The sequence below is a fragment of the Gilvimarinus agarilyticus genome (genome assembly GCF_000832015.1).
Lineage (GTDB): Bacteria > Pseudomonadota > Gammaproteobacteria > Pseudomonadales > Cellvibrionaceae > Gilvimarinus > Gilvimarinus agarilyticus.
Map to the genome: position 1 here is coordinate 3,197,480 of NZ_JXCJ01000001.1, position 57,671 is coordinate 3,255,150.

44 protein-coding genes (2 of these 44 running past the window's edge) are annotated in these 57,671 nt (G+C 53.8%); 21 read left to right on the forward strand and 23 right to left on the reverse strand.

The window, feature by feature from the left end; genetic code table 11:
- Positions 1-1,472 carry the 5' portion of a molecular chaperone DnaK gene (gene dnaK, locus SD69_RS13970; RefSeq protein ID WP_041523694.1) on the reverse strand. Its footprint begins 451 nt before the window's first position, so the window shows 1,472 of its 1,923 coding nt (coding positions 1-1,472); it begins with the start codon at positions 1,470-1,472; the stop codon falls past the left edge of the window.
- Positions 1,473-1,659: 187 nt separating this feature from the next.
- Complete coding sequence (gene grpE / locus SD69_RS13975; protein ID WP_232301202.1) at positions 1,660-2,217, reverse strand: nucleotide exchange factor GrpE; 558 nt, start codon at positions 2,215-2,217, stop codon at positions 1,660-1,662.
- A 156-nt stretch (positions 2,218-2,373) separates the two neighbouring features.
- Here grpE and recN point away from each other — a divergent pair, with 156 nt between their 5' ends.
- Positions 2,374-4,053: a DNA repair protein RecN gene (recN, locus tag SD69_RS13980; protein ID WP_041523696.1), complete on the forward strand. Its 1,680-nt coding sequence runs from the start codon at positions 2,374-2,376 to the stop codon at positions 4,051-4,053.
- 17 nt (positions 4,054-4,070) lie between these two features.
- Here recN and fur read toward each other — a convergent pair whose 3' ends face one another.
- Complete coding sequence (gene fur / locus SD69_RS13985; protein ID WP_041523697.1) at positions 4,071-4,481, reverse strand: ferric iron uptake transcriptional regulator; 411 nt, start codon at positions 4,479-4,481, stop codon at positions 4,071-4,073.
- Positions 4,482-4,560: 79 nt separating this feature from the next.
- On the opposite strand from fur, the gene SD69_RS13990 reads away from it, so the two are divergent.
- Positions 4,561-4,968 carry an outer membrane protein assembly factor BamE gene (locus SD69_RS13990; RefSeq protein ID WP_052481175.1) on the forward strand — a complete coding sequence of 136 codons (408 nt, stop codon included), beginning with the start codon at positions 4,561-4,563 and terminating at the stop codon, positions 4,966-4,968.
- Positions 4,969-5,018: 50 nt separating this feature from the next.
- Here SD69_RS13990 and SD69_RS13995 read toward each other — a convergent pair whose 3' ends face one another.
- The 6 genes from SD69_RS13995 to SD69_RS14020 all read right to left on the reverse strand — a co-directional run bounded on the left by SD69_RS13995 (position 5,019) and on the right by SD69_RS14020 (position 12,673).
- Complete coding sequence (locus SD69_RS13995) at positions 5,019-6,680, reverse strand: diguanylate cyclase (RefSeq protein ID WP_232301203.1); 1,662 nt, start codon at positions 6,678-6,680, stop codon at positions 5,019-5,021.
- A 38-nt stretch (positions 6,681-6,718) separates the two neighbouring features.
- Complete coding sequence (locus SD69_RS14000; protein WP_232301204.1) at positions 6,719-7,090, reverse strand: response regulator; 372 nt, start codon at positions 7,088-7,090, stop codon at positions 6,719-6,721.
- Between the two features lie 61 nt (positions 7,091-7,151).
- Positions 7,152-10,400, reverse strand: coding sequence for a PAS domain S-box protein (locus tag SD69_RS14005; RefSeq protein WP_157471697.1), 3,249 nt, complete (start codon positions 10,398-10,400; stop codon positions 7,152-7,154).
- Positions 10,401-10,496: 96 nt separating this feature from the next.
- Entirely contained in the window at positions 10,497-10,820 is a 324-nt protein-coding gene (locus SD69_RS14010; protein WP_041523700.1) for an RnfH family protein, read from the reverse strand.
- Positions 10,821-10,862: 42 nt separating this feature from the next.
- Positions 10,863-11,300: a type II toxin-antitoxin system RatA family toxin gene (locus SD69_RS14015; protein ID WP_041523701.1), complete on the reverse strand. Its 438-nt coding sequence runs from the start codon at positions 11,298-11,300 to the stop codon at positions 10,863-10,865.
- A gap of 2 nt (positions 11,301-11,302) precedes the next feature.
- On the reverse strand, positions 11,303-12,673 hold the full coding sequence (locus SD69_RS14020) for a sodium-dependent transporter (RefSeq protein WP_052481177.1): 1,371 nt from the start codon (positions 12,671-12,673) through the stop codon (positions 11,303-11,305).
- 190 nt (positions 12,674-12,863) lie between these two features.
- Between SD69_RS14020 and smpB the strand changes: the two genes are divergently transcribed.
- From smpB to SD69_RS14035, 3 genes are all read left to right on the forward strand, one after another.
- Positions 12,864-13,343, forward strand: coding sequence for an SsrA-binding protein SmpB (gene smpB / locus SD69_RS14025; protein WP_041523702.1), 480 nt, complete (start codon positions 12,864-12,866; stop codon positions 13,341-13,343).
- 154 nt (positions 13,344-13,497) lie between these two features.
- Entirely contained in the window at positions 13,498-14,844 is a 1,347-nt protein-coding gene (locus SD69_RS14030) for a sodium-dependent transporter (RefSeq protein WP_041523703.1), read from the forward strand.
- Between the two features lie 105 nt (positions 14,845-14,949).
- Positions 14,950-16,770 carry an InlB B-repeat-containing protein gene (locus tag SD69_RS14035; protein WP_041523704.1) on the forward strand — a complete coding sequence of 607 codons (1,821 nt, stop codon included), beginning with the start codon at positions 14,950-14,952 and terminating at the stop codon, positions 16,768-16,770.
- 90 nt (positions 16,771-16,860) lie between these two features.
- Here SD69_RS14035 and SD69_RS14040 read toward each other — a convergent pair whose 3' ends face one another.
- Positions 16,861-17,910 carry a hypothetical protein gene (locus SD69_RS14040; RefSeq protein WP_157471699.1) on the reverse strand — a complete coding sequence of 350 codons (1,050 nt, stop codon included), beginning with the start codon at positions 17,908-17,910 and terminating at the stop codon, positions 16,861-16,863.
- Positions 17,911-18,180: 270 nt separating this feature from the next.
- Between SD69_RS14040 and SD69_RS14045 the strand changes: the two genes are divergently transcribed.
- The 9 genes from SD69_RS14045 (at position 18,181) to urtE (ending at position 28,487) form a co-directional block, all read left to right on the forward strand.
- A complete protein-coding gene (locus SD69_RS14045; RefSeq protein WP_084591586.1) occupies positions 18,181-18,789 on the forward strand; it encodes a DUF4136 domain-containing protein in 609 nt (202 codons plus the stop codon).
- A 54-nt stretch (positions 18,790-18,843) separates the two neighbouring features.
- A complete protein-coding gene (locus tag SD69_RS14050) occupies positions 18,844-19,425 on the forward strand; it encodes a DUF4136 domain-containing protein (RefSeq protein ID WP_041523705.1) in 582 nt (193 codons plus the stop codon).
- Positions 19,426-19,561: 136 nt separating this feature from the next.
- A complete protein-coding gene (locus SD69_RS14055) occupies positions 19,562-20,149 on the forward strand; it encodes a hypothetical protein (protein WP_041523706.1) in 588 nt (195 codons plus the stop codon).
- 364 nt (positions 20,150-20,513) lie between these two features.
- A complete protein-coding gene (gene atzF / locus SD69_RS14060) occupies positions 20,514-22,316 on the forward strand; it encodes an allophanate hydrolase (RefSeq protein WP_041523707.1) in 1,803 nt (600 codons plus the stop codon).
- Between the two features lie 277 nt (positions 22,317-22,593).
- Positions 22,594-23,892: an urea ABC transporter substrate-binding protein gene (urtA, locus tag SD69_RS14065; RefSeq protein ID WP_041523708.1), complete on the forward strand. Its 1,299-nt coding sequence runs from the start codon at positions 22,594-22,596 to the stop codon at positions 23,890-23,892.
- A 116-nt stretch (positions 23,893-24,008) separates the two neighbouring features.
- Positions 24,009-25,640 (forward strand): urea ABC transporter permease subunit UrtB, encoded by a 1,632-nt coding sequence (gene urtB, locus SD69_RS14070; RefSeq protein ID WP_041523709.1) that lies wholly within the window; start codon positions 24,009-24,011, stop codon positions 25,638-25,640.
- Positions 25,641-25,724: 84 nt separating this feature from the next.
- On the forward strand, positions 25,725-26,849 hold the full coding sequence (gene urtC, locus SD69_RS14075) for an urea ABC transporter permease subunit UrtC (RefSeq protein WP_041523710.1): 1,125 nt from the start codon (positions 25,725-25,727) through the stop codon (positions 26,847-26,849).
- Positions 26,846-27,670, forward strand: coding sequence for an urea ABC transporter ATP-binding protein UrtD (urtD, locus tag SD69_RS14080; protein WP_041523711.1), 825 nt, complete (start codon positions 26,846-26,848; stop codon positions 27,668-27,670). The genes urtC and urtD overlap by 4 nt, the downstream gene beginning before the upstream one ends.
- Positions 27,671-27,791: 121 nt before the next feature.
- Positions 27,792-28,487, forward strand: coding sequence for an urea ABC transporter ATP-binding subunit UrtE (gene urtE / locus SD69_RS14085; RefSeq protein ID WP_041523712.1), 696 nt, complete (start codon positions 27,792-27,794; stop codon positions 28,485-28,487).
- A 39-nt stretch (positions 28,488-28,526) separates the two neighbouring features.
- On the opposite strand, the gene SD69_RS14090 is transcribed toward urtE, so the two are convergent.
- Complete coding sequence (locus SD69_RS14090) at positions 28,527-29,744, reverse strand: multidrug effflux MFS transporter (protein ID WP_041523713.1); 1,218 nt, start codon at positions 29,742-29,744, stop codon at positions 28,527-28,529.
- A 475-nt stretch (positions 29,745-30,219) separates the two neighbouring features.
- Here SD69_RS14090 and SD69_RS14095 point away from each other — a divergent pair, with 475 nt between their 5' ends.
- Positions 30,220-32,793, forward strand: coding sequence for a cellulase family glycosylhydrolase (locus tag SD69_RS14095; protein ID WP_041523714.1), 2,574 nt, complete (start codon positions 30,220-30,222; stop codon positions 32,791-32,793).
- Positions 32,794-32,837: 44 nt separating this feature from the next.
- The gene (bglX, locus tag SD69_RS14100) at positions 32,838-35,102 is read left to right on the forward strand and encodes a beta-glucosidase BglX (RefSeq protein WP_198144105.1); all 2,265 of its coding nucleotides are present in this window, start codon (positions 32,838-32,840) and stop codon (positions 35,100-35,102) included.
- Positions 35,103-35,183: 81 nt separating this feature from the next.
- Here bglX and SD69_RS14105 read toward each other — a convergent pair whose 3' ends face one another.
- Both SD69_RS14105 and SD69_RS14110 read right to left on the reverse strand, forming a co-directional pair.
- Positions 35,184-36,188, reverse strand: coding sequence for a glycoside hydrolase family 18 protein (locus tag SD69_RS14105; protein ID WP_041523716.1), 1,005 nt, complete (start codon positions 36,186-36,188; stop codon positions 35,184-35,186).
- A 133-nt stretch (positions 36,189-36,321) separates the two neighbouring features.
- On the reverse strand, positions 36,322-37,335 hold the full coding sequence (locus tag SD69_RS14110) for a LacI family DNA-binding transcriptional regulator (protein WP_041523717.1): 1,014 nt from the start codon (positions 37,333-37,335) through the stop codon (positions 36,322-36,324).
- A 244-nt stretch (positions 37,336-37,579) separates the two neighbouring features.
- Between SD69_RS14110 and fucP the strand changes: the two genes are divergently transcribed.
- Complete coding sequence (gene fucP, locus SD69_RS14115; RefSeq protein ID WP_041523718.1) at positions 37,580-38,896, forward strand: L-fucose:H+ symporter permease; 1,317 nt, start codon at positions 37,580-37,582, stop codon at positions 38,894-38,896.
- A gap of 73 nt (positions 38,897-38,969) precedes the next feature.
- On the opposite strand, the gene SD69_RS14120 is transcribed toward fucP, so the two are convergent.
- The 7 genes from SD69_RS14120 to cueR form a co-directional block, all read right to left on the reverse strand.
- Positions 38,970-39,929, reverse strand: a complete 960-nt coding sequence (locus tag SD69_RS14120; protein ID WP_052481180.1) for a hypothetical protein — start codon at positions 39,927-39,929, stop codon at positions 38,970-38,972.
- A gap of 33 nt (positions 39,930-39,962) precedes the next feature.
- On the reverse strand, positions 39,963-40,811 hold the full coding sequence (gene trxA / locus SD69_RS14125; protein ID WP_041523719.1) for a thioredoxin: 849 nt from the start codon (positions 40,809-40,811) through the stop codon (positions 39,963-39,965).
- Positions 40,812-40,839: 28 nt separating this feature from the next.
- A complete protein-coding gene (locus tag SD69_RS14130) occupies positions 40,840-41,376 on the reverse strand; it encodes a YaeQ family protein (protein WP_041523720.1) in 537 nt (178 codons plus the stop codon).
- Positions 41,377-41,379: 3 nt separating this feature from the next.
- Entirely contained in the window at positions 41,380-42,870 is a 1,491-nt protein-coding gene (gene lysS / locus SD69_RS14135; protein WP_041523721.1) for a lysine--tRNA ligase, read from the reverse strand.
- Between the two features lie 27 nt (positions 42,871-42,897).
- A protein-coding gene (gene prfB / locus SD69_RS14140) for a peptide chain release factor 2 (protein ID WP_157471804.1) occupies positions 42,898-43,993 on the reverse strand; the annotation gives its coding sequence in 2 pieces (ribosomal slippage) (positions 42,898-43,920 and positions 43,922-43,993; 1,095 coding nt in all).
- A gap of 348 nt (positions 43,994-44,341) precedes the next feature.
- The gene (locus tag SD69_RS14145) at positions 44,342-45,430 is read right to left on the reverse strand and encodes a permease (RefSeq protein ID WP_041523723.1); all 1,089 of its coding nucleotides are present in this window, start codon (positions 45,428-45,430) and stop codon (positions 44,342-44,344) included.
- Positions 45,423-45,872, reverse strand: a complete 450-nt coding sequence (cueR, locus tag SD69_RS14150) for a Cu(I)-responsive transcriptional regulator (RefSeq protein WP_041523724.1) — start codon at positions 45,870-45,872, stop codon at positions 45,423-45,425. Before cueR ends, SD69_RS14145 begins: the two co-directional genes overlap by 8 nt.
- A gap of 250 nt (positions 45,873-46,122) precedes the next feature.
- Between cueR and SD69_RS14155 the strand changes: the two genes are divergently transcribed.
- The gene (locus SD69_RS14155; protein ID WP_232301205.1) at positions 46,123-46,374 is read left to right on the forward strand and encodes a 4-diphosphocytidyl-2C-methyl-D-erythritol kinase; all 252 of its coding nucleotides are present in this window, start codon (positions 46,123-46,125) and stop codon (positions 46,372-46,374) included.
- Positions 46,375-46,415: 41 nt separating this feature from the next.
- Here the strand turns inward: SD69_RS14155 and SD69_RS14160 are convergent, their stop codons facing one another.
- Positions 46,416-46,682, reverse strand: coding sequence for a DUF4404 family protein (locus tag SD69_RS14160; RefSeq protein WP_041523725.1), 267 nt, complete (start codon positions 46,680-46,682; stop codon positions 46,416-46,418).
- Between the two features lie 279 nt (positions 46,683-46,961).
- On the opposite strand from SD69_RS14160, the gene SD69_RS14165 reads away from it, so the two are divergent.
- From SD69_RS14165 to SD69_RS14175, 3 genes are all read left to right on the forward strand, one after another.
- Positions 46,962-47,387, forward strand: a complete 426-nt coding sequence (locus SD69_RS14165; RefSeq protein ID WP_052481181.1) for a GtrA family protein — start codon at positions 46,962-46,964, stop codon at positions 47,385-47,387.
- Positions 47,388-47,391: 4 nt separating this feature from the next.
- Positions 47,392-48,366 (forward strand): glycosyltransferase family 2 protein, encoded by a 975-nt coding sequence (locus SD69_RS14170; protein WP_041523726.1) that lies wholly within the window; start codon positions 47,392-47,394, stop codon positions 48,364-48,366.
- A gap of 177 nt (positions 48,367-48,543) precedes the next feature.
- Positions 48,544-49,971, forward strand: coding sequence for a tetratricopeptide repeat protein (locus SD69_RS14175; protein WP_041523727.1), 1,428 nt, complete (start codon positions 48,544-48,546; stop codon positions 49,969-49,971).
- Here the strand turns inward: SD69_RS14175 and SD69_RS14180 are convergent.
- Both SD69_RS14180 and SD69_RS14185 read right to left on the reverse strand, forming a co-directional pair.
- Positions 49,964-51,313 (reverse strand): rhomboid family intramembrane serine protease, encoded by a 1,350-nt coding sequence (locus SD69_RS14180; RefSeq protein ID WP_052481182.1) that lies wholly within the window; start codon positions 51,311-51,313, stop codon positions 49,964-49,966. The genes SD69_RS14175 and SD69_RS14180 overlap by 8 nt on opposite strands.
- Before the next feature lie 54 nt (positions 51,314-51,367).
- Positions 51,368-57,671 carry the 3' portion of a tandem-95 repeat protein gene (locus SD69_RS14185; protein WP_041523728.1) on the reverse strand. It continues 1,217 nt past the right edge of the window, so 6,304 of the gene's 7,521 nt are visible here — the last part of the coding sequence; its start codon lies off the right edge, out of view — the gene reads right to left on this strand; its stop codon occupies positions 51,368-51,370.

The following is a 57,671-nucleotide window of genomic DNA, read 5'->3' on the forward strand; positions in this document are numbered from 1 at the left end:
TTATCTTTGGCGCCGACATTAAGGATACCGTTGGCATCGATGTCGAAGGTCACCTCAATTTGTGGCAAACCACGTGGCGCCGGCGGGATATCAGCCAAATCAAAGCGACCCAGAGATTTGTTTTGCGCCGCCTGCTTACGCTCGCCCTGAACCACGTGAATGGTTACTGCGGTTTGGTTGTCTTCGGCTGTTGAGAACACCTGCGACTTTTTGGTCGGGATGGTGGTGTTTTTCTCAATCAGCGGAGTGGCAACGCCGCCCATAGTCTCGATACCCAAAGTCAAAGGCGTCACATCCAACAGCAATACGTCTTTTACGTCGCCTGCCAGTACCGCACCCTGAATAGCCGCACCCATGGCCACAGCTTCATCTGGGTTTACGTCTTTACGTGGGTCTTTACCAAAGAAGTCAGACACCGCTTTTTGCACCATCGGCATGCGGGTTTGGCCACCCACCAAAATAACGTCGCTGATGTCGCTGGCGGAAACGCCCGCATCTTTAATCGCCATTTTTACCGGCTCAAGCGAGCGGGTCACGAGATCTTCTACCAGCGACTCGAGCTTGGCACGTGATAACTTAACCACCAAGTGCTTAGGCCCGGTGTTGTCGGCCGTAATATAAGGCAGGTTCACCTCAGTTTGCTGGCTGGAAGACAGCTCGATTTTAGCTTTCTCAGCCGCTTCTTTTAAACGCTGCAGTGCCAGCGGATCATTGTGCAGATCAATCCCCTGCTCTTTCTTAAACTCAGCAGCCAAGTAGTCAATCAGGCGCAAGTCAAAGTCTTCACCGCCCAGGAAGGTGTCACCGTTAGTCGACAACACTTCAAACTGGTGCTCGCCGTCTACGTCGGCAATTTCGATAATAGAGATATCGAAAGTACCACCACCTAAGTCGTAAACTGCAATGGTTCGGTCGCCTTTTTTCTGATCCATACCGTAGGCCAGTGCCGCCGCGGTAGGCTCGTTAATAATACGCTTAACTTCTAGCCCGGCAATTTTACCGGCGTCTTTGGTGGCCTGACGCTGCGAGTCGTTAAAGTAAGCTGGCACAGTAATAACGGCTTCGGTTACCGCTTCGCCCAAGTAATCTTCGGCGGTCTTCTTCATTTTCTTCAGCACTTCGGCAGAAATTTGCGGCGGTGCTTTTTTGTCGCCCTTGGTTTCAACCCAGGCATCGCCGTTATCGGCGGCGACAATTTTATAAGGCACCATCTTGATATCTTTTTGCACAACATCGTCTTTAAACTTACGGCCAATCAAACGCTTAACCGCGTACAGAGTGTTGTGCGGGTTGGTAACGGCCTGGCGCTTAGCGCTCTGCCCAACCAGTACTTCGTCATCGTTGGTAAAGGCAACGATGGACGGCGTGGTGCGATCGCCTTCAGAGTTCTCAATAACTTTGGCTTTATCGCCCTCCAGCACTGCCACACAAGAGTTGGTAGTACCCAAGTCAATACCAATAATTTTACCCATGAACTAATCTCCTAAATGTTGTCTTGCTGCGCTGTTGTCGGGCTCGCCTAGGCGGCCTGTCGTCAAGTACCAACAGCGACAGAGAATTTTTAAATGAGGCGCCATGCGCGCCTTTCCCAGTCAGTAGTAGCTATATGGGCGCCGATGACGGCTTTTCAAGCCCCTGACGCCCCAATTTGCGAAACTTTTAGCCCTTGGCTACCACCACCATGGCCGGGCGCACCAAGCGACCATGCAAGGTATACCCCTTTTGAAACACATCAATGACGGTATTTGGCTCAACATCCGGGTTATCAACCATAGTCATCGCCTGATGCAACTGCGGGTCAAACGGCTCACCGGCTGGGTTGAGGGCAACCACCTGGTGACGCGCCAGAGAGTCGGTAAAAGATTTAAGCGTTAACTCAATACCTTCAATAATCGGCTTATTGGCCTCTGACTCGCGATCAATACTGCTCAGTGCCCGCTCCAGGTTATCCACCACTGGCAGTAGGTCAGCCACAAGCTTTTCCTGCCCAAACTTGTGAGCTTTTTCAATGTCCTGCTCGGCGCGGCGACGACTGTTTTGCGCATCGGCCTGAGCCCGCAGCGTCTGCTCTTTGGCCGAAGCCAGCGCATTTGCCAAGGTTTCGACCTGGGCGCTAAGCGCCTCGGCATCATTTGGCGCCTGCTCTGCCGGCTGCTCGGTTTCGGGTGCGCTTTGCGCCTCGGTATCCACCTGATCGTTATGCTCTTGATCTGTCACCTTGCTCTCCATCGTGAATGGTTGAACGAATATCTGCCGGATATGGGGCTGACGGAGCCACTTTCAAGGGGGAATGGACCCATTTTTTATCTGGCAGGGGTAAAAAAAAACCTGTATAAATAACCAGACCAATCACGAACAAACACGGAGAGCGGTATGTTAAGCCACTTGAGCATCCAAAACTTTACCCTGGTAGAGACGCTGGATCTTGATTTAAAGGCGGGCATGACGGTCATTACCGGTGAGACAGGAGCCGGCAAATCGGTACTACTGGAGGCGTTGGGGCAAGCCCTGGGAGACCGTGCCGACGCCTCTCGGGTGCGCCACGGCTGTGATCGCGCCAACATTGCGGCCACGTTTGAGCTTGACGCCAACCCGCGGGCACAACGCTGGCTGGCCAACACCGATCTCGCTCAACCCGACAACCCCAGCGAGTGCCTGCTACGCCGCACCGTTACGCGGGAAGGTCGCTCAAAAGCGTACATCAACGGTCACCCCGCCACCCTGGCGCAACTGCGCGAGCTGGGCGACATGCTGATGGATATTCACAGTCAGCACGAACACCAATCCCTACTGATTAAAGACAATCACCGCCGCCTATTAGACGAGTACGCGGGTAATGGCGCGCTTGCACAGGCGGTAAAAGAGGCTTACCAAGTGTGGCATGAACACGCTTGCGCCATGCAGCACCGTCGCGATAACGCCGATGAAGTTAACGCCCGCTACCAATTGGTGCACTATCAGGTAGAAGAGCTTGAGCAGCTTAATATTCAAAGCGGTGAGATCGAGTCACTCGAGCAAGAGCAGCGCGAACTGACCAGCGCCGAAGACCTGCTTCAGGCCAGCGCTCAAGCGCTGGCGATTTGCAGTGATGACGAACACGGCCTACACACCGGGCTGAGCCGTGCATTGCAACTATTACGCAAACTCAACGATAAGCCTGCGGCCCTGAACGAGGCCGAGCAACTATTAAGTGAAGCGCAAATCCAGTTAGAGGAGGCGCAGCACAGCCTTGAGCACTTTGGCGATAGCTTTAACCTCGACCCCGAAAGATTAACCTGGGTAGACGAGCGGTTATCCAGTATTTATGAAGTCGCGCGCAAACACCGGGTTGCGCCGGAGGAGCTGGCACAGCTGCACAGCTCGCTCGCACAAGAGCTCGGCAACCTCGGCGGCGGCGATGAACAACTGGAGGCAATGGCCCGTGAGGTAGAACAGCTAGAGCAAGGGTATCGCAGCAAAGCAGAAGAGTTATCAGCCAAGCGGCTGAAAGCGGCTACGGCCCTATCGAAAAAGGTTAACGCGCACCTTAAATCCCTGGCGATGGAGCACGCCAGGCTCACTGTCGACTGCAAGCCCAGGCACGAGCGCCCCAGCGCTCACGGCCTGGAAGATATCGAATTACTGATCAGCACCAACCCAGGCCAACCGCCGGCCGCGCTGGCTAAAGTGGCCTCAGGCGGGGAGTTGTCGCGGGTTAGCCTGGCAATTCAGGTGGTCGCCGCGGAGCGCAGCGCCATTGCCAGCCTGGTGTTTGATGAGGTGGATGTGGGGATTGGCGGCGCCACCGCCGATACCGTCGGCCGTCTGTTACGCCAATTGGCCAGCCGTGGCCAAATATTGTGCGTCACCCACTTAGCCCAAGTGGCCAGTAAAGGACATCAACACCTGCGGGTAGCAAAAACCAGTAGCAGTAAATCCGCCGAGACAGCGCTAATCGAGCTTGAGGGGAACGCCAAAGTAGAAGAGCTGGCGCGAATGCTGGGCGGAGCTACCATAACCGAGCAATCCCGTGCCCATGCACAGCAGATGCTAGGAGACGCCGCGCAAGCCTAGACCCGCGCGGCGGGCGGTTAAGATTTTTTAGGTTTTACGTAAAGCACCAGTGAATGATCTTCGAGTTCATAACCGTGCTCATCGGCGATGCGCTTTTGCAGACGCTCAATCTCTTCGTTGTGGAACTCAATAACTCGTCCCGAGTCCAAGCACACCATGTGATCATGATGCTCGCCGCGGGCGATCTCGAAGACCGAGTGGCCGCCATCAAAGTTGTGGCGCACTACCAGGCCGGCCGTTTCAAATTGCGTTAAAACACGGTAAACCGTCGCCAGGCCAACGTCGTCACCGGCCTCCATTAAGGCCTTGTAAACGTCCTCCGCGCTCATATGATGATCTTCCGATGACTCGAGCATCTGAAGGATTTTAACCCTTGGCAGAGTAACTTTAAGTCCGGCTTTGCGTAATTCTTGGTTTTCGTCAGCCATTTTTTCGTCCAAGCCCTTCTCAGTGTTCAGTGTGTTCAGGTATTATCGCCCATTCATTTTAGCAAGTGGAACCCCTGTAATGAAAATAATCAAAACACCTCTCCTGCTCGTCTGCTTTGTGTCTGTATTGGCGGGGTGTCAGTATTTTCAGTTCCCCGGCGTTCACAAAATCAACATTCAGCAAGGCCATATCTTAACCGAAGAGATGATCGCCCAGCTGGAGCCAGGCCTGAACAAGCGCCAGGTACGCTATATCTTAGGTACCCCACTTATCGATGATATCTTTAACGACGACCGCTGGGATTACTACTACAGCCTGAAGATGGGCGACGGTCGCTTTTTTAAACGGACGTTAACGGTATATTTCGACGGTGATATTATGACGAACTACACTGGAGAAAATCTGCCTGAGCCCAAGGAAACTGACAGCGAGAGCGATGAAAACGGCGATACAGAACCCGATACACCAGTGCCAACCAACACCTAACCGACGCGGCGCAGCGATTACAACGCTGCCCCGCCCTTGCTAGAGGGGCGCTAGCCTGCCGCGCACACTTGGTTACGCCCCTCAGCCTTAGCGCGATACAGAGCCTTATCTGCCACTTCTAACAGCTGATCGTCATCCTCTCTGTCACTACTCACAACACCACAGCTCAAGGTCACGTTAAAAGCCACTTCACTGGCGTTGAAATTGACAGCACTAAAGCTTTCCCTTAAGTCATTCAAGATCACCTGCGCGGCATCAAGCTCGCAGTCGGGCAAAATAACCACAAACTCTTCTCCGCCATAGCGACCAATGCCGTCAGTTTGACGCAGCCGCTGACGCAACAGCTGCGCTAGCGCACGAATGACCCGATCCCCAAGAGCGTGTCCATATGTGTCGTTTACCGACTTAAAATGGTCCAAGTCAATCATCGCGACACTCACCACCTTCCCTGTACGGCGGGCACGCTGCACCTCGACCTTAACTTGCTCTTTAATACGGGCGTGGGTCAACAAACCCGTCAAGCTGTCTCTGTCGATGGCTTCACTCAACTGCCGGGAGCGAGCCGCGCGAACGCAAACAGCGCTCACCAGGCGCAAGTCAGAGATCGGCTTCGTCAAAAAGTCTTCGCCGCCGTAACCCACAGCGTTCGCCTGAGCCTGTTCATCACTCTCGGACGAGAGATACGCAATCGCCACACGCAGCCAATCCGGGTTAAGGCGTATCAACTGCGCCACCTCATAACCACGGCAACCCGGTAAATGTAAATCGAGCAGCACCAACTCGGGATGAAAGCGCCGCATTACATCCAACACCTCCCTTGGGTCGCTAACCAGCTCCACGCGCATGCCAGCGTGCTCAAGAATAACCTGATAGTGCCGTGACAGCAGTACATCGTCATCGACAATCAAGATTCGATACGGCGACCCCTGGGCCAGTTTTAACTGCGCCTCAAGGGTATTCACCAACTGTGGGATGTCGAGCGGTTTAACAAAATAACCCACGGCGCCGGCACGAACCGCGGCCAGATAAGCATCAAAATCATCCCTCGCAGAGATAAAGACTACCGAGAGCGGGTCGCCTGAACGGCGCTGAAGCTCGGCAATGCTTTCGGGGCCGGTGCGTTCATCACCGGAAAACATCACATCGACAACCAAGAAATCAGGCCGTTGCTCAATGACCGCCTCTTCAGCGGCGGTTAACGTGGCGTAATGCTTAACCTGATAACCAAAATTAGTAAGCGCCAAGGTGAGCTCGGAGGCCAACAGCTGATCATCTTCCAGCACATAAATCAATGAGTGGCTGGCTTCAGCACTTGCTGCCAACGGAGCTGGGTCTACGCTCACATCACTTATTGATTCGGGGCTTGAGTGCTGCATAAGCCGTGAAAAGTTGTCAATATTGGCTACGAAGTCGCCCAGCTGGGTCGTTGTTGGCACACGACCTGCGAGCCACTTTTTTACCTCTAGCTCTTGTTCGCGAGCACGAGCACTCAAGGCGTCAAAACCAAAACTGCCTGCAGAGCCGGCCAACTTATGCAACTCTTGATACAGTGATTTCAACAGCTCCGGGGCGAGCTTCTCTGGCGCCCCCGACCGCTCCAAATCCTGCCCAAGGGCCGTTAAACGGGTCAGCACCCCGGGAAGCTTGTCGGCATATTCGCGACGCAGCGCCTGTAGTTGCTCGAGTACTTGTTGCTGAGTATTAGAAATCACTGCATCCTCATGGAGTGGAATTAGGTAAACATATTACGCTATGCCCGGTGCCAAATATCATTTATACGCTGCGCCAAGCTGAGCGGATCGAAAGGCTTGGGGATGACGTCCAGCGCCCCCAGTGCATGATACTCGGCAATTTCATTCGGTTGCACTTTCGCGGTCATAAATATCGCCGGCACATCCGCCATCATCGGAATTTCCCGCAACCTTCGCAGTGTCTCCGGGCCATCCATTTCTGGCATCATGACATCGAGTACTATCAAGTCAGGCACCTGCGTCTTAGCCACTGCCAGCGCCTCTTTGCCACTGGCACAGCTGGTCAGAGAGAAGCCTCCGATGGTTTGCAATGCAAGTTCGGCAATTGCGCGAATATCCGGCTCATCTTCGACATACAGTATTGTATTCAAAGGTCTCTTAGCGGTCATTGGCGTTATCTCTATCCGTTAATGATGGGCAAATACCGACCCGTTATTGTGTTAGCGAGCTGACGCGCTCGCGCAAACATTCACTTAATACGCTTGTTACATTAGCGTTTTTAATAATTACCCGATCAAACAACTGTTGCTCTGCGTCATCTAGCTCTACCTGAGTCAATGCGACTAGCTCAGTTTCAGCCGGTAACGTATCGACGATACTGCGTAACCACTGCAGACCACTACCGTCGGGCAGCAACACATCGAGCAATATCATGTCGAAACGAGCTTGACCTAGTGCCTGCTGAGCCGCTGCCAAAGAGGTTACCTGAGTTAGCTGCGCCGCATTTGCAGCAACCAACTCCACCACCTGCAAAATGGCGCGGTCATCCTCTACCTGCAAAATTTTAATCTTTGGAGCACCGGTATTATCAACCAACTTTGCCAACACCGTAGCCGGCAACGCAAAGAAAAAGCGTGACCCGTGCCCCTCTTTCGACTCAAAACCTATACGCCCGCCGTGCTTATCGATAATTTCTTTGCTAATAGCCAAACCAAGCCCCGTACCACCTTTACCTTTTGTGCTCGAACTATCGGCTTGCGAGAACTTCTCAAACACCTGGTGGCGAAAATCATCGGCAACTCCCTCACCCTGATCTACAACACTGATTATTAGTTCGCCTTGTTGCTCCTGCATTTGCACAACCACCTCCCCGCCGGAGTAAGAGAACTTTGCAGCATTAGAGATAAGATTGGTGACAACCTGAGCTATTCTCTGGCTGTCTGCATAAATTAAATACTGCTCAGGTGATAAGGTTAAGCTGGAAGTATCGAGCCGTAAACGAACATTGAACTGCTCAGCGTAGCTCGCGTTGTTTTCAATACTCTCCTGCAACAACCGAACCACGGCTAAAGGCTCGAGCTTCAACCGAACCTTACCAGCCACCAACTTCTCAATGTCGAGCAAGTCATTAATTAACGCGAGCAACCGGTCGCTATTATTGTGCGCCACCTGTACCAGCTTTTTTATTGATTCCGGCAGTTGCGCTAGCACGCCCGAGTCCAACAATCGTAATGAGCCGCTGATAGCGGTCAAGGGAGTGCGTAATTCGTGGCTAACCGTTGCTATAAATTCGTTTTTCATTCGCTCAATGCGCTTGCGGTCGGTAATGTCTCGCATCAAGGCAATATAAAGCCGCTCGCCGTCGGAGTGTATTTCCGAGAAAGTTAACTCCAACGGAAACTCTTCGGCGTTAGCTCGGCGCCCTTTTAGCTCGATGCTTCCGGAAACCGGATCGAGCCGCTGCCGCACAAAAGTATCGGCATCCGTTACGGACAGTAAACATTCAATGGCGCGACCTTCGGCCTGAGAGGCGGATAGACCAAATATTTTCTCGGCCGCGAGATTAAACGAGATAATTGAGCCGTCGTCGGCGATAAGCACAATACCATCGGCGGCGTTATCTAAAATCGCCTGGGTGCGCTCGGCACTGCTGGCCAGAGCCTCCTCTTGCGAGCGTTCAAGGGTAATATCCCGTGCAACACTCAAGAAACCCTCAATTTGACCAGCTTCGTCCCTCACCGCCATGATGGTTTCCATGACTCGCACGTGGCGCCCATCTTTGTGGAGGTAAACACGCTCTTGGTTATTGGCGACATTGTCAGTCGCCTGGCTCGCAAGCTCCGCAAACACGCCGTCTAGTTCGCCCCGCTCTTCATGCAAGCCGGTCAAATTGCCTTTAATCAGTAGTTCTTGCTCATTGTAGCCGAGCATTCGGCTCGCACCGACATTGACCGATTGAATGACCCCGTGCACGTCAGTGATAATTAACGATAAACTGGCCACATCAAAAATAGCATCACGCCAACGACGGGTACGGCTCAATTGCTGCTCGGCCATTACCTCTTCAGTCACGTCCCACAGCGAACCGTGCCAAATAATACTGCCATCACTCTGGCGCTCGGGCGTGGTCCTCCCCCGCACCCAGCGCTCTCCTCTCGATGGGTGCAAGACCCGATACTGGTCGTTCCACATCGTCAGATTAGATTCAGACTCCGCAATACCAGTGGCAATACGCTCCAGATCATCCGGGTGTAGACGCGAAAAAACGTCTGAGGCATCGTCCTGCACCTGCTCTGGGGTAACCCCGTAAATATCCCAAATACCCCGGCTCGCGTACGCAATGCGCGAGGATCCATCTAAATACTTCTGAAACTGAATCAAACAACCCGGCATGCTATCGGATAACCGGGCAAATGTTTCAGATAGCTTGCGGCCTTCACGCTCTTGCAATGACCTCTCGAGAGTAGCCCCCACCCATCGCGCTAACACTCGCACAAAATCGCGCTCATAATCACTGAATTCATTAGCGCGCGCTTCTGGAGCAGAAAAGTTTAACGTACCGAAGACGTTACCTTTAACCCACACGGGCGCGCCAATGTAGCATTCAAGCTGGGTGGACTGATAACAAGGATGGCTTGCGAGCGACGAACGGCCGGTATGGTGCACCGCCATCACATCCTGACCGTGCAGTGTCTCTACACAAAAACAATGCGGCAGATGAAAGACCTGATTATCAGACAGGGCGTCTGCGGGTGACACCTGAACGTGAATGCGATAATCATCGCCATTCACTTCACTGACGATGCCTAGAGGTAAACGTAGGTAATCGGCTCCGAGGCGCAGCGCCTGACGCAACTGCTGTTTGGCACCGGTGCTCGGCAAAGAGGCAATCTCATTAAGCCTATGCAGTGCTTGCTGCTGATGAACCACCAGCTCTTCAACATGTTTACGGGCCGTAACATCGGTGTAAACGCCAATTACCTGCAACGCTTTACCAGCGCTATCGCGCTCGGTAACCCGCCCCCGGGTTAAAAACCAAAGATACTCACCACGCTCGTCACGCAAACGGTGCTCGTGCTCAAAACGGTCAGTTTCGCCTTTTATGTGTGCTTTTATACGCCTGAGACATTCATCCCGATCCTGCGGATGGACCCGAGCCATCCATTCAGACACACCGTCCCCGATCACAGCATCATCGTGCACACCAAACATCCGACGCCAATCGTCGGAGAACTCCACGCTATCGCGCCGAACATCCCAGTCCCAGTAGCCAGACTGGCTGTTCTCCAGCGCTAGCTGAAGCCGGCGACTCGACGCTTGCGAGGCGCTGGCCCGACGTGCGCGCCGCTGCAAGCGCCAATATATAAACGCCCCGAAAGACACACAGATAAAAGCTAAAAACATCAAAGCAAGCGAGTTGTTAGCGGTAATAAGAGTCACCCCCGAGGCGCAGACAGACAAGAGTAACCTCGCTGCTGCCAACAATCAGATTTAATCAGTGTAGCAACAGCCTAAACCAGCCGCGAGATAATTGCGTTAAACCCAAGCCCAGCAAGCTTAGGAGTCAGCCTGCTTAGCCTTTTCCGCACGGCGACGACGTACTTCTTTAGGGTCGGCCTGCAGCGGGCGGTAAATCTCAACCCGGTCGCCCGCCTGCAGCTCGTGCTCGCGAGGTGGTTTAAGCCCTTTGGTGCCAAGCGCCTGCCCAAAAATGCCCATTTTGGCACTTTCTATGTCCAGCTCGGGGTATTCACGTACAATACCCGAGCGCTCTACCGCTTGAAATGCTGTAGTGCCGGGCTCAACCAACACCTCTAAAATCGTTTGACGATCGGGTAGCGCATAGGCCACCTCTACCGTAATTAAGTCTAAATCTGCCATTTATTTTTACCCTGCATCACCTGTTAGAGCGCGTAGCACTTACTACGCGGCACCGTAAACCGCTGTGGCACGCCGACACACCGCCTTTACTTGAGACGCCGCAATCTGCTCAAACATTTTATTAACCGCCATCGCCAACAGCGGATTCTTTAAACTAAAATCCAGCTCTAATGTGACACGGCAGCCCTCGCCTACCGGGACAAACGACCACACCCCAGAAAAGGTACGAAACGGGCCATCAACCAGCTCCATGGTCATTTTTTCGGGAGGCATAAGCTGATTACGGGTAACAAAACTCTGAGAAACACCACCTAAACCCAGCGCCAGCCGCGCCTCCAACCAGCCGTCCCCCCGAGCCAAAATTGCCGCGCTTTGGCAACCATCCATATAGTCGGGGTACGCCTCAACATCATTAACCAACGCAAACATTTGCTCACAAGAATAGCCAACCTCGGCGGTACGCTTTATTTTATGCCCCACAATTACCCCGCAAACTTATCAAATATACCCAAAAGGAACACTGCCAAAATCAACACCGGCGACACATAGCGCAGCACCTTAAACCAGCGCCCAAACCAGAGCCCGGAGTCCAACTTCATTTCGCGCCGCAGCGGGCGCTTACCCATAAACCAGCCCACATAAACGGCCATCGCCAAAGCGCCTACAGGCAACAATACCTGCTCGGTAATAAACGCACTAAAATCAAACGGCGTCATACCCGCCAGTAAATCCATGTCCTGCCAGCGATTGAGCGAAAACACGGTGGTTAACCCCAAAAGCCATGCACAGGAAACAATCAATAAGCTGGCCGAGACACGATGAAACCGAAACCGCTCAGACAAGTAAGCCACCGCCGGTTCAAGCAGTGAAATGGTTGAGCTCCAGGCCGCCACCGTTATCAGCAGAAAAAACACTGTGCCAAAAACCGTTCCCAACGGCATAGAGCCAAATACGATTGGCAAGCTGATAAACATCAAGCTTGGCCCAGCCCCCGGCTCCACCCCTGGGCTGGCAAAAACGATGGGAAAAATCACCAGGCCCGCCGTCAACGCGACCAAGGTGTCCAGGCACCCCACCGTCAGTACGGTTTTCATAATTGAGGTTTTGTGGGGCATATACGAGCCGTAGGCCATAATAGCTCCCATACCCAAGCTCAGAGTAAAAAACGCATGCCCCAGCGCCAGTGACAGCCCCTCAAAGGATAGATCGCTAAAGCGAAAATTAAACAAGAACTTGAACCCGGCGACAAAGTCTCCGGCATAGGCTGCATACCCCAGCAGCACGATCAGCAGCACAAACAGCAACGGCATCAAGATACGTACGGCCGTTTCCAGCCCCCGGGTAACCCCAAACATAATAATCAGTGCCGTCATGCACAAAAATGCCGTCTGCCAGCGCACCAGCTTGCTAACATCCCCCTGCAGCGCCGCAAACGTGCCGGTCGCGGCGTCGCCGTCAAAACCGGCAAACCCGCCCTGGGCAGCGGTGGTGACATATTCGAGGGTCCAGCCGGCAATCACACTGTAATAAGACAAAATGATAAAGCCTGCAGCGACGCTGCTCCAGCCAATGAGCGTCCAGCCCCGGCTATTACCCGACTCGCGAGCCACCTCCTCCATAGCCATAATCGGGTTAGCGCGGCCGCGACGACCCAGCATAACCTCAGCGACCATTACCGGCAGGCCAATCAGGCAAATGCACAACAGGTACATCAAAACAAATGCCCCGCCACCGTTTTCACCCGTGATGTAGGGAAACTTCCAGATATTGCCCAGGCCGACCGCCGAGCCCGTCGCAGCCAGAATAAAGGTACCCCGGCGCCCCCAAATGGCGTGCTGCTGTGCTCGTTTCACGCTGCCACTCCGCTTGCTCGTTATTCTCTGTCACCCGGCATCTGGGGCAACCGCTATTGACTAGATAAACATCATCTTTGCTGCTGATTGTATCGCTATTCGCCTTATAGCATAAGTGCGAACGCAGACACGGAGGCCTTTGATCGTTATAATGTCAGGGTTTTCATTCACCCATTTGACGCGATTGTTCATGGCTAAAAAGCAGAAGAAMCCCGCCGGCAACACCATTGCCCTCAATAAAAAGGCGAAATTTGATTACCACCTACAGGACAAACTGGAGGCAGGTATCGTACTGCTGGGCTGGGAAGTCAAAAGCCTACGGGCCGGAAAAATACAGCTCACGGACACCTACGTGATTTTTCAAAATGGCGAGGCGTTTTTGGTAGGTGCTCAAATCTCGCCCCTTGCGACCGTCTCGACCCACTACGTAGTGGAGCCCAACCGCTCACGCAAACTGTTAATGCATGAAAAAGAGCTGGCCAAACTGCGCCAGGCCACCGAGCAAAAAGGCTACACCGTTATTGCCACCGCCATGTACTGGAAGCAGCACTTAGTTAAGGTCGAGGTGGCGCTGGGTAAAGGGAAGCAGATGCACGACAAGCGCGAAACCGAAAAAGAGCGCGATTGGAACCGTCAAAAGCAACGGCTATTTCAAAGCGACGCCCGTTGACCTCCTGCGCGCAGCCTCCGGGCTAGCGCGCCCCCTCCCATCCCCAATTTTCCGATTGTGAATACAAACGAGCCCTGATACGCGCGGTTGCACCGACAATCGGTTGAGTTATAGTGGCAATTTATTGCGTCAAATAACAAACGGCAAACAGGCTATGGCAGCGCGCGGACAATTTTCGAGCAAAATCGGCTTCTTACTGGCAGCAGCAGGCTCGGCCGTAGGGCTCGGCAATATCTGGGGGTTTCCAACGCAAGCTGCCAGCAATGGGGGCGCCGCATTTTTATTGGTGTATCTGATTTTGGCGTTTGTGCTTGCCTACCCGGCATTGATGGCCGAGCTTACCATTGGCCGCTACGCCCGCGCCAATGTCGTTACTGCGCTCTCCCAGCTTCATCCATCAGCTCTGCTTAAACGCACTGGGTTCGTGGTAGGCTTGAGTGCACTTACCGTAGCCGTGCTTATTTTAAGCTTTTACGCCATCGTTGCCGGCTGGATGCTCGCCGAGTTTTTGAGCCCGGCGGCGCAACTGCTGCAATGGGGCGCGGGAACCAATTGGCTCAGCACTCAAGGCTTTGGGCGCAACGCGCTAATGTGTGCGGTAATGTCGCTGGCAACCATCATGATCATCGCCAGAGGCGTCGAGCAAGGCATTGAGGCGTGGTCCACCCGGTTAATGCCCGCCTTATTTTTGATCCTGCTAGGCATGATCATTTATGTGTTTACCCAGCCGGGTGCCACCACGGGGCTTAAGGCTTACCTAATTCCCAACCTCAGCCAGCTGGGTGACCCATCATTAATTTTAAGCGCTATGGGGCAGGCCTTTTTCTCGCTCTCACTCGGGGTGGGCACCATGCTAATTTACGGCTCGTACCTGCGTGACACCGACAACCTACCCCGCATGGGGGCCGCCGTCACCTTGCTCGATACCGGCTTTGCGTTTACCGCCGGCCTGCTTATTTTACCCGCGATTTACGTTGCTCAAACCAAAGGCATAACGGTATTTAACGACGCAGGGACACTAATCGCCGGGCCAGATCTGATCTTTCAGGTATTGCCCGCCTTATTTGACAGCATGGGCGCTGCCGGCAGTTGGCTAGCCCTGGCGTTTTTTGCCCTGATGAGTATTGCCGCTCTAACCTCAGCGATTTCGCTGCTAGAGGTGCCCGTCTCGGTGGCCGTGGAACGCTGGGGCTTTAGCCGGCCACTGGCCGCGCTATTCTCGGGCGGTATCATTTTTGCCATTAGCTTATTGATTATCTGGCAGTTCGATGCCCTATTTAACGGGGTAATCACCCTCACCACCGTGTACGGCCAACCCTTACTCGGTGTGGCACTTTGCCTGTTTGCCGGCTGGGTGATGCATCGCCATCAATTGCTTAAAGAGCTGAGCAACGGCCACCCCGAAATTGAATCGACATGGTTCTGGAAGCTGTGGCCTTTTTACGTAAAATTTATTTGCCCGGCACTTATTCTGGTGACGTTTTTGCAAAGCGTTCGGTAGCCTTAACTGCACCACAAAACATCTGTTAAAAATTGTACCTAAGCGACCTATTTTTCGATAACTCACTTACACTCTCGTAATCAAATTAACCTACGGGAGATCAGGATGACACTCACAGGCTATTTCGGACCAGCCGCCATCTCGGCTTGCTCATTGTTGTTAGCCGCTTGCGGCGGCGATTCGGATAATGAAGGAAGTTCAAACCCTGCCACTGAGCAAATTACAATTTCTACCGAGTCATCCGCGGGCGGCACTCTCACACCCAGCGAGCTAACGGTCGACGTACAAAGTGAAGCGACGCTTACAGCCACCCCCGATGCGGGTTACCGTGTAGCCTCAATATCCGGTTGCGGTGGTGAGCTCAGCGGTAACGACTATGTGATTAGCAGCGTCAACAACGACTGCATGGTGACAGCAGATTTTGAAATAACGCCGCCGATGCTTACGCTAACCGCGAACCCCGGGCGACAAGTTACCCTGCAATGGAGTGACACAGAGGCCGCTGTCGACGAGTATCGTGTGCAACGTTTGGCGCCGGAGCCGGGCACATTTGACACCCTCTCCACGGTGCCCGCAACGACCCATGAGTACACATTTACCGCCTCGGTTGAGGAAACCACCTCTGGCACCTATAAAGTTCAGGCGTGCGTTAATGATACTTGCACCGAGTCAAACACGGCGGATATGATCGACCAAGCGGCGGGTTTTATAGAAACATTTGCAGTGCCCGCGACCGATGAATCCCATTACAGTGAGATAACCTTCAGCCAAAATGGACGTGCCGCCTATATGGTCACCCCCGAAGGCGACTGCCACGGGTGTTATGGCGTTGATGTTTACAACAAAACAGACGATCAATGGAGTAAGACCGATCGCCTTATTTTACCCGTATCTGAGCGGCTCATAGAAAGTGGAACTACGACACCTACAGTAACAACCTCTGAAAATGGCGATGTGTTGGTGGTGGCGGCTGAACAACACTCAGTGCAACTGCCCGACCAAAGTGAGCAGAGCCGGCGCGCCGGCGTTATTTACCTTTACAGCAAAACCAACAACCAATGGGGCGAGCCGCAAAAAATTGTCTCGCAGTGGCCAGGAGAATTGCGGCGCTTTGGCGGCTCGGTGGCACTCTCGGCCGATGGAGAAACCTTAGTAGCCGGCTCGTCTTATCTTGGCCCTGGCGCCTGGCTCGATATCACGCCGCAACCGCCATGGTCGTATTGGTTTAGCACCGAAAAGCTTGAGTTTTGGAGCCATAAAACCGGTGAATGGCAATTTGAGCAGGCCGTAGGCATCGATACCGGGGAATATTTTGGGGCCGACGTTAGACTTTCGGACGATGGCAATGTTCTGGTAGCACGATCCAGCGATGAGTTGGGCAGTCATCGCGACGCCAGCGGCAGCATTCATATTTTCGCCCGAACGGACAATACCTGGACGCGGCAAAACAGCTTTTCGACACAGCTGGACAACTCCGTTACACACCCAAACTCTACCTATGGGGCCAACGCGCACCTCAGTGGTGACGGCGAGACCCTCTACGTCGAAAGCACAAACTTTTTCGGAAATGACCATAACCTGGTTGAATCTATTGATACTTTTACAAAAACCGATGGCGAGTGGCAACTGTTATCGAGCGATGTCATCGAAACCAATTCATTGCCCCCGGCTCGCACAGTTACAGTCGATGGGCAATTTTATAAAGCGCAAGAAGTCGACACCTGCCCCACAGACAACGTTATTTCGATATCAAGCAGTAGCGACAGTGATTACATCGATTTACGCGAGTGGTATGAAGGGCAATGGCACCACCGGCTCTGCTTTCAGGCAGAAGGCGATGCTCAGTACATACAGGCGTTGGAAGACGGCACGATGGTATTAATGCTTAATCAAAATGCCGACAATCTCTTATTTTTATTCTTTTAGTCTTATCGACATCTGGGGGCGCGGCACCCCCCCAGCAATGCACTGACAGTTACCACAACTAACGCTGTCGGTGCATTACTGGGTTACCCGTTAAAAAGCGTATGACAGGTTCACGTTAACGCTGTCATCCAGCCCCAGCTGGTAGCCGTTGTAATCTTCCTCTAAACGAGTCACCCACTCTACCCCCAGGCGTAGCCCGGCAAAATCACCGCCAGTAACCACGGTATTAATACCCAAAGCACCATCAAGAAATTCACCGCCGTAGTTGGCTTGAATATCCGCCGGGCTCGAGTGATTGTGCGCACCATTGTAATGGCCGCTAATGGCGTCTTGATCGGTCCAGTTAACCCGAGCGGATACACTCACCCAATCGAGTACGCGCACCGCGCCCCACGCCGTGGCACCGTAGGTGTCGCCCAGCGCATAACCTGAATCGTTGGCATCCTCCAGGCGAATCACTGCCGAAGCTTGCGCACCCCAGTTAAGCACGCCTGCGGTACCGGTATAAGTAACAGAGGGCGTGGCATCCCAAGTACCGGAGCCTAGTTGCATACCATAATGCACAAAGGTGCCATCGGGGTTTTTCAGATCGGACTTACCCGTTGGCGCATTCACCCCGAGCGTACCGAGCAGCGTGTGGTGCTCGGCGGCAATCAATTTATACAGCGCACTAAAATTGGTATCGCCAAAGCCGTCTACCTCGTGGGACATGTGTCCCATCGCATGACCGTGACCATGGTCCATCTCCATTGAGTCACCCATACCCATTTCCATGCCGTGACCATGATCCATCATACCGGTGCCCGCCATATCCATACTCATGGTCATGTACATGGGCATAACCATGAGCGTCAGGCGATCGGTGGGCGCGTACATAATGTCCAGCATGGTCATTTCCATGGTCATAGCTGTCGGCATCATAGAGTAGCCAGCCGCGGCCAACTCATCGGCACCAATGGCGTCACTACCCTGATAAAGGCCGTTATAGCTGCTGTGGCTATAACGGTAGCCAGTCATCACCTCGCCTTTATTGTGGGCGTGATCTACCATAACGCCTGCAGGGGCGTGAGACTCTGGTCGAAATGTCTGCTCGTGAGCACTCGCACTGGTCGCCGCCAACGCCGCTGCCACTGCGCTCAAAGCCCATCCCCGTATCCTATTTATCGTCATTGCCTCGCTCCTACGTCCTATTTATCGAGTCGCTAAAATCAAAGGCCCGTATTGTACCCTGCCTGAGAAGAATGTGAGTGTGTCAAAATGTCGCGCCTTGGGTAGCCAGACGCAATCAGAGTATGGATTTTTGTCATGATTTAAGGGTCAAATGCTATTCTGACGCAACTTTGAAGCGTATTTATCGATATACTAGGCCCAATCAACTCGATAACAAACCATGTACTGGGAGAATAGAATATGAATCACGTAAGTAAGCGAGCCGCTCGCTGGGCAAAGCTCGTCGCCGTATGTGTGCTGGGTAGCGCATTACTGGCTGGCTGTGCCTCCAGCGGCCCGACCATTCAAAGTGATTACAACCGTGACGCGGACTTTACGGCCTACCAAACCTTTGCCTTTGTCGACCCTCTCGGCACCGATAAATCGGGCTACTCCACATTGGTAACCAGCCACTTTAAATCCGCCGCTCGCGACGAGATGGAGCAACTGGGTTACACCTACTCGGAGCAGTCACCCGATTTGCTGGTCAACTTTTTTTCCAACACCGAAAACCGCACTGACATCCGCAGCACGCCGTCGATGACAGCCTCTTATGGTTACTACGGCTACCGCAGCGGGTTGTACATGGGGCTGCCACTGTACGGTTCTGAAACCGAGACCCGCCACTATAAGGTCGGCACGCTTAATATCGACGTGGTTGACGCCGAAAAAGAGCAGCTTATTTGGGAAGGTGTAGCCGAGGGCAAACTCAGTAAAGAAGCCATGGCCAATCCGCGCGACGCGATACGCTCGGCTGTGCAGCAAATTTTTACCACTTATCCGACGTACCCTACGCCAGACGACAAGTAACGGCATGTCGCGGGCAGGCTAGCCTGCCCGCGACGCCCCGACTCAGGATTTCATATGATGCACCTGCGCCACTCCGGCTTTCTGTTCGCGCTCATCAGCGCTTTCTTGCTCAGCGCTTGTACAACGGCGCCAACACCGCACATACAAAGTCACGCGGACAAAGACACCGACTTTAGCGCTTATCAAACCTTCTCGCTCACCAGCTCCCCAGAGGTTAGCGTATACGGTGAACCTACGCCCTTCACGCAAGATATGGCAGACGCCATCGCTCATGAGTTAAGTAAGAAAGGCTACCAACAGGTGCCTAGCGACGGCGACTTATTTATCAACTTCCGCCTGGAGATTGATAACGACGTGGAAGCCTTTAATAATGCTGTACCCGTCACGCCTGACCGGGTTGGGTATTACCGCTCCTGGTCGTCGCTTTACGGCCCGCTGCCTCAAGAGCGCGAAGGCGGAACTACGCGCATTACCTACACGGGTGTAATCAATATTGATGTGGTAGATCGCGAGGCCAACCATGCTGTCTGGCAAGGGGTGTATCAGCGCGCCCTGACGGCCGACGATGAAACCGGCCACAGCAAGGCAATTGAGCAAGCGGTTAAATCATTGCTGTTCTCACTCCCCAGCCCATAAACAACACCAATCTAACACCCGCGGTCTATACTTTATTGTAGCCGTCAATTAGCCTCAGATCGGACGATCCTGAGGCTAATTTGCTTCTGCGGCAACGTTAAGCGCTACCGACTTGTAACCAATATACGGAGATTCCATGAAACCCCATTCCTCACTGGCCTTCGTCGCCACCTGTTGCTTACTAGGATCCGCCTGCGCCAACGGCGTTAATCAGAGCGATATGAATTACTCCATCAATATCAACTACGGTATTGTCGAGGCGGTAAACCCGGTTAAAGTTGATTCAAATGCCGGCGGTGGAGCCGCGATGGGCGGTATCATCGGTGCGGCTACGAGCAATCATCACAAACGGGGCGAACATGCGTTAGTCGGTGCCGTAGCCGGTGGCTTGCTAGCGGCGGTTATGCAGGGTAATCGAGAGGCATATGCATACCAAATTAACCTGGCCAGCGGCGGCACCTTAAAAGTAATGACCGAGCAGGGAGATATTAGAGTCGGCGACTGCGTTAGCATTGAACAGGGCCACACGACTAACGTGCGCCGTGTAGCCAGCGTGTATTGCGACTCCCACGGCGATGATGCGCTGCAACATCCCCACGTCGTATCCTCTGCCCATGAAGACGCCGCCGAGTGCCACACCGCCAAACAAATCGCCCTCAAGGCCGAAACCGAAGAAGAAATCGATATCGCCATCAAACGAGTGCGTGCACTCTGTGACGGTTAACCCCACCAGGGCCCGGCTGCAAGTGCCGGGCACCCTTCCCCATGTAGCGCCCCCATTAAGTGCACCAAACCTTGCGCGCAACGCACATCATGGGCGACGCTATTTCTCTGGATAAGCCCGACACTTCGCCCGCCCCACATTGAAGCAACTGCGCGCACGACGTGCTGGATTGGTGCGCAGAAACAGTGCAAGCTCAGCTAAATTCGCGGCTACACCTCTTCGTTTCAGCTTAAAACAGCACCAAAAAACCGCGCCATTACTTGGCTTAGCGTCTCATGCATTGCCATTATCGGTGTTTGGCACACTTCATGCTCAACGGCTAGTACGTCTAATACAACCACGATAATGCGAGCCTCGAGAAACCATGCAAACAACCGGATGGACACTGACAGATTGGCGCACAGCCTACTCAGAAGACAATGTATCCCCCAAGGAGCTGCTCACATCGTTAGTAGCTGGGCTGGATGCCAGTGATCCCGCATGGACTCATATCGTCAGCCCAGCTGAGCTAACCCGTCAGCTCGACACCCTGGAGGGTAAGTCCGTGGTTGACCTACCCTTGTACGGCGTCCCTTTTGCGGTTAAAGACAACATTGATGTGGCCGGCTTACCCACCAGTGCCGCCTGCCCCTCTTACGCTTACGAGGCTCGTATTAGCGCAACCACCGTCGCCCGCTTAACCGAGGCCGGCGCCATTGTCATTGGTAAAACTAACCTCGATCAGTTTGCCACCGGCTTGGTGGGTACACGCTCGCCCTACGGTGCGGTGCCCAACAGCGTTAATCCCGATTATGTATCCGGTGGTTCAAGCTCCGGCTCGGCCGTTGTGGTCGCTCGTGGCATCGTGCCTTTTAGTTTAGGCACCGATACTGCGGGCTCAGGCCGGGTTCCGGCGGGCTTTAACAACATTGTTGGCCTAAAACCAACCAAAGGTCGCTTTAGCACCCGCGGAGTCGTCCCGGCGTGCCGCAGTATCGACTGCGTCTCGGTATTTGCCCTTGGGGTGAGCGACGCTACCGCCATCGCCCAACAGCTCGAAGCCTTTGATCCAAAAGATGCGTATTCGCGCAGGCCCTCGGTTAGCGTGCAAACCCATGTATTTGGCAACGCGCCGACACTCGCGATTCCCTCCCACATCGACTGGTGCGGTGATGACGCCCAGCGCGAGGCTTGGTTAACGGCGCTCGAAGATTTGAGCGCGAGCGGAGCCAAAATTATCACCATGGATTTTGCGCCCATGCAGGCGCTGGCGCAGCTTTTGTACGGGGGGGCCTGGGTCGCCGAGCGCGGCGCCGCCGTGGGAGACTTTATCGCCAAACAGTCACCGGATATTAACCCGGTGGTCGGCGGCATTATCTCACAGGCCAATAAATTTAGTGCCATCGATGTGTTTAACGCTGAGTACCGCCGCGCCGAACTGGCCCAGGAAATTCAGGGGTTAATGAATGAGGTGGATGCCTTAGTGGTGCCCACCACTGTGCGGTTTCCGACTCAAGCTGAAGTCGCCGACGACCCCGTGGGCGTTAACAGCCAACTCGGCCTGTTTACCAACTTCGTTAACTTAGCCGATTGCGCCGCACTGTCGGTACCGGCCAACAAACGCCGCGACAACCTGCCCTTTGGTATTACGTTTATTGCACCCGCCTGGAGCGACAACGCCCTGGCCGAGCTAGGAGCTACCTGGCAGCAACATCAACCCTGGAGCAAAGGCGCGCTGTCACAAGCATTAACGGTTCAGCCTGCTCAGCCAACCGGTATAGACGAGCAAATGATCCGCATCGCCGTGGTGGGGGCGCACCTTCGCGGTATGCCGTTAAATCACCAGCTTATCAGCCGCGATGCCCGCTTTATTTGCGAAACCCAAACCGCCGGCGAGTATCGTCTGTACGCCCTAAACAACACTCAGCCGCCCAAGCCCGGCTTGGCACGAGAGTCCTCGGGCAGCAAGATTGTCGTCGAACTATGGGATATGCCGCTGCATTTGTTTGGCAGCTTTGTCGCCGAAATTCCGGCGCCACTGGGCATTGGCAGCGTGAGCTTAGCCGACGGCAGCAGCGTGAAAGGGTTTATCTGCGAACCCCAGGGGATTGCTAACGCCACCGACATCACCGAGTACGGCGGCTGGAGAAATTACTTAAACAGCACCAAGACGGCGGCCAATTCATGATAACAATAAATCGCCCGGTTCACTGAATACCGTTGAATTTTGCCGAAGCTACCTATCGTTTCGGCGGCATTAATTTACAGACATTTCGAGTTGTTTCGCTAAGTTGGCAATACAAACTGCCCGCTGTGGGAGGCGCTTGTCTGTAGATCCGAAGTCAAAGCTTCGGAGGAGGCGCGAGATGTATCAAAGCGCCCGTAATAACGCGTTGTCTAGGAATACAACTGGAGCTCACCGCACGCGGTGCTGCTCATCTAACCTCAAGCTATGGAGATCGACCATGATAGTAAAAAAACTGGTAAAAACCGTTGGGGCGTGGGGCCTTGCCTGCGGGATGGGTTTATCCGCGGTAACGACACAAGCCGAAGAAGACACCATTAAAGTCGGCGTATTGCACTCGCTATCGGGCACGATGGCGATATCCGAGACCACGCTAAAAGACACCATGCTCATGTTGATTGAAGAGCAAAACAAAAAAGGCGGCCTGCTCGGTAAAAAACTCGAGCCCGTGGTGGTGGACCCTGCCTCTAACTGGCCACTGTTTGCCGAAAAAACCCGCGAGTTAATATCGCAAGAAGGGGTCGATGCGATCTTTGGTTGCTGGACATCCGTTTCGCGCAAATCAGTATTGCCTGTTGTTGAGGAGCTAAACGGCCTGCTGTTTTACCCTGTGCAATACGAAGGCGAAGAGTCTTCACGCAATGTCTTTTACACCGGTGCCGCTCCAAACCAGCAAGCGATTCCCGCTGTCGATTACCTGATGAAAGACCTCGAAGTCGAGCGCTGGGTACTGGCCGGTACCGACTATGTGTACCCGCGCACCACCAACAAAATTCTTGCCGCCTATTTAAAATCGAAAGGCGTTAAAGAGTCCGACATCATGATCAACTACACCCCGTTTGGTCACTCCGACTGGCAGAACATTGTCTCGGACATCAAGCGTTTTGGTAGCGCCGGTAAGAAAACCGCTGTTGTCTCAACCATTAACGGTGATGCCAATGTGCCTTTCTACCGCGAGCTGGGCAACCAAGGCATTTCGGCTGAGGATATCCCGGTAGTGGCCTTCTCTGTAGGTGAAGAAGAGCTGTCCGGTATCGACGCCAAGCCTTTGGTTGGCCATATGGCGGCCTGGAACTACTTTATGAGCGTTGAAACTGACGAAAACAGCCAGTTCATCGACCAGTGGTTAGCGTTTATTGAAAACGACAAGCGCGTTACCAACGACCCGATGGAAGCGCATTACATTGGTTTTAACATGTGGGTAAAAGCGGTCGAAAAAGCCGGCTCTACCGACTCGGATAAGGTAATTGATGCCATTGTTGGTGTCGAGGTTCCCAACCTGAGCGGCGGCACCAGCAAAATGCTTCCCAACCACCACATCACCAAGCCTGTGTTAATTGGTGAGATCCAGGAAGATGGCCAATTCTTAACCGTCTGGGAAACCGATGGTTTAGTGCCTGGCGATGCCTGGTCTGATTATCTGGAAGGCTCTAAGGATCTTATCTCTGACTGGACCGCACCCATCAGCTGCGGCAACTACAACGAGATGACCAAAAAATGTCTGGGTGCCGCTGAGTAAGCAGCACAACAGACAAATCAAGGGTGCTCACGCACCCTTGATGCATAACAACGATAAGCGCTTAACCCGTATTAAGCGCAACAACGCCCTCAAACACCATGATAGTGACTAATGCCATGTTCAATTTACAGAACTCGGTTCGTGGTTGCCTACGTATTACCTTACTGCTGGCAATAACGCTGGGATCTCTTACAAGCCACGCACAAAGCGCTAGCGAAGAGCCCGCCACTTTTAATGACCTCGTCGACCAACTTGCCGAAGGCAGCTTAAGCCGCCGGGGAAAGACCGTTACCACCATAGCTGAGCTTAACCACGAGCGCAGTATCGTGGTACTGAATGCCCTGCAAGCGGGAACCCTTAAGGTGACCCGTAACGACCCAAAACAAGTTGTGATCGAGCAGGCCGACGACTCCTTAGTGAATGCACAAAGCGGCGCCGTTATTAGTGACGACCTAGGCCGCCTTAAACGTATTCCGATCCACAACAAACTGCGCAGCCAGCTGCACACTGTGCTGGCTCAGCTGAATCTGGCAAGCCCGGATAAAACCGCCAGACTAAGCGCGGTTAACCGCTTAATTACCGATGGTGGCGATGCCAATACCGCCACGCTATTGCAGGCGCTTGTAGCGGACGAAGCAGAAGCGGACGTACGCGACGCCATGCAAACGGCCATCGCCATGTATGACATACAAAGTGACGATGCCGAGGTGCGTCTTGCGGCGGTTAAAGCGCTGCGCGGATCTTTAATCCCGGAGGTTCGCGGCCCGCTGCTATCACTGGCCGACAACGACCCCAATCAAAACGTTAAGCTTGAGGCGCAAAGTGCACTCGAATCTATTGAGGGTCGTTTAAAAGTATTTCGCTTTACCGAAAACGTATTTTTTGGCTTAAGCCTCGGCTCAGTTTTCCTACTCTCGGCCATTGGTCTCGCCATTACGTTTGGCGTGATGGGCGTTATTAATATGGCTCACGGCGAGCTGATGATGATTGGCGCTTACACCACTTGGGTGATTCAGCAGGCGCTGCCCAACCATATTGGTGCGAGTCTATTTATTGCTATCCCCACGGCTTTTATCGTCGCAGGCTTAGTGGGCATTGCCATCGAGCGCGGTGTGATTCGCTTTTTGTACGGCCGGCCACTGGAAACCCTGCTGGCCACCTTCGGTATCAGCCTTATCCTGCAACAGGCCGCCCGCTCGATATTCTCACCGTTAAACCGCGCCGTTAGCCTACCCGAGTGGATGAGTGGCTCGCTGGAAATTAACCCTGCGCTGTCCATCACCTTTAACCGACTGTACATTTTAATCTTCGGCCTGATGGTGTTTTTTGCCCTGCTGCTTATCCTTAAAAAAACATCCCTCGGCCTTAAGGTGCGCGCTGTATCGCAAAACCGCCCCATGGCACGTGCGGTAGGCGTGCGCGCCAGCTGGGTAGACGCACTGACGTTTGGCCTGGGCTCGGGTATTGCCGGCATCGCCGGTGTTGCACTGTCGCAACTTACTAACGTTGGGCCTAACCTGGGGCAGGCCTACATCATCGATTCTTTTATGGTGGTGGTATTTGGCGGCGTTGGTAACTTGTGGGGCACGCTCGTCGGCGCCATGGGTATTGGCTTACTCAATAAATTTATGGAGCCCTACGCCGGCGCCGTACTCGCCAAAGTGTTGATTCTCGTCTTGTTGATTCTGTTTATACAGAAAAAACCCAAGGGGCTGTTCCCACAAAAAGGACGTGCCGCTGCTGATTAAGTTAGCCCTTGAATAGCCGCTAATGACCCGCGCGATGCAATGTAAGCGCCGTACACGAGAAACAAACACGAATTGGACAAAATTATGTTAACGCAACGTTTACTAACCAGCGATAAAGGCGGTATGTGGGTACTGGGGATACTCGCCCTCACCTGCATACTCGTGCCTATCTTAAATCTGGCGGTGCCCGAAAACTCACCGCTTCATGTATCAACCTTTACCGTAACATTACTCGGTAAATTTTTATGTTATGCCTTACTGGCGTTAGCACTGGATTTAATCTGGGGCTATGCCGGCATTTTATCGCTCGGGCACGGCGCTTTTTTTGCGCTGGGCGGTTATGCCATGGGCATGTATTTGATGCGTCAAATTGGCGATCGCGGTAAATACGGCGATCCGCTCCTGCCGGACTTTATGGTGTTTTTAAATTGGGATAGTCTGCCCTGGTATTGGCTTGGGTTTGATATGTTTTGGTTTGCCATGCTGATGGTGATAATGGTGCCTGCGATACTTGCCTGGGTATTCGGCTGGTTGGCGTTTCGCTCACGGGTTACCGGCGTGTACTTTGCCATTATTACCCAGGCACTCACCTACGCTTTAATGCTGGCGTTTTTCCGCAACGAAATGGGCTTTGGTGGCAACAATGGTTTAACCGATTTTAAAGATATACTCGGTTTTTCCATCACCGCTGACTCAACCCGTATCGGTCTGTTTTTAGCCTCGGGCATTATGCTTATCATCGCCTATCTTGCCTGCCGCTATATCGTGACCTCGCGCATGGGCCGGGTAATCGTTTCTATTCGCGATGCCGAAACGCGCACCCGCTTTTGCGGTTATCAAGTGGAGTCCTACAAGCTATGGTTGTTTGTCTTCTCGGCGGTTCTGGCGGGTATCGCCGGCGCCCTGTATGTGCCACAAGTAGGTATTATCAACCCGGGTGAGTTCTCGCCGCTTAACTCCATTGAGCTGGTGGTTTGGGTAGCTACGGGCGGGCGCGGCACGCTGTACGGCGCCATTGTCGGTGCCTTTAGTGTCAACTATGGCAAGACCATTTTTACCAGCTTTTACCCAGAGGCTTGGCTGTTTCCCTTAGGTTTATTGTTTGTCTTAGTCACACTGGTATTGCCGAAAGGTCTCGTGGGTTTATTCAGCCGCTTTAAGCGCCACGACAAAAGAAGCGATGACGCCAAACAGGAGGATGCACCATGAATCCGTTTAAGCACGCGCGCAACTGGAGCACCCGCGCCCTACCGGTAAAAGACCCAAACTTCGGCCACGCGGTGGATACCAGTCACGGCCCCATTTTGTACATCGAAGACGTCAACGTCAGTTTTGATGGGTTTAAAGCACTGAATAACCTCAACCTGTTTATCGATGATGGCGAACTGCGCTGTATTATCGGTCCCAACGGCGCCGGTAAAACCACCATGATGGACGTGATTACCGGCAAGACCAAGCCCGATTCGGGCAGTATCTTTTTTGGTCAACAGATTAACCTGCAGCACCTGTCTGAGCATCAGATTTCCCGCGGTGGTATTGGCCGGAAATTTCAAAAACCCACGGTGTTTGAAGCACTCTCGGTGTATGAAAACTTAGAACTCGCCACCGCCGACGACAAACGCGTGTGGCATATTCTAAGCCACCAGCTTACGGGCGCGCAGCGCGACAAAATCGATGAAGTGCTCTACACCATCGGCCTGAGTACGCAGGTGCACAACAGCGCCGGCAACTTATCCCACGGGCAAAAACAATGGTTAGAAATCGGCATGCTGTTGATGCAAAGCCCGCGGGTGTTGCTGGTCGATGAGCCAGTAGCCGGTATGACCGGCGAGGAAACCGAGCGTACCGCCGAATTATTAACGTCCCTGGCCGGTAAACACTCGGTCATTGTGGTTGAGCACGATATGGCCTTTGTTCGCTCTATCGCCAAAAAAGTCACGGTGCTGCACCAGGGCTCAGTATTGGCCGAAGGCACAATGGATCAGGTGCAAAGCAATCCCAAGGTCATTGAGGTGTATTTGGGGGAATAATGGTTGGCGATGAAGGGAAACGGAGAACGATGGACGGAGAACGAAATACAGACTTCACTTGGCCGTTAACCGTTTTCCGTCAACCGTCCCCCGTTCTCCCAACAATAATTGGAGCAACACAGTGCTAAACATACAATCAATTAACCAATACTACGGCCAAAGCCATATCCTCTGGGATCTGGATTTGGAGCTGCCCGAAGGCACCTGCGGCTGCCTAATTGGCCGCAATGGCGTGGGTAAAACCACTTTACTTAAATGCATTACGGGCTTACTGCCTATTAAAGATGGCAGCATCATCTTTAACGGCAAAGACATCAGTAAAACCTCCACCGAAGCTCGCGCCCGCGCTGGCATCGGCTATGTGCCACAGGGCCGCGAGATCTTCCCGCTGCTAACGGTCGAAGAGAACCTAAAAATATCCCTTGGTGCTCGGCCCGACGGCAAAAGCCATGTGCCCGACTTAATTTACGAGCTGTTTCCGGTACTTAAAGAGATGAAACACCGCCGTGGCGGCGACTTATCCGGCGGCCAGCAACAACAACTTGCCATTGGCCGCGCGCTGGTACTCGACCCTAAACTGCTAATCTTGGACGAGCCCACCGAAGGCATCCAACCTAATGTGGTGCGTGATATCGGCAACGTCATCCGCCGGCTGAACCATGAGTTTGGTTTAACGGTTTTACTGGTGGAACAAAAACTACCCTTTGCCCGTAAAGTCGCCGACCATTTTTACATTATGGAGCGCGGTAAAGTGGAGGCCACCGGCGCCATCGACCAGCTAAACGACGACTTGGTGCAAAAGTATTTAAGCGTATAACCCCAAAGGCGGTGTGTAGCTACACACCGCCCACTTACCTTACTGATACTCGATATGCTTACCGCGCCACACCGAGTGCCACATAAAACCCTGTGCCAATAACCCACACGCTACCATGGCCAACACGACGGCCAAAAGTGTGTGCGGCAATAGGCCCGACAGTGCACTTAACACCCCCGCCCCGCCAAACTGACACGCACCGAGCAAAGCCGCAGCGGTGCCGCTGTTTTGCCCAAAGTGCTCCATATAGCACGCCTGAATATTGGGCGAGAGCGCACCGTGAGCGCCGATAGTAACCATCATAGCCGGTAAAAACAGCCACACAGGCCACTGCAATACAGCTGCCAAGGTTAATGCCACCAAGCCAATACCTTGCAGCATGGTAGCCAACTGTAAAATACGCAGTGAGCTAAAACAGCGAGCGAGCAGCGCCCGGTTAATTAAATTACAGCAAAACATCGCCACAATATTGGCGGCGAACATCAGCGCAAATGCATCGGCCGACTGGTCAAAATGATCTTGATAAATAAACGAGCCGTGGGTGATAAACACCATCATCACGGAAAAGGCTCCCACCTGCCAGGCAATGTACGCCAGTGCCGTACGATTGTTAAACACCGCGATATAACGCCTGATAAAACTGCTTTGGGACTTCTCCGTCGAGCGTGGTAACCGTGGCTCGCTGAAGACTATTTTTATCAATAGCGGAATCATCAGTACCGCGTAAATCGCCATAAACACAAAAATGCCAGACCAATGACCGACCTTTAACAACAAGCTACCGATGCTGGGGGCAATGCCCGGTGCCACCACTAAAATCAGCCCCAAAAACGAGAACAGCTTAGCGGCCTCTTGCCCACTGATACGATCGCGCACCAACGCCGGCACCGATACCAGCACCCAGCCCGCACCGACGGCTTGCAATGCGCGACCAATTAAAAAGTGCGGCAAGGTATGCAACGTCGCCAACAGTGCGCTCGCCAAGGCGAATATCACCAGCCCCGCCATCAACACCTGCTTGCGGCCCCATTTATCCGACAAAGGACCACCGATTAGCTGGCCAACCGCCAGCGCAAACACATACACCGACACACTCACCGCTACCGCTTGCGATGACACCCCCAAATCATCGGCAATGGCGGGAAAGGCCGGTAAGTAGGTATCCAGCGAGAAGGGCCCCAACATCATCGTCGCCGCCAAAGTAACCACCAGCGGCAGCGAGATCTTAGGAGCTTGGGAAAGAGGTGAATTAGGCATAGAGGAAACCATCAAATCAGGCGAGGACAATAACGACAGTGTAGACCCGGCAACAGGCATCAGCCGCCTGTGGTGTGCAAACGGGCCCGTGTAACCTGCGGTTGAGCCAGAAAATCCGGCTTAGACCAAATATTCTTAAGGAGAACAGCCATTATGTCATACATAAATGACACAGTAATTTAGCCCCCAACGCCATTTCAACGCACAGTAACCCCGCATTACTGCGTCCCACTTTTTATTTTTTGATTCACCGTTGTCGATACCTGTGCCTAACTCAGTGCTCTGAACTTTTTCACGCCTCAAGCAGCGTCACACTTAAGTAACGGCGTTAAAAACTCAAATTTCACACTTCAGCTACCGCACCGCTCATGTCCCACTTTGGCAGGCTCTCCTAGATGGGACGAACGTATCAGCTTCTCGCGTCATAATACTTTTATGCAATGTATAACAGCTAACAATAACAACGAGACTCTCTATGTTTCACTCAATCATTAACCACCGATCTTGGCGCTCTCTGGCGCTCGCATTGATTGGCACCTCACTCGCCGGTTGTGGCGGTGGTGACAGCTCGACCGTAACCAATTACTCAAGCAGCTCACTAAACAGTAGCTCCAGCAACTCGAGCTCTAGCAGCGAGCAATCAAGCAGCTCATCGGTAGCCAGTGAACTCTCCCGGCTGCACGCTGCCGGTACGCAGTGGGTCCAAGCCGACGGCACACCGATTGTGCTAAAAGGCACCAACCTCGGTAACTGGCTGTTACAAGAATTTTGGATGATGGGCCAGAGCACCGACGCCGTAAACGACCAGTGCACCTTAGAAGGCGTGTTTGACCAGCGCTTTGGCACCGCCGAGCGCGAACGGTTGATGGAGCTGTTTCGCGATAACTGGATCACCGAGCGCGACTGGGATCAGATGGCCGAGTTTGGCCTCAACGTCGTGCGTGTACCTTTTATGTGGAACCTGATTGAAGACGAGGCCAACCCCTATACGCTGCGCAGCGATGCCTGGGAGTACCTCGACCGGGCGATCAGTGAAGCCGAGTCGCGAGACATGTACGTCATTTTAGATTTACACGGCGCCGTGGGCGCGCAGGGCTGGGAGCACCACTCTGGCTGCGCCGAGCAAAACTGGTACTGGGATGGCGGCAACGGCCAAGATGCGGCTTACTATCAGGATCGCACGGCCTGGCTTTGGCAACAAATTGCCGAGCGTTATAAAACCAGCGATACCGTTGCCGGTTACGGCCTGTTAAATGAGCCGTGGGGCACCACGCCAGAGACGCTTGCCGATAATATCGAGTCGCTTTACCACAAAGTGCGTGAAGTCGACCAAGAGCACATCATTATTTTACCCGGTCACAGCCAGGGCATTGATGCCTACGGCAACCCTGCCGACCGCGGTATGGAAAACGTCGCCTTTGAGATGCACTTTTACCCCGGTATTTTTGGCTGGGGTGAAATCGGCTACCAAGTACACCGCGATTGGCTAACCTGCGGCATTAACGGCACTGGCGGTGTGTGTGAGTGGCAGGCGCGCTTAAGCGCACTGAACACGCCCTTTTTAATCGGCGAGTTTCAGCCCTGGACCGGTTTAGGCGGCGAGCTGGGCGGCAAAATCGCCCGCGCCACTTACGACACTTACGCGCAACACGGGTGGGCCGCCACCAGCTGGGCCTACAAAGTGCTCAGCAACACCGGTGGTCAGGGCAACGGCACCTGGGGCATGGTGACAAACCAAGCCAGCCTGGGGCTACTGGCCAAAGCCGACACCTGGGCCTGCTCAAGTTGGGACAGTACGTTTAGCAGCGCTTGCGGCGCCTCGACGCCAACCTTTACCGCACCCGGCGAGGGCGCTCAGGATTACTATCTAGTGATTAAAGCAGGCGCCTGCTGCGAGGCCGGCAGCCTGGATGTCAGCCTCGACAGTATTAGCCTGCAAGACAGTGCAACCGATGCCGAGCTATTAAGCAACGGCGAGTTTAATGACAACAGCGGTTGGACAGCCTGGACGGCCGGGGACCCGGTGAATCTCGAGTTTAATCAAACCGAGCACATCCCCAGCGGTGGTAATGGCGCCTCGCTGCGCTTAACCAGCGCCAGCGTAAGCAATGGCGGGCTTTACCAAAAAGTGAGCTTGACCGGCGGCCAGCAATATCAGTTTAGCGGCGTCTTTAAAGACAACGGCAGCACCGATGCCTGGGCCGAAATGTATTTGGTGCCCACTCAGCCTGTCGATGGCGAGGACATAACGGGCAACGCCCTGCCGCAACTCGATTTTAACACTGCCTCAATGGCCGAGATCGAAGCGCTATTTAACGAGTTTGGCTCGCTTGACTACGATGTTCATACCGAACTCAAGCACTGGCTGACCACCGAGCAAGCGCCTGAACTATTTACCCTAAAAAACCCACCCAGCAATGTCACACTGGTGGAAACCGGCGGCGGTAACCAGCTGAGCTGGAGCGCCAGTGTTGAGCCCGGCGTTGAAGGTTACCGCATTTACCGCAGTACCGTTGTCGGTAGCGCCGGAGAGCTTATCGCCCAAGTCGACAACTTACAGTACCTGGATAGTACCGCACCCGAGCAAACCACCTACTACCAAATCAGTAGCTACGCAGGCGACGCCGAGAGCTACCCATCGACGAGTGTTGCCACCACTACCGTAGCCAGCGCTTTGCCCGGTACGGTTCAAGCCGAACACTTCAGCGCCATGAGTGGCGTGCAACTCGAAACCACCAGCGATGCCGGCGGCGGCCACAACATTGGTTACATCGATACCGGCGACTGGCTCGACTACCTTGTGACGATTGAAGCCGCAGGCACCTACACCATCGAGTACCGGCTAGCGAGCGCTGGCGGCTCCGATGGCTTTAACCTTCTGCTTGGCGATAACACACTCGATACCGTCGCGGTGCCCGACACCGGCGATTGGCAAGCGTGGCAAAGCGTCAACCACAGCATCACGCTGCCCGCCGGCGAGCACAGCCTGCGGGTTAAAGCATTAGCCGGCAGCTGGAATTTTAACTGGCTGCGCGTTAGCGCGCCTTAATAACACAGTGCTTAGGCACATTTTTTAGAAGTATGGAGTCCACCATGAAAAAACTCTTAACCTATTGCCTGCCGGCGCTTGTGGCGGCCATGCCACTGGCACAGGCCGCCACCGATGCCGAGATCGAGCAGCGCATCGATGCCCTGCTGGGCAAAATGACGCAAAAAGAAAAAATCGGCCAGCTCGCGCTGCGCGACTTTGGTATGTACAGTGGTGAATCACTCGCCGATATCAAACAGCAAATTCGCGATGGTGAAGTGGGCGGTTTTTTAAACGTTAACTTCTCCTCCGCCGAAGGCAACGCCTTTGCCGACTTGCAAAAATTAGCCGTAGAAGAAAGCCGCAATGGTATCCCGCTTATTTTTGGACAGGACGTTATTCACGGCTACGAGACCATCTTCCCGATCCCACTGGGTCAGGCCGCCAGCTGGAACCCCGAACTGATTGAGCAAGGCGCGCGCGTCGCCGCCGAAGAAGCCACCGCCGACGGTATCCGCTGGACGTTTGCGCCGATGATTGATATCTCGCACGACCCGCGCTGGGGCCGTATCGCCGAAACTCTGGGTGAAGATCCGTACCTGACCTCGACCTTGGGCGTTGCCATGACCCGCGGTTTTCAAACCGACGACCCCACCCGCACCGACGCCATGGCCGCCTCGGCCAAGCACTTTGTCGGCTACGGCGCGGCAGAAGGCGGCCGCGATTACAACGCCGCCTACATTCCCGAAGCGACCTTGCGGGACGTGTACCTGCCACCGTTTAAAGCCAACGTCGATGCCGGCCTAATGACGGTTATGAGCTCCTACAACACGCTCAACGACATACCCGCTACCGCCAACGACTTTGCCCTAAAAACCATCTTGCGCGATGAATGGGGCTTTGATGGTTTTGTGGTGAGCGACTGGAACGCGGTGATGGAAATGATTCCCCACGGCTACGCGCGCGATGCAAAACACGCCGCCGAGCTTACCGCGAATGGCGGTGTCGACTTTGAGATGCACACTGACACCTTCCGTAAACACCTGCCCGAACTGATTAAAGAGGGCAAGTTTACCGAAGAAAAACTCAATACCGCTGTGCGTCATATGTTGCGCATCAAAATGCGTTTAGGTTTGTGGGATAACCCCTACCCCCGGGGCAACCGCGACAAGATTATTCTAAGCGATGACCACTTAGCGGCCGCTCGCGAAGCCGCGCGTCAGAGTTTTGTATTGCTTAAAAACGACAACAACCTTTTACCGCTCACCAAAAAAACCAAAATCGCCTTAATCGGCCCCTTGGCCAATGTTCCCCACGAGCAATTAGGCACCTGGATTTACAACGGCAACAAAAAAGATTCGCACCCCTTAGTGCCTGCACTCAAAGACTACTTAGGGGGCGACAGCCAATTTACCTTTGTAAAAGGTTTAGACTACAGCCGCGACACAAGTACCAAAGGCTTTAAAGACGCGATTAAGGCCGCTAAAAAGGCCGACGTGATTGTGTACGTAGGCGGTGAAGAATCAATTTTATCCGGTGAAGGCCACAGCCGTGGCGACATTGCTCTGCCCGGTGCGCAACAAGCGCTGGTTACTGCTTTAAGTGAAACCGGCAAGCCGTTAGTGACGGTTATTATGGCGGGCCGGCCCATTGAGCTTGGCGCTATTCGCGAACAATCGGATGCCATTATGATGGCGTGGCACCCAGGCACCATGGCCGGCCCGGCGCTGGTTGATGTGCTGTACGGCGATTACTCGCCGGTGGGTCGCCTGCCCATCACCTGGCCCAAAGGCGAAGGGCAAATACCGGTGTACTACAACCACATGGCCACCGGCCGCCCGGCCACCGATGATAATTACACCCGCATTGCGGATATCGAAATTGGTGTATTTCAGCACGTGCCTGGCAATTCGTCTAACCACTTAGATTATGGCCACACACCTGAGTATCCGTTTGGTTACGGCTTAACCTACACCAATTTTGACTACTCAGATTTAAACGTCGAAACCGCAAAAGTGAGCATGGGCGGCACGGTAAAAGCCAGTGCTGTGATTAAAAATACCGGTAAAGTCGCCGCCACCGAAGTGGTTCAGCTTTATGTACAGGATGTGGTCGGCAGTCGCACCCGCCCGGTGCGTGAGCTTAAAGGCTTTAAACGGGTAACCCTGGCGCCCGGCGAATCAAAAACCGTTGCCTTCACCTTGCCCACCAGCCAACTCGCTTTCCACAACCGCGATATGCAGTTAGTGACCGAGCCGGGTAAGTTTAACCTTTGGATTGCAAAAGACTCAGCCTCAGGCCTACAGGGAGAATTCGCAATCACCGAGTAAACCCTGCTCAGATACTCATTAAAAAACCGGGAGCCGAACAATCAGCTCCCGGTTTTTTTATAACCCAACAGACAGTCCGCCTTACGCCGTATAAACGGCCGTATCCGATGTGGCCGGCTGGTGTTTTGCCAGCCCCTCACGTATCGCCCCGGTGTAGTCCGACATGTGCGGCACAACGCCAGAACAAGGCTGAGCATTGCTGAGTACCGAGTCGTACTTCCACAAAAAGCCCCCCGCCAATGAGTACTGGCTGACGCTCGCCAGCGATTCACAGACACCCCCTAAACCAAAGGGGCACTCTTGCGGGTTAGAATCGTTTGCCCCGCGTACCGCGAGCCCGGCAACAAGGTAAGCGGCGCCGCGCCCCTTGCCCACCACTTGCGACAAAGCATCCACCCAGCGCTCTAGCTCATCCGGATCGAGATTTTCCGCCCCTCCGGAGTAACACTGCAAATTCCACCAGCTCACTTTGTAGCCCTTATCCCACAAGGTTTGCATATAACCTTGCCACTGAACGGGATTACTGTAGGGGCAAAAGGTCACCTCAAAACCCAGCTCAAAAAGCATCTGAGAAAATTCGGTAATCGTGTTGGCCTTTACTGGCTCTTCGTTATCTAAATCAATCCCGTCAATCAGGCATTGTCCGTCAATGGTAAAGGCATCACGCAGTGTTTGAAAATTGCGCCGCAATACATCCTGCATGCCGTGCTCTAACATATACTCGATCGTCTGAAAGTCGCAGACCCGCCAGCCGCCTATCGAGATAAAAATCTTACTGACATGACTGCCGTTTTGTTTCATCTGCAGCAAGTCGTGGGGCCAGTCGGCCACCTCTGGATCGTTATTGGGGTTAAAGGTCTCGTCATCGACAATGCGAATATCACCGTCGTTAAACACCAGCTCACCCCAGGATTGCCCGGCTATCGCCTGACAACCCGAGGGATTTACATCCCCGGCGCGGCCCAAATGCATAGACCACAAGATAATTGTTGTTAAACCACTTTGCTGCACGTCCTGAATGTGCGTTTTACACTTCCCTGGCCCAAAATCACCACTGCAATAGGCAGCTATATTCACAGCGCGCATTGTTGTTCTCCGGCAGGAAACAAAATAACAACGCTATGGCAGTGAGCGCACAGGTGCAATTACACGCCATTACAGATGAGAAAAGCCGCCGTCGGTGGCTAATACGCCACCGAGACAAACAGTGCGCTTCAACTTAGCCTGGCTTACCGGTGGATTCACGCTCCAAAATGCGGCAGCTCATAATCGCCGCCGGCATCTGTACCGATTTGCCTTTAAGCTGTTTTAACAGTAGCTCCACGGCTTTGGCGGCCATCTCGGCAATAGGCTGGCGCACAGTGGTGAGCGAGGGGTAGATCTGATGTGCCACAGGGGTGTCGTCAAAGCCCGCCACTGATAGCTCGGCTGGCATAGCGATACCGCGATGGTGCGCCTCGATAATTACCCCGGCCGCCATGTCATCGTTACTGGCAAAAATGGCACTGGGGCGCTCGGCTAATGACAACAGCTGCTCGGCGCACTCCCGGCCCGAATCAAACGAGTTGTAGCCCTGCACCACCAGGGTTTTATCCAGCGCTAAATCGTTCTCTTTAAAGGCGGCTACGTAGCCCGCATAGCGCTGAGTCACGGCGCGGTGGTCCGGGTGGCCGATAATAAAACCGATACGCTGATGGCCCAGCTCGATCAGCCGGCAGGTCATATCGTAGGCGGCCTCCTGATCGTTGGTTTGCACATAGGGGCAGGCGTCTGTGTGCTCAGTGGGCGATAAACGCACAAAAGGCACAGCGGCGTCGACCAACGCCTGCACTAGCGTGGTCATATCCGACAGCGGCGGCGTCAAAATTAAGCCATCGACACGCCCCTGGCGCACTAGCGCCAGCACCTCGGCCAAAATGTCGTCGGCATCGCGCTTACAGGGGTGAATCAGCAAGTCATAACCCGCCCGGCGGCAGGTCTCGAGCGCGCCATCTTGCACGTCTATCACGTAGCTGGCACTGGGGTTGTCGTAGAGTAAGCCCAATACATAAGAGCGATTGGCCGCCAGCGACCGAGCCGACTGGCTGGGACGGTAATTGAGCTCATCAATCGCCGCCTGCACCTTATCGCGGGTACTGGCACGCACATTGGGCTCTTTGTTTACCACTCGCGAGACGGTCTTCATCGAGACGCCAGCAAGTGCGGCGACATCGTCAATGGTTGCCTTAGCCAAGAGTTACTCCCCCCATAAAAAGTGCATTCTACCCTATTGCCCGCATTCTTGGCTGAAACCGGCTGACAGCGCTGTCAGTTTGTTTTATAGTAACGCCGCCTGATAACGGTAACGGCCTAGGCCGCACACCTAACAACCACAAACATAATCAAGGCACACCTGACGCAAACCGCTAGGGCCTGCTCCCCCTAACAACAGCAATTGCGTACGCAAACTTAATAACAAATTTTCTTGAGGTGTATTTATGGCAACAGCCCCCCAGAGTGTCGGCGCCACCACGGTGAGCGGCAACACCAACCAGAGTTACACTGGTCCGCTGGTGATTATTACCATCTTGTTCTTTATGTGGGGCTTGCTCACAGCGATGAACGACGTGTTAATCCCCCACTTAAAAAACGTCTATACCCTGACTTACACTCAGGCCATGATGGTGCAATTTTGCTTCTTCTTTGCCTATGCGGTGGTGTCGTTACCGGCGGGCGCTCTAATTCGTAAGATTGGCTATCAAAATGGCGCCGTTACCGGCCTGGTGATTGCAGGCTTTGGCTGCTTCTTGTTTTACCCCGCCTCCATGAGCACCTATACCGTGTTCTTGATAGCGTTTTTTATCCTGGCCGCCGGCATTACCATTTTGCAAGTTGCTGCCAACCCCTACGTGACGGTACTGGGGCCGGCTCGGACGGCGTCCAGTCGGTTAAATTTAACCCAAGCATTTAACTCGCTGGGCACCACAATTGCCCCCGCCTTGGGTGGCCTGTTAATTTTGGCCGCCGCCGGTGAAGCGCTGGACCCAGCCGCTATGTCAGAGGTCGAGACAGCGGCCGCTAAGGCAAAAGAAGCCGCCGCAGTGCAAATGCCTTATCTGGTGCTCGCCGGCTCGCTCATTGCTTTGGCCATTTTCTTTAAGCTCGCCAAGCTGCCAAAAATCTCACACGAGGATGAACCTGCCGATGTGAGCGACGCGGTAGACAACCTGTCGCACCCGGCCAGTAAAGACTCCATCTTTACCAAAACTCATTTGATACTCGGCGCCCTGGGCCTGTTTATGTACGTGGGTGGTGAAGTGGCTATTGGCAGTTTTCTAGTTAACTTTTTTGGCGAACAAAATATTGCCGGCCTAAAAGAACATGAAGCCGCCGCTTATGTAAGCTTTTACTGGGGCGGCGCGATGATCGGCCGCTTTATCGGCTTTGTGGTAATGCGCCACGTGCAGCCTGGCAAAGTTCTGGCCTTTAACTGTATCGCCGCCATCGTATTGGTACTAATGGCTGTGTTCTTTGACGGCAAAGTCGCCATGTGGTCAATCTTGGCGGTGGGCCTGTGCAACTCGATTATGTTCCCCACCATTTTCAGCATGGCGCTGTACCGTTTGGGCAAGTTCACCAGTCAGGGCTCGGGCTTATTGTGTGTAGCCATTGTCGGCGGCGCCTTTATCCCACTGCTGCAAGGCTTTATGGCCGATAAAATCGGCATTCAACTGTCATTTTTAGTGCCCGCGCTGTGCTATGGCTACATACTGTTTTTTGGCCTGAAATACGCCAATCTGTACAACGATCAATAAACACCGGCTATAACTACCGGCCACAAAAAAGCCCAGAATGTTCTGGGCTTTTTTGTGGCTATTAATAATTTATTTATAACGTACGAGCCCGGCCAGCTAAGGTTCGCGCGCGCTGAATAAGCTCGTCTGGCGTGGCGTTTGGCGCTACCCGCTCACACACCCACACCACCCGCCACTGCAAGGCTTGCTCTGGCATTAAGGTGGTTAAAAAGCCCTGCTGCTCCAGCTCGATGTAGGTGTTCTCACCATTGGCGTATACCTCAATCTCACCTTCACCCGGCGCCATCAGTTGCGCCGGCACATTGCTAAACACTTTGAGTAACAGCCAGTCGGCGTTGTGGTAGGCCAACCAACCCTCTTCACCATCGGTCATCAATTTATGGTTGTCGGGGCCAATACCGCTAGCCGGGTAATCAAACCAACTAACATTGCCCTGGTAGGTTAACGGTAATGGGGCAAACTGCCCTTTAACCGGGCCGGTTTCACCGGTGGGGAAAAATACCGAGCCGGCGGCGGGCAGGCGGGTAATCTCCCAGGGCGCCAAGGTCAACTCTTGTTCGGCGTGACTAGTGATGCGGTAATCCGCCACCAACGTATTTGCGAGAGAGCCAAGCTTATAATGCTTAGAAAAAGACACCTTTAGCTCAGAATCAATATCGCTTGTTAAACGCACCCCCGTGTCGGTGACAGCCACCTGATACGGGTTAGTATCCAAAGTCTCTGGCGGCGGCCAGCCCCATAGTGATTGCGGACTGGGCCAAAGCACACTGCCCCAGTTATTGCCGCCCTTGGCGTCGCGCTGGGTAATCAGCCGCTCTTTACCGGCAAAGCGCAGGGAGCTAATTCGCCCGCCAGCGGCCGGATTAATGCTTAGCGTTAAATCGCCGCGACGAAACTTAATGGCGTTAGAGTTAAGCGTTACGTAATCCGGTGGGGTAACCGCCTGCTCAGAGGCAGGCGAAGTTGCTGAAGACGGCGCCGGGCCGCAGCCGGCGGCCAATACAACAGCGGCAAGCAAGGGGCACAGGCGCATGGCGTCTCCTTATGTTATTTTTGAGTATCGCTTTTAGTACAGCAGCGTAAAGAGCTTGCGTTGATACTCTACCGCTAACGGGTCGCCTTTACCCAAAGTCGCCAGAATATCTGTCATGGCTTTACGCGCGGCGCCATCGTTAAAGGCGCGATCGCGCTTAAACAACTCAAGCAGTATTTCTAACGCTTGGCGGTGCTGCCCCTCGGCATTGAGCTGCAGGGCGTAAGCATAAGCGGTTTCGTTATCCGCCGGGTTTTGCTCGTAGGCCGCGGCAAGTTTTTCCAGCTCAGGCGAGCCTGCCGACTGTTTTTTAAGCTCCACCAAAGCCACTGCTTGCTCGTAAATGCCGTCTTGTTCGGCCAGCTTTACAGAGGCCAATAACGCCTCGGCCTCTTCTACCCGATTTAACTCGGCGTAGCATAAAGCCGTAAGCGAGGCGATCTGCGGCATCTGGTTAGACTCCTCCAATGCCTGGCGCAGCAGCGGCAACGCCTCGGAGTAGCTGGCCTCATCCAACAGCGCACGGGCCTGACCCAAGGTCGCCTCCCACGCTTTAGGCAAATACTTATCCAGCATCTCGCGTATTTGTGCTTCCGGCTGAGCACCGGTAAAGCCGTCAACCGGCTGGCCATCTTTAATTAACATGACCGTTGGCAAACTGCGCACGCCAAATTGCGAGGCGAGCATTTGCTGATCATCGGCGTTAATTTTAGCCAAAACCAGATTATCGGGGTACTCAGCGGCAATTTTTTCCAGCAGAGGCATTAAACTTTTACAGGGCTCACACCAATCGGCCCAAAAATCGACCATAACCAGTTTGCCAAAAGAGGCATCGATGACTTGTTGCTGAGCGTTTTCTGCGGTGACATCAATGATATTCATAGCCGTATTCTTTTGTTCGTTTAGGTAATTAAAGTAACTCGCCAACGGGTGTGACAGTAACCGACTGCTCGGCACTACTGATAAAGGCGCTGCCGTCGGCAATACACACCGACAAGGTCATATTCTTGGCCGCCAACGTGGCAAGTTCGGCCATTTCCAGCTCGCTTAAATGCCATACGGTTAAGTTCGGCAGTTTGGCAAACTCACTGGCATTCGCCTGCCACCACTGATCGCGGCCGCGGCCGGCACTGTAAATAATTTGCGCCGCCGAGCGCGAACGGCCTTTTTTAACCCGCTCGAGGCTCGGCTGCCCCACCTCGATCCACTGGTGAATAACACCGGCCGGATCAACCTCCCACAGGTCAGGTTCGTCATCGGTCGACAACCCCTTGCCAAAGGTTAGATCCTCCGAGGCATTAAAGCAGTAGGCCACAAGGCGAATCATCATTCGCTCTTCGGTCTCGGAGGGGTGCCGCGCCAGCGTTAATTTGCTGTCGTTGTAAACATGCCGGTCAGTATCCGACAAGTTGAGGTGTACTTTATAAACACTGGCGCCTAGGGCCATAAATTACTCCGGGCGCATGTGCGGAAACAGCAGCACATCGCGAATGGTTGAGGCGTTGGCAAATAACATCACCAAACGGTCAATACCAATACCCTGCCCAGCGGTGGGCGGCAAGCCATATTCTAGTGCGCGCACATAATCGGCGTCGTAGTGCATAGCCTCGTCATCCCCGGCATCTTTTTCGGCCACCTGTTCTTTAAAACGCGCGGCTTGATCTTCAGCATCGTTAAGCTCACTAAAGCCGTTAGCCACTTCACGGCCACCGATAAAAAACTCAAACCGATCGGTAACAAAATCGTCTTCATCCGAGCGACGTGCCAGGGGTGATACCTCGGTGGGGTACTTAGTAATAAAGGTTGGCTGATCGAGTTTTTCTTCGACAGTGGCTTCAAAGATTTCGATTTGCACTTTACCCAAGCCGTAGCTGTCTTTTAACGGCACGTGGAGTTTTTTGGCCACCGCGCGGGCCGAGTCTAAATCGCTAATGTCCGCTGCGGTTAGATCCGGGTTGTACTTCAAAATCGAGTCGAACACGCTTAAGCGGGCAAACGGCTTGGCAAAATCGTATTCGCTGTCTTGGTACACCACGGTGGTGCTGCCGATCACTGTTTCGCACAGTTTGCGCAGCATGTCTTCGGTTAAGTCCATTAAGTCGTTGTAATCGGCGTAGGCCTGATAAAACTCCAGCATGGTGAACTCGGGGTTATGGCGCGTCGATACCCCTTCGTTGCGGAAGTTGCGGTTGATCTCGTACACACGTTCAAAACCGCCTACCACCAAGCGCTTAAGATACAGCTCGGGCGCGATGCGCAGATACATATCGATATCCAGCGCATTGTGATGCGTAACAAACGGACGCGCGGTGGCACCGCCGGGAATCACTTGCAGCATAGGCGTTTCGACTTCCATAAAGTCTTTGCCATCTAAGTAGCTACGGATAAAACTGATGCACTTAGAGCGCAAGCGAAAGGTATCGCGCACTTCAGGATTCATAATCAAATCTACGTAGCGCTGGCGATACCGCAACTCCTGGTCGGCCAGACCGTGGTATTTTTCCGGTAGCGGGCGCAGCGACTTAGTCAGCAGCGTCCACTCGGTTAAATTCACGTACAAGTCACCTTTGCCCGATTTGTGCAGCGGGCCGGTACCGCCAACGATATCGCCAATATCCCACTGGCCATCGCTTTCTTTAATGGCTTTTTGCGTGTCTTTATCGGCGTAGAGCTGAATCGACCCTACAGCGTCCTGAATCAGCATAAAAGGGCCACGCTTGGCCATGATACGGCCGGCGACGGTTACCTGATGGTCTAGCTGCTCGAGCTCGTCTTTTTCCTTTTCACCAAACTCGGCCTGTAAGTCCGCACTGGTATCGGTGCGGCGAAACTTATTGGGAAAGGGGTTGCCGCGCTCGCGAATAGCGGCGAGCTTGGCGCGGCGCTCGGCAATGAGTTTGTTTTCATCTTGCGCACTGGTTTTTGGAGTATCGTTGCTCATAGGGGTCACTTAATAATGTGAGTTCGATTAAAGTCCGGCCTTAAGGCTCGCCTCAATAAATTGATCCAGCGAGCCGTCCAAAACACTTTGACAGTTGCTGGTTTGCACGCTGGTGCGCAAGTCTTTAATGCGCTGATCATCCAACACGTAAGAGCGAATTTGACTGCCCCAGCCAATATCCGACTTGGTGTCTTCCAGCGCTTGTTTGTCGGCGTTACGTTTTTGAATTTCCAGCTCGTACAACTTAGCGCGCAGCATTTTCCAGGCTTTGTCGCGGTTGGCATGCTGCGACCGCTCGCTTTGGCACTGCACAACAACATTGGTCGGCTCGTGGGTTAAACGCACGGCCGAGTCGGTTTTGTTAATGTGCTGGCCACCGGCGCCGGAAGCGCGGTAGGTATCGGTACGGACATCCGATGGACTAATATCGATTTCGATATCGTCGTCAATCTCGGGCGAAACAAACACCGAGCAAAACGAGGTATGGCGACGGTTACCCGAGTCGAACGGCGATTTGCGCACTAAGCGGTGCACGCCGGTTTCAGTACGCAACCAGCCAAAGGCGTATTCACCTTCAAAGCGAATAGTAGCACTTTTAATACCGGCCACTTCACCGGCCGAGGCCTCCTCTAATGAGACTTTAAAGCCTTTTGCCTCGCCCCAGCGCAGGTACATACGCAGTACCATTTCGGCCCAGTCCTGTGCCTCGGTGCCGCCCGAGCCCGACTGAATATCCAGGTAGGCGCTGTTTTCGTCCATCTCACCTGAGAACATGCGACGAAACTCCAGCTTTTGCAGCTGCTGATCAAGTGAATCGATCTCTTCGATCACTTCATTCAGGCTGTCTTCGTCCCCCTCCTCTTTGGCCATCTCCAACAGTTCTTCACAGTCGGCGACACCGGCATCCAAATCGTCAATGGTTTTCACCACAGTTTCAAGGGATGAGCGCTCTTTACCCAGCGCCTGAGCCCGGTCGGGCTCGTTCCAAACGTCGGGCTGACCGAGCTCTAGCTCAACCTCGGTTAAGCGCTCCTTTTTGGTGTCGTAGTCAAAGATACCCCCTAAGCACGTCGGTACGCGCCTTGAGATCTTTTAATGCGGTGAGATGCGGATTGATTTCCATGGGTGCACACTGCCTAATATTGAGGGCACCTCTAATCATTCAGAACCCCCTCTGGCCTTCATGGCTTTTCGCTATCAAGGCGGGTTTGCGACGATGGGCTGGTTGCCCATATAGCAAAGCCAACGCAGAGAGCGGGAAGCCATGAAGGCCCCTCAGGGCGCGGCCAAAACGCCCACCCGCGTCATTGCTCTTTTTGCAAGGGCTTCGGCCATTGCCGGCAAAGAGCGCCTAGCGGTTGAACGTTTTGGACCCGCGCAGAGGTGATTATGAATTGTTAGAGTTGCCCTTAAGTCTAAAAGGCGCGCATTCTACCTTAGATACGGCCTGTACACTACCGCCAGGGTGCATCTAGGCACCGCCCCAGAGGTTCATAATCACCGCGACCAAGAGCACTTGAGGCAACACCACCAGCGGCAAAAACAACGCTGTTTTCCAAGACTTCATGGTGTCTTTGATCACCATAATCTCGGTGTAGTCGGTGGCCACCCCGGCCATTAAAAACATAAAGCTATTGCCCGGTGCGCGAGCGCGATTCATTAAATCGGCGGCGATGGGGGTCGAGCCTTCTGAGCACACCTCAATAATGGTGGCAGCCACCATGGTTAACAACAGGCCCACAACGGACGGCCCAAACCACTGCTGAAACATCTCGACCGAGACAAACGCCCGGATAGCGGCGGCCAGCAAGACGCCAAACAACAACCAACGCAACACCATCCTCGAGCCCTTTAAGCCCTCGCTTAACACGCCACCCCACGCACCGGGGTGCCAATTAATAGTGCCCCACAAATCGCTCAGCTGCGTCTTTAAGGGAGTGTGTGGGGCGTTTTCTTGCGACTCGGCGGCAGGGTTATCTTGTAGCCGGCGGCGCTTCACCAAAGCGTCAAACACCAGCCCCGCAATAACGCCAATTACCATCGACACCGCAATAAACAGTAGCGTCCAGCCCACACCAATAAGGGCAAACATAATTAGGGTAAGCGATAGTGAGTTCCAGGGGCTGGCAATCAAAAAAGCCATCACTTGGCCGAGGCTTGTCCCCTTTTGATAGAGCTTCATACCCACCATTAAGATGCCATGGCTGCACAAATCCAGCAGTACCCCAGCGGCGGTCGCCCGCACAATACCCGACACGGTGCCACCGCGCCCCAACAAAGAAACCACCAACTGCTGGGGCACATAGTGCAGCAGGCCAACAAACAAAATACCTACCAACACCCCCCACCACATGGTGTTTAACAGCTCAAATACGCCGTGACTAAAATGTTCAAACCAATCGGGGCCAGTAAACCCCAAGGCGTAAGCGCCGTAAAATACCGCGCACAACGCAAGCGAGCCCCACAGCAAATAATCGATCCGCCTCTTACTAGCACTGGCGCAGTGATCGTCGGTGTTGTGTTCATCTTTAGGCGGTTGTGGTTCACAGCAACTACTCATGAGAATCCTCCGGCAAATTTGGGGTATCGCCCAGCAAGGTAAACGGCATGGGCCGATTAGCCGCACTCAGATCATTTAAAATGGCGCATTGAGCCTGCTCATCGCCCTGACAACGTTGCGCGAGCTCTTCAAGGGTGTCCCGCATACGCGTCAGGTTATCGAGCTGCTCATCCAACTGGGCAATTTTCTGTTGCACGGCCTTTTTTACGTCGGCACTGTGACGCTCGGTGTCGTCAAACAACGCCAGTAACTCGGCGCACTCTTGCAGCGAAAACCCCACCCGACGGGCACGGGCCAACAATGTCAGCTGTTTTATATTGTCGCGGCCGTAGTCGCGGTAGCCGTTATCCCGGCGCCGACTCTTAACCAAACCCTGAGATTCGTAGTAACGGATTGCTTTTGCCGTTAAGCCTGTTTCTCGGGCTACTGCGCCAATCTTCATAGACTTTCTCCCGTGCTCCACCGTTTTCACCACAATAAACCTTACCCCAGGGTTAAGGTCAACGCTTTGATGCTTAAATAATTTGCGAAATAATCGTCAGATTTACCGGAGAAAACGCTATAGACTCCTTTTTAAACAGAGCTTTGAGCTCAAAAAAAGAAAGCAACCAGCAAAGAAATATTAAGCTAATCAATGCTTTAAGTAACACTCTTGACAATAAGCGTGAAACATCGACAATAACGGGACGATAATGATTGAGCACTGGGAAGAATCGATGGAATATTTGGATACATCTCACCCAGAGTGGGCCAGAATGTGGGATGAGCTAGCCTACTACCCCATGAACGATGGTGATCACCTGTGTATTAATGGCAGCGACTGCTGGGAGTATATGGGATCTAGCGCCGATCACCACCACTTGCGCCACCCCAACCATCCCGCTACCGGCAGCGCCGAGTATTTTTATATAGAGCGGCCCCGGGCGGCTGTTGGCTGGGCCTAGCAATACAGCGGCGCGTTACGCACGCCGCCTATCAACAACGGCTAGACCCCCATATTTTTTAAGGCGTTAACAATCTGCCCCAGCACCGCCGATACTTGCGGGTGCTCTTGCTCGTACTCTCCGAGCATCGCCTCTAAGGTATCCACCGGCCGCGGATCCTTTACGTCGTCGGTACCGCGCGCATGAGTATGGCGCTCTAACTCACTCATCAAACGTTTCTGTGCATCGCTCTCCCCCTCGCCGGCAAACAGTTCATGTAACCGGCCGATGAGCTGGTCGAGTTGCGAATCGGGCTCTTGTTGCGCCATAAATCACCTCTTAGCAATTATTGTGAATAATCTAATAACCATTAGATCATCTGGCAAAGTTAGAACTTCGCCCTGTGTCGGCTCGCAGAGTATGGTATAAACTCCGCTGGGACCTGGGCGACTGTCTGGACTGATTTTCAGACCTCCCTGCCAAGCCCCAATATAACTGCCTCTGACAGAGCGCGTCCAGAAGCGCCTTGCAGCAATAAGAAATAACCTTAAAATCTTGAGAGTTTTATCGCCAACCCAGAGTCGCCCGCAAGCCCCAGGAGATTAAAGGTGGAAACACCTGTGCACAGTAAAGCATCGCCGCGCTGGTTGCGCTCTATACAGCAGCTTTTAAACTCGCAGTTCGGGCGTTTTGCCTTAGTGGGGGCCGCTGCGACGGCACTACAATACTTGCTGCTGATTGCGTTTGCCGAGTTAACATCATTAACGCCCGTCGCCAGCTCGGCGTTGGCGTTTTCGCTATCGGCGCTGGGTAACTATACCGCCAATTACTATTTAACTTTCCAGTCCAATAAGCGCCACACCGAAGCCTTTAGCCGTTTTGCCGTTACCGCTTTAATTGGCCTATCAATAAACACGCTGGTGTTTTATCTGGCACAATTCGTATTACCGCACTACTTATTATCACAGTGTGTAGCGACCATAATCACACTTATCAGTAACTTTTTGCTGCATAAATACTGGATTTATAAATAAACCTATGTCGGAACCAACGTTAGCCATCGTCGCACCCTGTTACAACGAACAGGAAATGCTGCCCACCAGTATCCCGGTACTGCTAGAAACATTAGACCGGCTCATTGCCGCCAATAAAATCAGCCCGGCCTCGCAGCTGTATTTTGTAGACGACGGCAGCCGGGACACCACATGGCAACAGCTAATCGATGCCTGCGAGCAGCACCCTGGGCGTATCGTCGCATTACGATTGTCGCGCAACAAAGGTCACCAGAATGCGTTATTGGCCGGGCTTGAAAACACCTGTGAGGATATGGTCGTCAGTATTGATGCCGACCTGCAGGACGACCCGATTAATATCGATAAAATGGTCGATGCCTATCGCGCCGGTAGTGAAGTCGTGTACGGCGTACGAGCAGCGCGCGACACCGACACCAAGTTTAAGCGCATGACCGCCGAGGGCTACTACCACGTAATGCGCAAGCTCGGCGTTGATTTGGTATTCAATCACGCCGACTTTCGCCTGATGAGCCGCCGGGCTCTTAATGCCTTGCTGGAATACCCTGAGAGCCAGTTGTTTTTGCGCGGCATGGTGCGCGAGGTGGGGTTTGACTCCGCCATCGTCGAATACGACCGCCAAAGCCGCCTTGCCGGTGAGAGCAAATACCCTCTCCGCAAGATGTTGTCACTCGCCTGGCACGGCATCTCGAGCTTCTCTACCGCGCCGCTGCGCGCCATTACCCTACTGGGCATTACCGCCAGCGCTCTTTCGCTGTTAACCCTTCTTTGGGTTCTTGCGACACGGATGTTTACCGACAATGCGATTCCTGGCTGGACGTCAATTCTGTTACCGCTGCTGTTTATTGGCAGTGTGCAGCTGCTTAGTTTGGGGGTTATTGGTGAATACTTGGCGAAACTCTATACCGAAGTAAAAAAACGCCCACGCTATCACATAAGCGAGCGGGTTAGCGGCACAAACCAGAGCAACAGGCGTGTGTAATCAGCCGCGCCTGTGCTATCCTCTCGCGGTATAGCCTGCCACCCAGAGCCGAACCATAAAGCCCTGCAGATGAGGCTACTGTAGTTTTATAAAGCTTTTATTGGATGTAAATGAAAGGCCCCGTCGTTTCACAAAACGAGGCCAGCGGCTTAGTTTAGCCTACATGGAGTGCTGTATATGGCAAAGTTGGAATGTCAGTTTTTTCCCGGAACACCAGCCACCTGGAGCTGCGCCGAGTGCGATACCGTGTATGGCGAACGGTGTATACCTGCCGGCCATAGCCACCACTGGGGCCAACGCCATCCGGCGTGCATCCGCTGCAATCAACCCTTGTCCTATCTCGGCAACGCGACCGACGCCAAGCCCTTTTGGCAGCAACTCCCCCATTTTTTCAGTTACCCACTGCAGGCCCGTGCCCTTGTGGTTTTAGGGCTGCTAACCCTGCTTAACACCTTCATCAATGGTGGGCTTACCGGTCTGATTGCAAGCTTATTCAGTATGGCGGTGCTGATCAAATACGGTTTTGCCATCATTAACGAGCGCGGCCAGGGGCTTACTGAGGCKCCTTCGTTGGCCGACGTTCTCCTCAATGACCCCGATCATTTGTTTTTACGACAAATGGTATTGATGATTGCCATGGGCTTGGTCGTGAGCTTTGCCGCCTCAGTGGCGCCAAGCTTGGGTTTATTAGTGGTGGGCTTTTTAACGCTCGCCATGCCTGCCAGTATTATGCTGCTAGCCGTTGATAAATCCGTACGCAGCGCGCTCAACCCATTGAAGCTTATGACACTGATGATGATCATCGGCTGGCCCTATTTGCTACTCTGGTTCTGCTCGCAGGCAATCGCGGTCGGCCCCTATATCCTGGCGGATTTTATAATCGGTGACACAACCCAGCAGGCGCCGCCCGGAATACTTACCTTTGTCGCACTGAATTTCTCGGTAGCCTACTTCAGCATTATGCTCTACACCATGCTCGGTTACGTGCTATTTGAGTATCAGCACGAACTGGGGTATCACACCGCCGTTGACGAGACCGAAACACTGAGTGAACAAGAGTTTTTAAAAGCCCGCACACTGGGTGAGGTGGCAGTTTTAATCAGTGATCAAAAATATCTAGAGGCACGCCAAAGCCTTCGCAAAGCACTGGATACCGTGCGTGACGACACCGAACTACACAACCGCTATCACAAATTATTAATGCTACTGGATGATCAGCAAGCGCTTGCCAACCACGCCGAGTATTTAGTGCAGCTGTTTTTAGATCAGCGCCAGCCGGCGCGGGCCGTTGGCGTTGTACTGGATGTGCAATCGCGTGTTGCGAACTTTAGGTTGAACAAGTCGGCCACCGCCGTCACTATTGCCGAGCAAATGACCGAGCAAGGTTACCACCGCAACGCCGTGCGCTTGCTGCAGAACTTTCACAAGCACCAGCCCAACGATCGTTTTTTACCTGCGGCGTACCTGCTGGTAGCGAGAACCTTGATTGAGTACCTTGGCGATGATAACAACGGCCGCGCCATCGCCCGCTACACCCTCAATAAACACCCCAACTGCAAAGAGCGCATAGAGCTTGAGCAATTACTGGCCATCGCCGTTAACTAGGCGATGAAGCAGGCGGCCGCCCGGCGTTGGCCGCTTTTTGTTTTGCCCACGCCAGGTAAACCTCCGCCTGACGCTTTTTATTAAGTTGTAAAAAACGCTGCGCCAACGCCTGCGCTAACTTTGCCGTGAGTGCCGGGGCTTTAGGGCTTAATGCACAATACTCCTGCGCCATTTCATCCGCCGCCACCGCCCACTCAGCGCTCGGCGTCGGCATTTGTACAAATTGCTTGAGTGCGGCAAATGTCACTTCGTGAAACACCCGGTCGCCGGGCTGGCTTTTATACAAGTTAAATTGCAGGCGCCACGGCCTTGGGTCCGTTTTATATTGCTCACAGAGCACCCGCACCCGAGAACGCGCCCGAGGGAACTCCAGGTCAGCCGCCAGAGCTTGAACCTGTTGCAGCTGCTCTTCTAGCCTGGCCGTTTGATCTTTTTGTATCTCTTGCTGAGCAAACTCGCGGCGGCTTACCGGCCATGCTAGCATAACCAGCACCCCCGCCAGCAGGCCGCCGATGTGGGCCCAGTAGGCGGTATTCGAATCGACAAAATAGTGGCCGTATAACTCTTTGGCAATCCACAGCGGAAACACCCACAGCGCCGGCGCGACAAACTCACCAAAATAAAACAAGGCACTGTAAAAAAACCGGATTTTTCGCAGGCGGTACAGTGCCAAATACATGCCCATCAATCCCGAGATTGCACCCGAAGCTCCCACTAACGGGACCTCTGAACTCGGGTTAAGTGCAACAAATAAACCACCGGCGGCAATACCACTAACGACATAACCCAACAGATAACGCCAGGTGCCCAGCGCCCGCTCGAGGGTAAAGCCAAATAAAAACAAAAACACCATGTTTCCCAGTAAATGGCCCCAGCCACCGTGTAAAAACATACTGCTAATAAAGCTCAGCGGGCGGGACTCGGCGGGTACTAGCCCCGCCTGCAAACTGCTCACGGTGTTGCGCTGATGTTCAAACGCCCGGCGACTATCGCGCCAGCCATTAACATCGTCGATGCTCTGCCCGCGGTCGACCCAAATCTCACGCAAGTAATGCTCGTACTCAAAATCAAACATAGCGTGCGTTAAGGGCGAGCCATTGGCGTGGCGCGAATCCCAATGGGCAACATTCTCGGGGTGATACTCTTGAAGGTACTCGCGGTAATAAGAACGCTCGATATCGTCGAGCTGATGGGAGAGGTAGATATCGCTTGCTAAATCGAGCTTGGCGTCGTCGTTACCTTGATAAAACAAAAAAACAAAAACGTTTAACGCCACGAGCGCCAGAGTAATAATGGGCGGGTGAGACCAGTCGGGTTTATCCTGAATTGGAACAATTAACATATCACTTCCCTGTAAAGCTACGGCCCCAAAAGGGGCCGTAGCACGAGGTTATTACTATTGGCGGTCAAGCCTGCGCCGCTGGCGAGCGATGACGCCCAGTGCCAGTAGTAGCAGCACCCAGGGCCCGGTAGCTCCACCACCACCGCCGCCGCTATCACCATCATTATCAATGGATGGTGGGGGTAGCACCTCAGGCTCTCCTTCATCGCCTTCATCGCCTTCGCCCTCTCCCGAATCAGATGCGCGCTTCGTCACGCCACCCGGATCCAGAATCATACTGTTGGCAACGCCATCGGCATCATTGGGACCGCCATCTTCAAGGGTAAGTTGAACACACCAGTAGCCTTCAATCAATCCACTTTGCCATTGATCGCTGCCCGGAGGCGGGCAATAGCCCTCGTTACCTGCGCTGGAGTGCAGCGCATTATTGGCGTCTTCGATAAAGCTAAACCACACATCGTTTTGCCACTTACGGTACTCAGCGTCCGCTGGTATTGATTCGCGCAGTGGAATCACGACCTGCGCCTGATCACCAACGTGCACCAGCCCGCCCACAGCAAAGTCGAAGTAACCGCCGACATTGGTATAGCCTTCGTCGGATGGCAGGTCACCCATCTCAATCAGCACTGACGCGCCGTCAACACCCGCACCAATGCCTGGGCTACAACTTAAACCTACGGTGCACTCCAGCAAGAAGCGGTCGTTGTGCTCAGTACTGGTCGATGTCACATGACCGACAGTATGTGCATCCAGATAATCGGGAACGCCATCGCCGTCGGTGTCAGCGTAGCCTTCGCTGGCATCGTTATCTCCGTCACCGTCCTGATCGCTCTCGGCACTCAGCGCTGGCAAACTCTCAACCACCGCAAACCGGACTTGTGTATGACTCATATGCCCGGCGCTATCGGTCACGCTAAGCATCGCACGGTATGCGCCCACCGGTAACAGCTCGGGGCTAATGCTGAGGCTCTCATTGGCATCGGCAAACTGAGATTCAAGCTCGGCGATACCCGACCAGCTCAACTGATAGGTCTCGCCTTCGGGGTCGAACACGCTCGCACTCAGCTGTAATAAGCCACCATCGCGCGCCACCACTGAGCGACGCTCACCGTCTTGCATTAACTGTGCGCTGATATTTGCCGGCACGTTACTTTCGGTGACCGTAATCCGATGTTGGGATTTCGCGCCTGGGTTAAAGTTATACAAACTATCGGCTGGTTCTCCTGCACGGTAGTCAAGCGCCACAATCAGTGTTTCGTCGGCCTCGGTTTCACTGTCGGGCGCTATCAGTACCTCGACAGTTGCTTCAAGCTCGCCCTCCGCAAAGCTCACGCGATCTCCAACCAGGGTGTAATCATCAGCCCCAACCGTGCTACTGCTATCCACCACATAAGGTACGCTGATGGGGTATTCAGGTGCGGGGCCATTTAAAAATACCCGGAACCTTGTAATGCTCCCTTCGGCCACTGTTTGATCCGGGCTCATAGACACCAGAGGGGCAACGTCCACTTGCTGTGACTGTTGTACGCTGTTGCCGGCACGATCTTCAGCCCACCACTCAACCGTATGACGACCCGGCGCTAAGTACAGCACACCGTTGGTCATGTTGCGCACCGATACCGCGCAACACTCCGCGTCGATACGGTCGCTGACCATCGCTTGCAAGGCATTGTTTAGCTCATCATCGCTGGCACTTTGCTCAAGGCCAAGCAACTGGCGCAAGCCAATAGGGCTAAACATCGCCGTGGCATTAGTGCTAATAGCCGGTGGCGGCGTTAGCATTGGCGGCGTCAAATCGAGATAGTCCTCAATGTCACCTGCATCGGTATCATCCAGGCCTTCCTGATAATCGCTGACGCCATCGCCGTCGCTGTCCATGGCCGCCGTGACGTTTACGGAGAAAGGCGCCAGCTGCACGCTCTCACGACCATCACTTACGCTGATGACTATGTTGTCGTAGCGGCCAACATGGGCATCGCCGGCAATACCACTGAGTACACCGGTGTTAGCATCAAGAACCAACCAGTCGGGCGCGCCCGAGGTGCTATAGCTTAGGGCGTCGCCGTCGGCGTCAGCGACGGTAGGCGCAAAGCGGTACAGCTGACCAACGGTAATGCTAGCCACTGGAGCACCGCCAATACTGGGCGCCTCATTAGCGTCGGGGTTGATCACCTCAATACTAAAGGTCGGCAATGAGTCGCGGCTGGTGCCGTCACTGACGGAGATTTCGATCCCGGAATAGGTGCCAGCATCGACGGCCAACGGCGTACCCGCCAAGCGCCCGGTGCTGCTGTTAAAGCTCGCCCACAAGGGTAAGTTGATAATCGAGTAGGTTAAAGTATCACCGGTGTCCGCATCGGCGCCGTTGGCAGTGAAGCCATAGGTGCTACCGACCTGGGCCGAGGTAGGTGCACTGCCACTTATGGTGGGCGCGTCGTTCACAGCATTCACGGTGATACTCACGTTTGCCATAACGGATTCACCACCCTCGTCATCCAGCACGGTGTAACCAAAGCTGTCGACGCCGTTAAAGTCCGCACTGGGCGTGTAGGTAACAGTGCCGTCGCCGTGATTGTCCACACTGCCGTTACTGGCAGCGCTGGTAACCGTGACCGTGGTGATATCGACCGTACCATCAACGTCGCTGTCGTTATCCAGCAGCGAGATCAACACGGAGCTGTCCTCATCGGTCACGGCACTGTCATCGCCAGCCGCAGGTAGGTCGTTGACGCTATCGATGGTTAAGGTCACCGTGGCGGTATTGGACCACTCACCTAAATCATCCATCACCCGGTAGCTAAAGCTGTCGCCACCGAAGTAGTTCTCGCTTGGGGTGTAGGTCACCATTCCGGTGCCAGTATTGACGCTGGTGGCACCGTTCGTCGGTGCACTCACCACCTCGACGCTGGCCACATTCAGGGCGCTGTCAATGTCGTTGTCGTTACCCAACACATTAATATTATGCGGGGTGTCTTCCAGCAACGCGGTAACGGTATCGTTGGCGGCCACAGGCGCGTCATTGATGCTATTAACGGTGACGGTGACAGTCGCCTCGTTAGAGGTACCGCCAAGGTTGTCATCCACTTGATAAGTAAAACTATCGGAACCGTTAAAATCGGCGTCAGGGGTGTAGGTGATGACCCCGGTGGTGGCACTCACCACCGCAGTACCGTGGGCGCCGTCGTTGACAATCGCCACTGTGGTGACATCAAGGCTGCCATCGATATCGCTGTCGTTTGCCAACACATCAACCTCGACCGAGTCGTCTTCATCGACACTAGCGGGGTCTGCGACAGCAACGGGCACGTCGTTCACACCAATAACGCTAACCGTTACCGTCGCCGCGTTAGACACCGTGCCGTTGCTGTCTTCGATGGTATAAGTAAAGCTATCCGAGCCCGCATAATCGGCATCCGGGGTGTAATCGATCAAACCGTTATTCACCACCGCCGTACCGTTGGCCGGTGCGGTCGCGATAGCTAAAGTGGAGACATCGGGGTTATCGCCCGTATCCACATCGGTATCGTTGGCCGCCACATTGATACTAACCAGGTTATCCTCATCGGTGGCGACCACATCATTCGCGGCGACCGGAGCATCGTTAACCGGGTTAACCGTAATGGTTACCGTGGCAACGTTAGACTCTCCCCCCCACACGTCTTCAACTGTGTAGGTAAAGCTGTCTGAGCCCTCAAAGTCAGCATTCGGGGTGTAACTAATCACCCCGGTGCCGGTATTAATACTGGTGCTACCGCTGGCCGGTGCGGTGCCAATCATAACGCTGGCGAGGTTAAGGCTACTGTCGCTGTCGGTGTCGTTACCCAACACAGCCACATTCACCACGGTGTCTTCATCGGTACTGGTGGCATCGTTGACGGCCACCGGTGCGCTGTTGGCGACAGTAAAATTCAGCGTGGTTTTATCGCTAATACCAGCATAGGTATTGCCACTGGCGTCGGTAAAGGCGTTGGCGCCAACCTGCAGATAGTACTCAGTTGTCGGGTCTAAGTTGCCGGGCAATTCAATTGTTGCGGTGCTGCCTATCACCGTCACGGCGGCGTTGTCGGCAGCGATATTAGCGACGGTTGAATCGTCTGAGGCGTCAAACACCGTAATGGTATTGGCGCCGCTGGTACCGGCCACAATGGCTTCCGAGAAAGTAAACACCAAGTCGTCATCGTGACCGAAGCTTGTGGAGTCATCCGCCGGTTGGCTAGCGGCTAAGGTGGGAGCCGTACCATCAAACGTCAGAGACAAATCCGTCGCCGCCGTATTAGTATTACCGGCCACATCCTGGACCACGTTCGCCGGCAGACCCACGATCACTTCGCCATCAGTGGTTGGTTTGATCCTGACTCTGTAGTTGCCCCCCCCCAGATTTGTCAGGAACGTGGCACTAGCATTGGTTAGCGCCAGCCTACTCAGTGCAAAGCCCGCAACATCCTCACCAAATGACAGCTGCACGTCAAAACTTTCCACATTGAAAGGGCTGCTTTGTGTGGTAGTGAAGGTGGGCGTGGGGGCAACAACATCCAGAACATGCGCACTGCCGCTGGTAAAGGCCGGTGTATGGCCGTTAGTACCGTTACCATTGCCATTGCTGTCCACAATATTGGTGCCACTTTTAAGGTCTAACCGCAAGCTGCCTTCGCCACTGATGGTGTCCACGGTAACCGTCACCGAGCTGCCACTCGCGGCCGATACGCTGGCAATGTTGCCGCTCGCGGTGCCAGTAGCGGTGAGCGTGAAATCATCCGTGCTGATATTGCTGGCCACCTTATCAAAACTCACGCTGTAACTAACCGAGCTGGCATTCGCCGCTGGCGAACCACTCAGCGTGATACTGCTGACACTCGGAGGGACATTATTCGCGGCGGTTAATTGTGCGCTATTAGTTGCGGTCAATGCACCGGACGTTGCCTGTAGGTTAAACGTCTCAGAGCTTATGCCGCTTGCCGTGTAGGTTATCTGCATGCCGGTAAATGTGGCCGTACCGCCGCTGGGGCTTAGTGTTACAGTATTACTGCTGCCGTCGGTATCGCCCGTACCCGACATGGTAGCGCTACCCGCTCCATTTACCTCTGCCAGGGTAATACCCGTACTATACCCGGTATCAACAATACTATTGTGGTCCACCGCTCTTACCACAGGCACGGTAGTAAACGCAGTGACAGCGCCAGAGGTAACAGTTAAAGGGGCTGGATTGGTGGCAAACACAAGCCGCGTTGCGACAACATCCGATGTAACGGCGTTGGCACCAACCATAGGGAGGTCGGTCCCCACCCCACCCTGATCATCGGCCGTTAAGGTAAAGCTTTGTTGGTCCGCTGTGGCGGAGTAAGTCACGTTTGTAAAGGTAGCGACACCACTCACCGCCGCCACGGCGTTACTGGTTAGTGCGCCATTAGAGCTTTCGGTTAGGGTGATTGTTTCGGTAAAGCCGGTATCGGTATTGCCAAAGGCGTCTTGTGCGGTTACGACCGGCTGAGTGCTTAAGGCCGCGCCCGATACACTGCCCGCAGGCTGGGTGCTAAACACAAGCTCACTGGCTATCACATCAATGCTGCTGCCAGTGCCATTGGTTACCGGCGAAGTTGTGCCCATTTGAGTGCCTGCACCGCCAACGGTTACATCGGCATCACCATCAAGGCTTAGAATAATCGTATGACCATCCACCAGGCCGGTGTTGTCGTTGTAGTAGGCGTTAATGGTGTAGGTTTCACTGGCGCCATGAGCAACCGATATTGGCAAGCCCGCGAAGGTAATCGTATCGCTACCGGGATTATAGGTACCGGTCACATCGGTGGCGTCGTTACCGTTTAAGCGCCAGGTCACCTTAGCGCGCTCGGCATCGGTTGAGGTGCCACTAACATTCACTCTAATTTCACTCACGGTCATGGTTAAGCCATCACCGCCGCTGCCATCGGTTAAAGTAAAATCTAATACATCAACCGCTTCGCCAACAGTATCCACCGTGGTATTCAAGCCTACTGGCTCGGTAACGCTACCTGCGGCGGTTAAGTTACCGTTACTGTCGACAGCCACTTCAGTAGTAAAATCAACCTTTACGGCCGAGTTCTGTAAATTACCAGAGGTGTCTTGCGCGACAACATAAAGGTCGTAAGCTGTGCCATCAACAAGGCCTGAAAACGCTTCACTGCCAGTCGTGGCCGTCGTGGTAAAATTACCGACCGCTGAGGGGGCACCGCCACTGCTATTTTGTCCGGCGCTCACCTGACTTGCGCTCGGAGCGCCGGCACCGTTTGGAACCACCACATAGTAAACTGTGCCGTCTTCGTCTAAGTCTGCAGAGAGGGTAGCGCCGGTGGTGGTTTCAGAGGCGACTGAGGGGGTTGAG

Bases quoted from the DNA above. Each gene is read 5' to 3' on its own strand.
- urtB (WP_041523709.1), top strand. From the start codon at position 24,009: ATGTTCAATTTACAGAACTCGGTTCGTGGTTGCCTACGTATTACCTTA.
- trxA (WP_041523719.1), bottom strand. From the start codon at position 40,811: ATGAATATCATTGATGTCACCGCAGAAAACGCTCAGCAACAAGTCATC.
- atzF (WP_041523707.1), top strand. From the start codon at position 20,514: ATGCAAACAACCGGATGGACACTGACAGATTGGCGCACAGCCTACTCA.
- SD69_RS14120 (WP_052481180.1), bottom strand. From the start codon at position 39,929: ATGCGCCTGTGCCCCTTGCTTGCCGCTGTTGTATTGGCCGCCGGCTGC.
- SD69_RS14170 (WP_041523726.1), top strand. From the start codon at position 47,392: ATGTCGGAACCAACGTTAGCCATCGTCGCACCCTGTTACAACGAACAG.
- SD69_RS14155 (WP_232301205.1), top strand. From the start codon at position 46,123: ATGATTGAGCACTGGGAAGAATCGATGGAATATTTGGATACATCTCAC.
- SD69_RS14050 (WP_041523705.1), top strand. From the start codon at position 18,844: ATGATGCACCTGCGCCACTCCGGCTTTCTGTTCGCGCTCATCAGCGCT.
- cueR (WP_041523724.1), bottom strand. From the start codon at position 45,872: ATGAAGATTGGCGCAGTAGCCCGAGAAACAGGCTTAACGGCAAAAGCA.
- SD69_RS13990 (WP_052481175.1), top strand. From the start codon at position 4,561: ATGAAAATAATCAAAACACCTCTCCTGCTCGTCTGCTTTGTGTCTGTA.
- SD69_RS14035 (WP_041523704.1), top strand. From the start codon at position 14,950: ATGACACTCACAGGCTATTTCGGACCAGCCGCCATCTCGGCTTGCTCA.
- bglX (WP_198144105.1), top strand. From the start codon at position 32,838: ATGAAAAAACTCTTAACCTATTGCCTGCCGGCGCTTGTGGCGGCCATG.
- fucP (WP_041523718.1), top strand. From the start codon at position 37,580: ATGGCAACAGCCCCCCAGAGTGTCGGCGCCACCACGGTGAGCGGCAAC.
- urtD (WP_041523711.1), top strand. From the start codon at position 26,846: ATGAATCCGTTTAAGCACGCGCGCAACTGGAGCACCCGCGCCCTACCG.
- urtC (WP_041523710.1), top strand. From the start codon at position 25,725: ATGTTAACGCAACGTTTACTAACCAGCGATAAAGGCGGTATGTGGGTA.
- SD69_RS14145 (WP_041523723.1), bottom strand. From the start codon at position 45,430: ATGAGTAGTTGCTGTGAACCACAACCGCCTAAAGATGAACACAACACC.
- SD69_RS14055 (WP_041523706.1), top strand. From the start codon at position 19,562: ATGAAACCCCATTCCTCACTGGCCTTCGTCGCCACCTGTTGCTTACTA.
- fur (WP_041523697.1), bottom strand. From the start codon at position 4,481: ATGGCTGACGAAAACCAAGAATTACGCAAAGCCGGACTTAAAGTTACT.
- SD69_RS14030 (WP_041523703.1), top strand. From the start codon at position 13,498: ATGGCAGCGCGCGGACAATTTTCGAGCAAAATCGGCTTCTTACTGGCA.
- recN (WP_041523696.1), top strand. From the start codon at position 2,374: ATGTTAAGCCACTTGAGCATCCAAAACTTTACCCTGGTAGAGACGCTG.
- SD69_RS14180 (WP_052481182.1), bottom strand. From the start codon at position 51,313: ATGTTAATTGTTCCAATTCAGGATAAACCCGACTGGTCTCACCCGCCC.
- SD69_RS14105 (WP_041523716.1), bottom strand. From the start codon at position 36,188: ATGCGCGCTGTGAATATAGCTGCCTATTGCAGTGGTGATTTTGGGCCA.
- SD69_RS14045 (WP_084591586.1), top strand. From the start codon at position 18,181: ATGAATCACGTAAGTAAGCGAGCCGCTCGCTGGGCAAAGCTCGTCGCC.
- SD69_RS14010 (WP_041523700.1), bottom strand. From the start codon at position 10,820: ATGGCAGATTTAGACTTAATTACGGTAGAGGTGGCCTATGCGCTACCC.
- SD69_RS14160 (WP_041523725.1), bottom strand. From the start codon at position 46,682: ATGGCGCAACAAGAGCCCGATTCGCAACTCGACCAGCTCATCGGCCGG.
- SD69_RS14130 (WP_041523720.1), bottom strand. From the start codon at position 41,376: ATGGCCCTAGGCGCCAGTGTTTATAAAGTACACCTCAACTTGTCGGAT.
- SD69_RS14095 (WP_041523714.1), top strand. From the start codon at position 30,220: ATGTTTCACTCAATCATTAACCACCGATCTTGGCGCTCTCTGGCGCTC.
- SD69_RS14090 (WP_041523713.1), bottom strand. From the start codon at position 29,744: ATGCCTAATTCACCTCTTTCCCAAGCTCCTAAGATCTCGCTGCCGCTG.
- urtA (WP_041523708.1), top strand. From the start codon at position 22,594: ATGATAGTAAAAAAACTGGTAAAAACCGTTGGGGCGTGGGGCCTTGCC.
- lysS (WP_041523721.1), bottom strand. From the start codon at position 42,870: ATGAGCAACGATACTCCAAAAACCAGTGCGCAAGATGAAAACAAACTC.